Origin of the sequence: Nonomuraea sp. NPDC000554, from assembly GCF_040300065.1 — a bacterium.
Lineage (GTDB): Bacteria > Actinomycetota > Actinomycetes > Streptosporangiales > Streptosporangiaceae > Nonomuraea.
The window spans coordinates 171167-216779 of sequence record NZ_JBEPDC010000019.1; the positions used below are offsets into that span (position 1 = coordinate 171167).

Consider the following 45613-nt stretch of genomic DNA (forward strand, 5'->3'; position numbering starts at 1 on the left):
CGCTCGCCGGGTACCTGGCGCCCTCGCTGCTCGGCCTGGCGGCGGCCTGGCTGACCGAGCAGGGCCGCATCACGCTGCTCATCTGGACCGTCCTGCTGTTCCTGGTGTGCATGCTGCTGCTGATCCGCAACCTGTACGGGGCGCTGATCCTGCTGGCGACGGGCGGCGCCGTGTTCGCCCTGTCGATGTACGCGCCGAGCAAGGTGCAGCAGGTCGTGGCGCTGGTGGCGGTCTGGTTCCTGCTGTTCGGCGGGGTCAGGCCGATCATCGAGTTACAGCGCAAGCGGCGCAGGCGGCAGGCCCGCGACTCCGACGCCGACCAGCTCGCCAGGCTGACGTTCCTGCCCGGCGGCTTCTACGTGTTCTTCTTCCTGCTGGTCGCCGCCGCCTCGGTGGCCGGCGGGGCGTACCTCATGAATCCCCTCTAAGGCTCTGCTTTCTCACTAAACTGGTGTGACAAGGGGGGTTGCTGTGCTGCCAGCCGAGGACGCTCCGGGGTACCGGGTACTCGATCAGGCGGGCCAGGGCGGGTTCGCCGTCGTCTACCGGGCCTATCAGGAGCGCCTCGACCGGATCGTGGCGCTCAAGGTGCTGTCGGTCGACCGGGTCGACCAGCGCACCATGCGCAGGTTCCAGCGCGAGTTGCAGCTGACCGGGCGGCTGACCGGCCACCCGAACGTGGTGACCGTCTTCGACACCGGGGTGACCCGGTCCGGCAGGCCGTACATCGCGATGGACTTCTTCGAGCACGGCTCGCTGCGCGACAAGGTCCGCAAGGAGGGCCCGCTGCCGGTGCCGGACGTCCTGCGCGCCGGGGTCAAGCTGGCGGGCGCGCTGGCCGCCGTCCACGAGGCCGGGGTGCTGCACGGCGACATCAAGCCGCAGAACATCCTCATCTCCCGGTACGGCGAGCCCGCTGTCGCCGACTTCGGCGTGGCCCGGGTGGTGGACGCCGCCGAGATCTCGGCCACGAGCCAGGCGTTCACCCCGCTGCACGCCGCCCCCGAGGTGCTCACCGGGCAGCCGCACTCGGCGGCGACCGACCTCTACTCTCTCGGCTCGACCCTCTACCACCTGCTGGCCGGGCAGCCCGCCTTCCACAGCCCGACGGACCCCTCGATCGCCCCGCTGATGTACCGGGTGCTCAGCAGCGACCCACCGCCGATCAACCGGCCCGACGTGCCGCCGGTGGTGTTCGAGATGATCCTGCGGACGATGGCCAAGCAGCCCGAGGCGCGCTTCGGGACGGCGCGCGAGTTCGCGCTGCGGTTGCAGCGCGTGCAGGCCGAGTTGGGGCTGTCGGTCACGGACCTGGTCGGCCAGGACCCCGGGCCGGGCCCGGCCATGTCGACCGTGCCGCGCCGCCAGCGTGACGACCTCCCTCCGAACGGCGTCGCGACGGGCGCCCACCTGCCCGCCCCTCCACCGAACGGCGTCGCCACCGGCGCCCACCTTCCCGCCCCTCCACCTAGCGGCATCGCGACCGGCGCTCACCTTCCCGGGCCCGCGACCGCGCCGCCCGATCATCGAGGGCCGGGACGGTTGAAGGTGCGGCTGGCCGTCGGGGCCGCCGTCGCGGTCGTGGCGCTCGCGGGCACCGGCTTCGCCGTGTTCCTGTCCAGGCAGCAGGCCGACCAGGCCGATCCCAGGACGTCCCGGGCCGCCTCGGCGCAGCCGGACGCCGACGCCCCCACGGCCCCGATCGACAAGCGGGCCGTCGCCGCGTTCGCCCCGCGCCGCGTCCAGGTGGCGTCCGACCAGGGGGCGCTGGTGGAGCTGCGGTGGACGCTGGCCGCCGACGCCCGCCGCTACCCGGTCGTGCTGCAGCGCTCGCCCGTCAAGAAGGGCGAGCAGCAGATCACCTCGCTCGGCCCCGGCGCCACCTCCGCCCGCGTGGCGGGCCTGGACCCGGACACCGGCTACTGCTTCCTCGTCGGCGTGCCGCTGCAGATCTCCAAGTCGACCACGGTCGCCTGGTCCAAGCCGGTCTGCATCAGGGGCGCGGTCGCGCGCAACGGCTAACCGGGAAGCGGCCGGCCGAGGAAGCGGCGGACGTCCGCGAGCTCGTCGTCCAGGAGGCCCGGGGGCAGGTCCCCGAAGGGGGTCACGGTGACGTCGCCGCCCCTGCGCGCCCACACGCCCGCCACCTGGCCGTCGACCAGCAGCACGGGGCGCAGGATGCCGCCGCCGGGGAACACCGCGCGGGCGTGTCCGGCGGGCACGATGGGGTCCCTGCTGCGCCAGCCGAGCAGGTACTCGTCGAACGCGGGCGCCAGCCGCACCACGGGGCCGTCGGCGGCGGGGGTGCCGGGGTCGGCGCTCAGCCGCCACCCGGCGCGCGCCTCCCCCAGGGAGAGGCCCGACCAGGCGGCCAGGTCCTCGGGGGTGGACGGCTGGTGCGCGCGCCGGTAGCGCAGGGCCAGCTCCGCCAGCGCGCGTTCCCTGTCGGGTTCGGGCCGCACGGGCGCGCCCAGCCAGTCGGCGGCGTGCACGTAGGTGGGCTTGCCCGCGCGGAGCGGCCCGAGGACGGCCAGGCCGTGGAAGGCGGCCAGCGCGACCAGGTGGACGACACCCTGCCCGCGCGCCCTGCCCGCCAGCCGCTCCTCCAGCTCCGCCTTGGTGAGCGGGCCCTGGCCGGTGAGGGCGCGGTCGATCAGTGGGAGCAGATCGTCGCCGGTGACGCCCTCCTGGCGGAGGCGGCGCAGGGTGCTCGTCTCGCGCCGGGTGAGCGCGTGCATCCAGGGCAGGTCGTCGACGTGGACGAAGTGCAGCGTGCCGCGCGGCCCCCAGGTGCGGACGATCTCGCGTCCCCGCCAGGCGGCCTCCACGTCGGAGACGGTGAGGGTGGCGGAGCGGGCGCGGAAGGCGAGGTGGGCGGCGGGCACGTCCTGCGCCTGCAGGGCGAGCAGGTGGCGGACGACCTCCCCCGCCCCGAGCCCCGGCGGGCGGTGCAGGAGCTGCGCCTCGACGCTTCTCATACCGGGATCATCCCAGCAGTCCGGCAGCGCCGGGCCCGCGTGCCCGGCCTCACCCGTCGAAGTGGGCGACGATCGCCCGCAGGCCGTCGAGCAGGTCGGCGCCGGACGGCGCGCACTCCGGGTCGTTGAGCCACTGCGTCATCGTCCCGAGCAGCAGCGCGAGGTGCACCGAGCCGACGGTGCGGACGTCGTGCTCGGCGATGCCGTCCTCGTCGCCGCCCGTGAGCCGGGCGGCGAGGCCGCGCCGGCCCTCGCGCTGCCCCGCGACGAGCTGTTCGCGCAGCTGCGGTGAGTGCTCCGCCTGCACCATGGCCTCGAGGTTGGCCAGCCACAGCGTGCGACGCTCGGTGATGGAGCTGATCATCTGCGACCACAGCGCCTCGTAGCGCTGCGCCGGTGTCGCGTCGGGGTCGTGCGCGGCGGCCATGGCCGCGCCGATCTCCTCGCCCCATTCGGCCATCGCCTCGAGCAGGGCCGCGTTGAGCAGCTCCTCTCGTGAGCCGAAGTGGTAGCCGATCGCCGCCATGCTGACTCCGCCGGCCGCCGCCGAGATGTCCCGGACGGTCGTGCGGGCCCAGCCCTTCTCCTCCAGGCAGCGGCGGGCTCCGGCGAGCAGGTCCTCGCGATTTCCCATGGACGAGATCCTACTCGGTGCCTGATGCGTGCGTACGCCTAAGACGATCGTATTGCGCATTTGCCCAATTTCTGCGTACGGTGGCACCGTTCACCGACGAGAGGACCTTCCATGCGGATCCTGATCTCCGGCGGCAGCGTCGCCGGCCCCGCCCTGGCCTACTGGCTACACCGCTACGGTCATCAGCCGACGATCGTGGAGCGGGCGCCCGCCGTTCGCGACGGCGGCGCCGCGATCGACTTCCGGGGCTCGGCCCTGGACGTCCTGGACCGGATGGGGCTGCTCGCCGACATGCACCGGCATCAGACCCGGATGAGCGCGATGACGCTGGTCGACGACGGCGGCGCGGCCGTCGCCACGCTGCCCGCCGCGGCCATCTCCGGCGAGCTGGAGGTGCTCAAGGCCGACGTCACGCGGGTCCTGTACGAGGCGACCCGTGACACCACCGAGTACCTGTTCGACAACACCATCACCGCGCTGGACCAGCAGCCCGAGGGCGTGCGGGTCGGCTTCGAACGCGGCGAGGCACGCACGTTCGACCTGGTCGTCGGCGCCGACGGGCTGCACTCGACGGTGCGCAGGCTCGCCTTCGGCCCCGAGTCGCGGTACCTGCGCCACCTCGGCATCTACGGCGCGCTGTTCACCACCGCCAACCTCCTCGGCCTCGACCACGCGGGCCTGATGTACAACACGCCGGGCCGCAGCGCGCTGGCGTTCAGCGCCCACGGCAACAGCGAGCTGCGGGTCGGCCTGTCGTTCGTCGCCGAGGAGCTCGCCTACGACCGGCGCGACCGGACGCAGCAGGAGGAGATCGTGGCCAAGCACTTCGCCGACGCCGGCTGGGAGGTTCCCCGGCTGCTGGAGGCGATGCGCGCCGCCGACGACTTCTTCTTCGACTCCTCCAGCCAGGTGCTGATGGACAGCTGGTCCGCCGGCCGTGTCGCGCTGCTCGGCGACGCGGCGTACTGTGCCGCGCCCACCTCCGGGCGCGGCACCTCGCAGGCCCTGATCGGCGCCTACGTGCTGGCCGGCGAGCTCGCCGAGTGCGCCGACCACACGACGGCGTTCGCCCGGTACGAGCAGCAGCTGCGTGACTACGTCGAACGCAACCAGCGGCACGGGCGGGCCGCGGCCCGCTGGTTCTTCCAGTCACCGACCGACGAGGCGGTGGACTCCCTCGCCGAGGTCGTCGACGACCACGTGCCGCTCAAGCAGTACCCGTCCGCGTCCTGATCGGCCGCCCTGATCAGCCGTCCCGATCAGCCGTCCCGATCAGCGCAGGAGCAGGCGGCGGCGGAGGCGGGCCGGCAGCGGGGTGCGGGCGCGTGCGGCGCAGCCGGCATCAGGCCGCCTGCGGCACCGGCATCCCGGCGAGGATCTCGCCGAGCACGTGCGCCGCGGTGACCTCGCGCAGTTCGGCCTCGGGGGTGAGGATCAGCCGGTGCGCGATCACCGGCACCGCCAGGGCCTTGACGTCCTCCGGGACCACGTAGTGGCGTCCGGCCGCGGCGGCCTTGACCCTGGCGGCGCGCAGCAGCGCCAGGCTGCCCCGGGGGCTCGCGCCCAGGCGCAGGTGGGGGCTGGTGCGGGTGGCGGCGCACAGGGCCACGATGTAGTCGTAGACGGGGTCGGCGACGTGGATGCGGGTGGCGAAGTCGATCATCCCGGCGACGTCCGAGCTGCGGGCCGCCACCGGCAGCCGCTCGACCTGCGGCCCCGTCGGCATGCCCTTGAGCACCTCGACCTCCGAGACGTGGTCGGGGTAGCCGACGGAGATCTGCATGAGGAACCGGTCGAGCTGGGCCTCGGGCAGCGGGTACGTGCCGTCCATGTCGACCGGGTTCTGCGTGGCCACCACCAGGAACGGCCTGGGCACCGGGTGCGGCTCGGCGTCCACCGTGACCCTGCGCTCCTCCATGACCTCCAGCAGCGCCGACTGCGTCTTCGGCGAGGCGCGGTTGATCTCGTCGGCGAGCACGATGTTGGCGAAGACCGGGCCGTGGTGGAACTCGAACTTCTGGTGCGCCTGGTTGAAGATCGACACGCCGGTGATGTCGCTGGGCAGCAGGTCCGGGGTGAACTGGATGCGCCGCCACTCCGCGTCCACGCTGGCCGCCAGCGACCTGGCGAGGGTGGTCTTGCCTGTACCCGGCACGTCCTCGATGAGCAGGTGCCCCTCGGCGAACAGGCAGATCAGGGCCAGCTCGATGGCTTCGCGCTTGCCGCGGATGATGTTCTCGATGTTGCCGGCGAGCAGTTGGAAGCGCTGGGCGAACTGCCCCGCCAGCGCCGCCGGCTGCTGTTGCTGGTACGGCTCCTGGTTGTACAACCGAGTCCCCTTCTCAGTCAGTGCACTCGAAGAGCGGCCTTTCCGGGAAGCCGCCTCCGCCCGGCGTGGCCACCAGCGTGTCGTTCAGGTAGCCGTGGCTCGATCGCCCCGGAGCCCACGGATCCGCAATCCATCACGCTCCCGGTATATGCGATTACTTTGTGATTTCCCCGTTTTATCGGGCATCACGATAGCGCGCAGTCGCCCCATGTGCATGAGTACTCGCTGGTGGTCGCGTTGGGTGCCGAGAGTGTCGGTGCGAAGCCGTACCTTAGTGCGCGTGCCAGAAGAGCTCCTGACCCTCGACGCCGCCCTTTCGGAGGAGGCGGTCCTGTCGACGTACCGCCGGATGTTCGCGGCGCTGGCCCGCGACAGCGGGGCGGTCGTCGACGATCCCGCGCTGGTCGACATCGCCGAGACCCTGTTCGCGGCGTTCGCCGAGGCGGGCGAGGAGTGGCTGACGCACGAGCAGATGCGCTTCGCCTGCCGCGCCCACCCCGCCGACCGGTTCGACAACCGGCTGCGGGTGCTCAAGGGGCTCGGCGCGATCCGCGAGGTGTTCCCCAAGCCCAACCAGCTCCGCTACCGCGCGTCGTTCACCAGCGTCGTCGGCCTGATGTTCATCAGGCGGATGATGGACGACGGCGGCCAGTCCGAGATGCACCGGCTGCTGGCGCTCGAAGACCTCAACGTCGCCGACCCGCGCACCACCATGGAGGAGGCCAGGGCCAGCGCCGTCAACCTGGCCCGCGCGTTCCGGCTGTGGGCGCTGGAGCTGATCACGCTCACCACCGGCACCATCGAGGAACTGCGCGAGCAGGCGCCCAAGCTGTGGGGCACGGAAGAGATCGCGCGCCGGGCGCAGAGCCTGCACGGCACGATCCTGACCCGCTGGCCTGACCTCGACCGCGTCTGCACCGACCTGCGGGCGGCCATCTACGCCTACAGCGACGCCTCCCGCCGGGCCGCGGGCCGGCTCGCCGACTCGGCAGGCACCACCCGCAACCTCACCCTGCTGCCCACCGAGACGTGGCGCACCTTCGCCCAGACCGCGTCCAGGGAGCAGCTGGCGGCGGTGCTCGACGGCTTCGTCTTCGACACTCCGGCGCCCTGGCACGACCCGGCGGCGATCGTCCGCGCGGTCGACGAGGCCCCGCGCCCCGCCCCCGCCCATCCCACTCCCCCGCGCTCCGCGCTGCCCGACCCCGGCCCCGAGGGGTCCCTCGACTCGTCGCCGACGGCCGCCGTCGAACGGCTGACCTCGATGGCGGAGTCGCTGCTCGGCGCGGAGTCCAGGGTGGCGCTGGCCGACGTGCTCGGCGCCGACTGGCCCTCGGCCCGCCGCCTGCTCGCCGACCTGACGACGATCGACCTGCGTCCCGAGCTTCCGTACCGCCTGACCTGGTCCGACACCCTCACGGTCGACCCGGCCCGCGAACCGGCCTGGCTCTCCCACGGCTACCTGGAGCGCACCCCATGACCGACCCGCTCCGCGCCGGGAGCCGCACCCCGGCGTCCCCCAGGCGCGCCGCGCCCCCGGCCGACGACGCCGTGGCGCACGTGCGCGCCCGCTCGGGCGGGCCGCTCAGGCTGGCCTCCGGAGCACCCGCGCCCGCCGGGATGGTCCGGCTGACGCGCCCCGACTCCACGGGGCAGGCCGTGCCGGTGTGGCCCGACGGGGTGACACCGTCGCTCCTGGAGGAGTACCAGGTGGCGGCGATCCCGGTGGAGCGGTCGGGCGAGACGCGGCGGGTCCTCGCGGCCTGCCTCAAGTGCTGCTGGGCCGACCTGTCGACCGACCCGTGGCCGGGCCGTCCCGCCCCGGTCGAGTTGGTCCTCGACACCTACCGGGCCCTGATCGGCCGCGCCGACGACCTGATGCGCAACTGGGCGATCGGCGCGCTGCGGCGTCTGCACGACTCGGCCTGGATCGTCATGGCCGACGGCCTGGTGGCCCTCGGCCCGCGCTGCGCCCTGTGGCCCGTCGAATCGCACAACCAACTGAAGGAGCTGGTCCGCCGCCTGCCGGAACCGCAGCGGCCCGAGCTCACGGTGGTGGCCGACGCCGACATCGTCGCCGCCGCCCACCCCGCTCCCACCCAGGCCTCTTCCGCTGGGGCACCGGCCGGCTCCCCCACACCAACGGCAACCGGGGGCGGGGCTCCGCCGGCGACAGGGGCCGACGCGGGCTCCTCGCCTTCGCACACGACCGATCCAGGCGATCCGGCATCGCACACGGCCGACGCGGACCACCCGGCATCGCACACGGCCGACCCGGACCACCCCGCGTCGCACGCGACTGACGCGGATGATCCTGCGTCGCGCGCGAGTGGTGCCGACAGCCGGCCGTCGCGGGCGACCGGTGTGGACCGCTCGCTGGATTCGGCCACTCTGCCGGCTCCTGCCGGGATCGGCGGGCGGGTTGAGGGTGGCACGGCGGAGTTCGACGATCTCCTGGACGGCTACGACGAGCGTCGTCGCGCCGAGCTGGTCGCGGCGTTCATGGTGGTGGAGCACGCCGCCGAGCCGGCGCAAGAGGCTCGCTTCGGCGCTCTCCGCGACCCAGCGCTCCGCCACACTCTCAGCGAGATGCTGGCCAGGCGGGGGCGCACGCTCGTCCAGTACCGGGAACGCTGGACTTCGGGCTACGACGACGAGGCGGCGGCCCGTGCCCACGCCACCCGAGGCGGCACCGGCCCCGCCCTCCCTCTCACCGTCTCGCTCGCGTCCGAAGACGTCACGGCGGGCGCGTCCGGGACGAACGCGAAAGACGCCCGCCAGGACAGCGCGACCGACAAGGCCGACCCGACCGACCCGACGCAGCCCCACACCCCGGCAGCTCCTACCAGCGGCGCGAGTTCCGCCGACCCGGCAGGCTCGGCCGGGGTGGCGGGCTCGGCCGGGGTGGCGGGGGCTGGGCTCGGGGTGGCGGGGGCTGGGCTCGGGGAGAGCGAGCGGGCCGTGCTCACCCTGGTGCTCGTGCACTCCGTGGCGATTCCACGAGCCGAGGGGTTGCTGCCCGAGGACACGTGGGTCTCGCCGCACCCGACGCCGGTCGACGAGCTGCGCCGCCACACGCAGGTGCCGATCGGAGAGCTGGAGTCGGCGCTGCGCGTGCTGCGCCATGCCGGGCTGGTCGCGCAGGTGAAGGCCGGGGAGGAGGCGGGCGGGTACGTGCCCGGCCCGCAGTTCCACCGGCTCACCCAGGCGGCGCGGCGGCGTCTGCAGGAGGAGCTGATCCTGGCGGCAGGCCCGCACACTCCCCTGGCCGCGGCCGTCCGAGCCCGAAGGTCGGCCGGGTGAACGCGGCCGGTGATGAACGCCACAGACCGAACCAGGACGGCCAGCGAACAGCCGGTGTCGGTCGATACAGACCGAACCAGCGCAACCAGCAACAAACGGTGACGCCACGGACTGAACCAGGACGGTCGTCGGCGAGCGACCGGCGATGAGCGTGACGAAAGATCGAAGGGCTACGGGGGGGCAGAGGTGTCGCAGGTGGAGAACGTCGTCGGAGACCGGGTGCTGATCGCTGTGCAGGCGGTCAACATCTCACGGCTCTCGACCCATCCGGTGCCGACCGTCCCCGGCACACTCATCGTCGTCGCCGGCGCCGGGCCGAAGGACTCCAACGGCGCCGGTAAGTCGTCCTTCATCGCGTCGATCACCGCGTTGCTCGGCGACGAGCAGTGGCGGTTCGCGTCCGGCGCCAAGGCGGTGTCGGAGCTGCTGTTCAACGCCGAACTGGCCAGCGGCGCGAGCGGCCGCCAGTGGGCCAGCGCCGACCACGGCTACATCGTGGGCGTCTTCGGCCCCGCCGGCCCCCACCAGGACATCGAAGGGCCGCCCGCCCTCGCCGCCGCGGCCACGCTGACCGACGACGCCGACAGGGCCGCGGGAGCGACAGGCGTCGGTGTCTCCACCGTTGACGTCCTCACAGGCGAGGACGGCGGGGAGCTCTTCGACGTGCCCGACACGTCCGGCGGGGCTGTCACTGTGTGGCTCAAGGTGAACCAGGAAGCGCCGCACCTGGAGATCCGGTGGCGGGCCGGACTGCATCTGGCGTCCGCCTCGTCCGAGGCCGAGCGGGTGGCGCGGGCGGACGAGATCTGGGCGTCGCTGCCGAAGTCCGCCGGGCGCCGGGACGTCGTGGCTCGCGACCTGACCAAGGTGCTGTACGGCGACCGGGTCCGGTGCGTGTCGTTCCTGTCGACGTCGGTCCGGAGCAAGGTGGCCACGAACCTGCTCTCCCAGCCGCTCAACGAGATCTCACCCGAGCGGGTCTTCGAGGCGATCGCCGCTCTGACGGGGCTCGACGCCGAGCTGGAGCAGGAGCGGGAGGCCCGGCGCGACGAGCACGCCAAGCGGGTCCGCGCAGCCCAGGCGGGTGACCGGCTGGCGGAGTTCGAGACGGAGTCGAGGGCGCTGCTGGCCACGTTCGACCGGCGCGACCAGGCCAGGATCCGGCTGGCGGACGCGTTGCGGTGCTGGCGCGGCAGGCAGGCGCGCAAGTTGGCCGACGCCGCCGACAGGGACGAGCAGCTCGCCGCCGACCTGGAACAGCACAGGGCGGCGGGCGAGACGGCGGCGGAGGCGATCGCCACGGTCAAGGCGGAGATCGCGACCCTGAAGGACGACACGCTGGACCGCCGGGTCGCGGAGGCCCGCAAGGAGCTGACCGTGCTCCAGGCGAGGGCGGCGAAGCTGGAGGCCGACCGGGCGGTGGCGGAGAACTCGGCCGACGAGCTGCGCGCGGGGATCCCGGCGCTGGAGGAGACGCGCCGCTTCGCCGACGGCCGCGACGTCCCTACGGCGGAGCGGGAGCTGCGGGACGTGCGGCTCCGGCTCAACGAGGCGCTGAAGGCGCTCGGGGTGGCGGATCGCGAGGTGGCCTCGGCCCAGTCCGCGCTCGACGACGCCGAGGGCGGCCCCGCCGCGGCCCAGCTCAACGCGCTGGCAGGCGCGGGCATCGCCGCGACGGGCCTCCTGGACGCCCTCGACGTGGCCGAACAGGCTCGCGACCACGCCGGCACCACCACGGCGACCACGCCCGGCGGACCTCACGGCCCGGGAACCACCGGCGGGCCCCACGGGTCGGGCGCGGCCCCGGCCGATGGGGCGGCCGGTGGTCCCGACGGCGGCGGCAGGCCGGTCGGCGGGCTGATGATCGGGTCGCGGGGGTGGCCGGACGAGCACGCGGTGATCGTCGACGCCGGGCAGCTCGACGAGGCCGCCAGGGCGCTCGCGGCGCTGCCGGGGTCGGTGCTGGTCAGCGCCGCCGGGGTGAGCGTGGTCGGGGCCTTCGACGGGGTCGCCACCGGGCGCGAGGCGCGCATCAAGGCCGCCGAGCACCGCCTGCACAGGGCGAGGGACGTCCAGGAGAGCGCGGCGCAGGCCGTCCGCGATGCGGAGGAGGACCTCGCGGAGGCGCAGCGGCGGCTCGAAGGCGCGCAGGCGGGGGTGCGGCTGGCCGAGTTGGAGAGGCGGCTGGCCGAGCGGCGTGAACGGCTGGCGGAGCTTGTCGGTGCGCTGGAGGAGCTGACGCCGAAGGTGGCCGAGGCCGAACGGCAGGCGGGCGCGCTGGACTTCCGGGCCCGGACGCGCGACATGGAGATCGAGCGTCTGGACGCCCGGCGTCAGCGGCTCGAAGGCGAGCGGGCGCAGGCGCGCGAGCAGGAGACCAAGGTCGGCGGCGAGCGGGCGGGGCTGAAGCTCGACGCGCTGGCCGCCGACTGGGGCGGCACCGTCGAAGCCGCCCGCGAATGGCTGAAGGCGCTGCCCGACGAGGAACGTCCGCGCACGGCCGAGGAGTGGTGGCGGATCGCCGAACGCCTCTTCGACCAGGCGCTGCGCGACACCTACACCGAGGACGAGGAGGAGATCCCCGAGGAGCTCCGGTTCCTGCTGGCGGAGCGGGGCGGGAGCGCGGCCCGGGAGCAGGCGACGTTCGCGGCCGTGTGCGGGGCGCTGGCGTCGTACCTGCGAGGGCAGGAGGAGTACGAGAAGCACCAGCGCCGGCAGATCGAGGCGCAGCTCGTGTCGCGGCAGCGTGACCTGGCGGCGGCCGACAAGGGCGCCGAGGAGGCGGCGCAGTCCACGGCGGTGCACCGGGCGGCGCTCACGGCGGCGATCAAGGCGCGGCTGACGCGGGTGTCGGAGGAGTTCGAGAAGCTCGACACCTCCTACGGCGGGTACGGGGCGACGCTGGAGTTCCCGGTACCGCCCGCTCCGGCCGATCCGGAGCAGCGGTGGCAGTGGCGGGTGACGCCGAAGTGGCGGCGCGGCGAGGGGCAGGGGTTCGTCCCGTACAACCGCCGGGCCAACACGGCGCTCATGGACGAGAAGGCCGTCAAGCTGGTGTGCGCGGCGGCGATCGCGTCCTCAGGAGGCGGGCACCTGTGTCTGGTGCTCGACGAGCTGGGCCGCAACCTGGGCAAGGAGCACCGCAGGGAGGCGGTCGCGCTGTTCCGCAGGATCGGCGAGACGTACGGCATCACGGTGATCGGGGCGCTGCAGGACGACATGGAGCCGTACGCGATCGACGCGTGCGGGCAGTACATCAAGTTGCGCAGGTCGTCGGACGCGATGCCGTACAACGAGCCGCCGGTGATCGTCGGCCACGACCAGCACGCCGACCGCGTCCGAGCTCTGGCGGCCTACGTGGACCGGAGCGGCCACTGACATCTCCGTCCGCGCCCACCCGACGCTGAGGGCGAGCGGCGTGTGGGCAGCGCTCGCACCAGTATGCGGCGCATGTCACCTCTGCGTCGGTGCCACCACCGCCCTCAAGGCTGAGATGGTGCCCGTAACAGCAAGCGGCACGTAACCTCAGTCGCGCCGACGGCGACGGCGACGGCGACGGGAGGTTACCTGGGGGGCGGGCCGGTGTAGGAGGCGCGGAGGCGGAGGAGGGTGCCTTTGGCGTACTCCTCCATGGCGTGCGCCAGCCAGCCCACCGTCCTGGCGACGGCGAAGATGGCTTCGCCCGCCCCCGGCACCATCCCGCCGACCGCGACGAGGGCGGCGAGCGCGAAGTCGACGTTGCGCTCGGGGAGCCTGCGCCTGCGGACCTCGTCCAGGACGGCGACCACGGCGGCGAGCCGCTCATGCTCGGGCGACGCCTCCCGCACCAGGTCGAGCAGCAGGCTGCCGCGGGCGTCGCCGTTCTTGTAGACGCTGTGCCCGAAGCCGGGGATGCGCTCGCCGCGCCGCACCCGGTCGGCGACCACGCGCGCCGCCAGGCCCGGCTCGGACACCTCGGCCAGCAGCCGCTCGGCCCCGTACGCCGCGCCGCCGTGCAGCGGGCCGCCGAGTACACCCAGCCCGGTGAGCACCACGGCGTACGGGTCGGCCTTGGCGGACGCGGCCACCCTGGCGGCCAGTGTCGAGGCGGCCAGCTCGTGGTCGGCGAGCAGCACGAGCGCGGCCCGCAGCGCGTCGAGCAGGCCGGGCGTGGCAGGGTGCGGGGTCAGCCGCGCCCACAGCCGTTCGGCGATCGACTCCCCCTGTGGTTCGCCTTCCTCCGGCAGCGCGTCCACCAGACCGGCCACGAGCCGCCGGCCAGTGGCGGCCACGGAGGCGGGGTCGAGCTGGTACCGCAGCGAGTCGGACGCCCCGAGCACCGTGGTGATCACCTGCAGCCGGTCGAGCGGCAGCAACCCAGGGGGCAGCCCCCGCTGGGCGGCGACGGCCGCCCGCAACGCCTTCTTCTCGCATCGCCACGGCACCCCCGCCCCGCTCCCACCATCACCACCCACCGGACGAGAACCACTGCCCCCGGAGCCAGCCGCCGGACGCGAACCGCCTCCCCTGGAACCAGCCGCCAACCCCGGACCGCCTCCCCCGAAGTCGGCCGCCAGCCCTGGACCGCCTCCCCCGAAACCGGCACCAGGATGCGGACTGCTTCCCCCGGAGCCGGGCCTCTGACGCAGGCCGGTGGGAGGGGCGCCTGTCCAGAGCCATTCGGCGACCTCTTCGAAGCTCGCGGTCGTCGCCAGAGCCAGGGCGTCGTAACCGCGGTAGTAGGGACGGTCGGCGCCAAGCGCGGTGACCGCCGACTCGATCACCAGCTCCGGCGGCTGGTTGCGAGGACGGCCGCGCCTCGCCAACTGCTCGATCTCGTCGGCGTCGAACAGGCTGCGGCGGCCGTCCTCGCCGTGGCGGCGCTTCAGGACGCCCCTGCTCACGTAGGCGTACAGCGTGGCGGGCTTGACGCCGAGCCGTTCGGCGGCCGTGGCCGCGTCGATCCACTCCACACCCAACCTCCCATGTTGACGAAAATCAATATTGATACATATTGAGGCAAGATGTCAACGTAGGAGCATGCCAAAAGTTCACTTCCTCGACGTGACCAACCGGGACGGCGTGCAGACCGCGCGCACCGGCCTGTCGAAGTTCGGCAAGACCATGGTCAACTTCTATCTGGCCAAGCTCGGTGTGGCGCAGTCCGAGATCGGTTTCCCCTTCCTGTTCCACGAGGTGCCCTACGTCCGGGCGCAGGTGGCGCTGGCCGAGGCGGGGGCGTTCAACGACCTGCGGTTGTCGGGCTGGTGCAGAGGTGTGCCCCAGGACGTGGAGAAGGCCGCGCCGCTCGGCCTCAAGCACTACAACCTGTCGATCTCCACGTCCGACTACATGATCCAGAACAAGTTTCGCGGGCGGCTCGACCGGGCGGCGATCATCAGGGAGATGACCGCCGCGGTCCGCGCCGCGAAGGCGGCAGGGGCGCAGACGGTCGGGGTGAACGCCGAGGACGGGTCGCGCACCGACGACGGGTTCCTGCTGGAGTTCGCGCTGGCCGCCAAGGAGGCGGGCGCGGACCGGGTGCGGTACTGCGACACGATCGGCGGCGACACGCCCGACAGGATCCGCGAGCGGTTCGCCAAGCTGGCGTCGGCCACCGGCATGCCGGTCGAGACGCACTGCCACAACGACCTGGGGCTGGCCGTGGCCAACTCGGTCGCGGGCGCGCTCGGCGACCTGGAGGCGGGCCAGGACGCCTGGATCAACACCTGCGTGAACGGCATCGGTGAGCGCTCGGGCAACGCCGACCTGCTGTCCACGATCCTCGCCTTCGAGCACGGTTTCGGCCTGAACGCGAAGCTCGGCGACGCCATCGACCTGTCGTGGGCCCGCAGGTTCGGGCTCTGGGCGAGCTACGCGTTCGGGCAGCCGCTCCCGTACAACCAGGTGGGTGTCGGGCGCAACGCGTTCGCGCACGAGAGCGGCATCCACGCCGACGGCGCGCTGAAGGACCACGGCAACTACGAGCTGTACGACGAGGCGACGCTGGGCCCGTTCCCAGAAGACTGGCACGCGCGTGCCGGACGCGTGGTCCTGACCGGCGAGTACGGCGGCAAGGCCGGGTTCAGGCACGTCATGGACGGGCTCGGGGTCGAGGTGCGGGACGAGGAGACGGCGTTCCGGCTGGTCCAGCTCTGCAACGCGATGACCGGCCGCCCGCTGACCGACGACGAACTACGACTGATCGCGACCTACCCGCGCGAACTGTCGCTACTCTTCCCAGGCTACGAAACCGCCTGACCCTCCCGACGCAGACGACCCGACACAGACGGCCCGACACAGACGGCCCGACGCAGGCGGCTGAGCGGCGCCACCGGCTGAGCGGCGCGAGCACATCGGGGCCGGTCGCCGGCCACGCCCTGTGGTGCCCGGGCGCTACCTGGGGAAGCTGGAGGTCTCGAAGCTGCCGGCGGTCCGGCTCCCGTTCCAGACCTGAACTGGTTGCCCAACGAGATCAGCACCACCTCGTCCCGGCCGTCGTGGTCGTAGTCGCCCGAGACGGCCGGGGTCGCGCGCGTCCGGAGTTCCGCGCCGCGGCGCAGCCCCTGCGGGCCACCCCAGAAGACGCGCGGACGGGAGGGACTCCCGTCGTAGGGCCAGCCGCCGCCGATGACCAGATCGTCCCGCTCGTCCCCGTTGAGGTCGGCCGTCACCGCGACACCTCTCACCCCGGCGAAGCGCTGGCGGCGGCCGTCGCCGAAGTGAACCGTCTACGACCTCCGAGGCCCGCATCTTCCTTCCCGGGATCACGCGGATCCCGGTTGTCGAACTGTGGCGCCTTCGGCTTGGTCAGGGGGTGCGGCGCAAGGGTGGGCGGCGGGCCCAGGTGGCCCAGCGCCAGAGCCACTCGAGGGGGCCCTGGCGGTATCGGCGCAACCAGAGGGTGGACCACACCCACTGGACGGTGAGGACGGCGCCGGCGATCAGGAACACCCTCGTCAGGGACCAGCTGTCCGGCGAGTCGCCGACGACGCGGCTGATCAGCAGAACGAGGATCGTGGCGGTCAGGTAGTTGGTCAGCGCCATCTGCCCCAGCGGCGCGAAGACGGCCTGCAGCGCGGATCGGAGCGGCGTCCTGAGCAGGATCAGCAGGGCGCATATGTACCCCCCGGCGAGCAGCAACCCGGCCACGGCCAGCGCGAGGCTGAAGCCCTGGTCGTCGGCGTTCGACCCGGCCTGCACCCACAGGACGGGCGCCGCCGCCACCGCGAGGACGAGGCCCAGTACGGCCGGCACCCGGGTCGACCGCTCGATCCGGTCGATCACCCCGTACCGGGTCAACGCCGAGCCCAACAGGAACAGCCCGGGGACCAGCGCGAAGAAACCGCCACTGACGATCAACGCCGTCGGCAGGAGAACGGCGGCGAGGCCGGCCACGGCCCACCGCGGCAGCCAGGTCGAGGGCAGCAGCACCACCAGGCCGACGATGGCGTAGACGGTCAGGATGTCGCCCTGCCATAGCAGGAAGTGGTGCGCCAGGCCGAGCGCGAGCAGTGCCAGGAGCCTGCGCAGCAGGAGCAGCCGCGGGCGAGCGGTGCGGTCCGCGGCGGAGCCCAGCAGCAGCGAGAACCCGACACCGAACAGCAGGGAGAAGATGGGGAAGAAGCGCTGCTCGACGAACAGCCCCATCCATGCGTCCCCCGGTGTACCCGACACGACGGCGCCGCCGGCGTTGGCTATCGGCTGGATGTTGGCCAGCAGGATCCCGCACAGCGCGAAGCCGCGCACTACGTCGAGCGCGGCGATACGCGGCCGGCCAGGGGAGGCCGTAGCAGGGCCTCCCAGGGCGTCGCCTGGGAGTGAAGCAAGCCGATGCCCCGGCCCCACGGGACGTTCGGACGCCGGCCGGTCAGAGCCGGAAGGCTGCCGAAACGTCTGGTCAGGCGCTCGGCTTGGATCGCGGAAGGGAAAGGCTTCAGGTGGCATGGGCCTCATCGTGGGGGCCCGGCCGCGATGCCGGCACGGGTCGAAAGCAGGGTTGGCGCCGTCCGAGACGGTACTTTTGGCCGGTTCAGCGCGTGGGTGAGGGTCTCCTAACCTGAACGGTGTGACTGTTCGGGATCGGCTGGCCGGGCGGGCCGACATCGCGGCCGACGTCGGGCTCGGCGCCGTGTTCGCGGCGGCGCTCGCCTTCCAGGCGTCCCAGATCGCGGATAGCTGGGGTGGCGAGTACTGGCAGTTCGGCTGCGCCGCCGGGGTGGTGGTGTCCGCGCTCGCTCTGGTGCGCCGACGCGACCGGGCGTGGGCAGCGGTCGCGGGCCTGGCCGTCGCGGCGGCGGCCGTCCTGGTCGCCCGGCTCGCCCATCTGCCCAGCGAGCCCGGCCCGGCCATGGCGCTGGGCCTGTTCGTGCTCGTCGGCTCCGCGGTCAGAGCGCTCCCGGTCCTGCCCGCCTGCGCCGTCGCGACCGGAGGGCTCGCGGTGGTCGCCGGCGCCCTCGCGTCCTTCCCTCGCTCGGTCGTGGCCGTGCTGAACGGCGCGGCATGGCTCGCCGCTCTCGCGATCGGGCTGTGGCCGCGGTTCCTCGACGCCCGCCGCCGGGCCATCGCCGAGAAGGTGCGCCGCGACGAGCGGCTGCGGCTTGCCAGGGAGCTGCACGACGTCGTCGCCCACCACGTCACCGGCATCGTGCTCCAAGCCCAGGCCGCCCAGCTCATCTCACGCAAGCACCCCGAGAAGGTGGACGACTCCCTCGCGGACATCGAGGCCGCCGGCTCCGACGCGCTGGCCGCTACGCGCCGCGTCGTCGGCCTGCTGCGCGACGCCGGCGACTCGGCCTCCGCCACGCCGGGCCCCGAACGGCTCAGCGAGCTGGTCGAACGGTTCGGCGGGCATGGGCTCGCGGTGCGCCTGCGGTTGCCTGCCGACGAACCGGTGTGGCCGCCCGAGGTGACCAGCACCGTGTACCGGATCGTCCAGGAGTCGCTGACCAACGTCTCCCGGCACGCCCCGCACGCCCGCTCGGTCACGGTCAGCGTCGCCGAGGAGCGTCAGGCCGTCACCGTCGAGGTCCTCGACGACGCGCCTCCGGCCCCGGCCCGGTACCACCATCGCGGCGGCTATGGCCTGGTCGGGATGCGCGAGCGCGTCGAGACCCTCGGCGGCACGCTGCGTGCCGGCCCGCGCGCCGGGGCCGGCTGGTCCGTGCTCGCCACGCTGCCCGTCCCCGAAAGGAAGCGCCGATGACCATCAGGGTCCTCCTGGCCGACGACCAGGCGATGGTGCGCGGCAGCCTGCGGATCATCCTCGAGGACCAGCCCGACATCAGCGTGGTCGCGGAAGCCGCCGACGGCGCCGAGGCGGTCGAGCTGGCCCGGCGGCTGCGCCCGGACGTGTGCCTCGTGGACATCCAGATGCCCCGCCTCGGCGGCCTCGAGGTCACCCGCGCCCTGGCGGGCCCCGATGTCGCCGACCCGCTCCGGGTGATCGTGGTCACCACCTTCGACCTCGACGAGTACGTCTACGGCGCGCTGCGTGGCGGGGCGGTCGGCTTCATCCTGAAAGATGCCGGCCCCGCTCTGCTCGTCGAGGCGGTCCGGGCCGCGGACGCCGGGGAAGCCCTGGTTTCGCCGTCGGTCACCGTGCGACTGCTGCGCCACTTCACGGCCGCCGGGGCACCGGCCGCCCGCGGACCAGCGCAGCCGCTGTCCGGACGGGAGACCGAGGTCGTCCGGGCCGTCGCCAGGGGCCGCACCAACCAGGAGATCGCCACCGAGTTGTTCATCTCGCTGAGCACCGTCAAGGGCCACGTATCGGGCATCCAGGCCAAGCTCGGGGTACGCAACCGGGGCGAGATCGCCGCCTGGGCCTGGGAGAACCGCCTCATGGACACCCGATAGCGCCGACGCGCCGGCCGATCGGCCGGGCGCCCGACGGCGTGCGCCTTCCCGTAACCCGCGGGCCACCTGCGCCCTCTACGGTGCCGCGCATGAAGATGCGCAGGTTGCTCGCGAGCGCGATGGCCGTGCTGGCCGCGGGCACATTAGGTGTCGTGCTGTTCAGAACCGAACCCGCCACGGCCGACCGCCGCGGCCAGGACCTCGTCGTCATCGGGCACAGGGGCGCCAGCGCCCACCGGCCCGAGCACACGTTGCTGTCGTACGAGGCCGCCATCGCCCTGGGCGCCGACTACATCGAGCCCGACCTCGTCTCCACCAAGGACCACGTGCTGGTGGCCAGGCACGAGAACGAGATCGGCGGAACCACGGACGTCGAGGCGCACCGGGAGTTCGCCGACCGGCGCACCACGAAGACGATCGACGGGCGTCCGGTAACCGGGTGGTTCACCGAGGACTTCACGCTCGCCGAGCTGAAGACGTTGCGCGCCAAGGAGCGGGTGCCCGACCTGCGGCCGGACAACGCGGCGTTCGACGGGCTGGCGGAGATCCCGACGTTCGAGGAGGTCGTCCAGCTGGCCCAGCGGCACGGCGTGGGCGTCTACCCCGAGACCAAGCACCCGACCTACTTCGACTCCATCGGCCTGTCGCTGGAGGAGCCGCTGCTCGAGGTGCTGAACAAGTACCACGTCCGCAAGGCGTTCATCCAGTCGTTCGAGACCGCCAACCTGCGCGACCTGCGCTCCAAGTCCAGACTCCCGCTGATCCAGCTCGTCACCTTCGGCGGCGCGCCCTACGACTGGGTCGCGGCCGGCAGCACCCGCACCTACGACGACCTGGTCAAGCCGGAGGGCCTGCGGGAGGTCGCCACGTACGCGAACGGCATCGGCGTCGACACCCGCCGCGTCGTCCCCACCGGCCCGGACGGCAAGCTCCAGGCTCCCACCACGCTGGTCGACGACGCGCACCGCAGCCGCCTCAGCGTGCACGTCTGGACGGTACGCAACGAGAACTCCCAGCTCCCGGCGGACTACCGGCTGGGGAACCCGGCCAGCCCGGTCTTCTCCCGCGCCACCGGCAACGTGATGGGCTGGCTGAACAAGCTCGCCGACCTCGGCATCGACGGCGCGTTCTGCGACGACCCCGGGATGTGCCGGGCCGTGGTCGCCCAGCGCTCGCTCCGCGCCTGACGCGCGGGCCAGGAAACTGCGGGCGCGGCCTCGCGCGCGTGCGTGAGGCCGCGACTGCGGGCAGTGCCACCGGCCGGCCGCCCGATCACTGACCGGACGTCGTCCAGAGGGTCTCGTCGCCTGTTTCCGGCAGGGCGAGCAGGCAGAGCAGGCTGAGCACGGCCATGGCCGAGACGTAGATCCCGACGGCCAGTACCCCGAGCCCGCTCGCCTGCATGCTGGTGGCCACCAGCGGCGGGACCGCGCCGCCCAGCACACCGCCGAGGCTGTAGGCGACCGAGGCGCCGCTGTAGCGGAACTCGGTCCTGAACAGCTCGGGCAGGTACGCACCCATCGGGCCGAAGACCAGCCCCATCAGCGCGAGCGCCCCGGCCAGGGCCAGCCCGACCAGGAAGGTGGACCTGGTCTCCATGAGCGGGAACATCACCAGCCCCCACACGGCCGCGACCGCTGTCCCGGTCATGAGGGTGCGGCGGCGCCCGTAGCGGTCGGACACCATCGAGGAGAACACCGTGCCCACCGCCATGAACACCACGCCGATCATGGTGAGGCCGAGCATGGTCGTCTTCGGGATCTTCAGCGTGGCCGTGCCGTACGCCAGGCAGTAGGTGGTGGCGGTGTAGAAGAGCGTGTACGCGATGGTCATGGCGCCGGCGCCGAGCAGCACCCGCCGCCACTGCCGGCGCATCAGCCCGGCGAACGGGACCTTGGCGATGCGGTGCTGGTCCATGGCGGCCTGGAAGACCGGGGTCTCGGAGATCTTCAGCCGCACGTACAGCCCCATGAGCACGAGCAGCAGGCTCGCCACGAACGGCAGCCGCCAGCCCCAACTGCCGAACTGGCCGTCGCTGAGGAACTCGCCGAGCAGCAGGAACAGGCCGTTGGCCACGATGAACCCGACGGACGGGCCGAGCTGCGGGAACATCGCGTACAGGCCGCGCTTGCCGGGCGGCGCGTGCTCGGTGGCGAGCAGCGCCGCGCCGCCCCACTCCCCGCCGAGCCCGATGCCCTGGGTGAACCGCAGCAGCACGAGCAGCGCGGGCGCGGCGACGCCGATGGCCGCGTACCCGGGCAGCAGCCCGATCGCGACCGTGGACAGCCCCATCACCAGCAGCGAGACGACCAGCATGGACTTGCGCCCGACCCGGTCGCCCCAGTGGCCGAAGACGGCGGAACCGAGCGGCCGGGAGATGAACGCCACGGCGAACGTGGAGAACGCGGCCAGGCTGCCGGCCAGCCGGTCCATGTCGGGGAAGAACGCCGTGTTGAGCACCAGGGCGGCGGCCGTGCCGTAGATGTAGAAGTCGTAGAACTCGATCGCCGTGCCGATGAGGCTGGCGGCCGCGATCCTGGTGCGGCTCGGCGCCACTGTCGTGGGGGTTGCTGTCATGGCGTCTCACTATGCGGATGTGCGTCTTGTGAAGTGATACGGAGACGCTACCAGGGGGTCTTCTCCTGAACGTGTCCCCAGCCGCCAAGTAGCTCTGCGATAGATCACGGTTGCGGTTCGTGACCGTCACGAGTCAGGCATACCTGCGCGTAGCAGCCCTTCGACGCTGGACGGTTTTCCCGATCTCGGGGACCGGTCGGACGAGGGAGCGCGCTGGTGCGTCGGGAGTGGGAACCAGAAGAACTGATCGCGGCCTGGACGCTGCTGGACGATGACTGGGAGCTGGTGTCGAACAAGGCTGGCGCGACCCGGCTGGGCTTCAGCCTGATGCTGAAGTTCTTTGAGCTGGAGGCCCGCTTCCCCCGGCATGTCGGGGAACTGCCCAAGGCCGCGGTGGACTACATGGCCGGGCAGGTGAAGGTCGAGCCGGAGCTGCTGGCCCTGTACGACTGGACGGGCCGGTCGATCGAGCGGCACCGGGCCCAGATCCGCAGCGCGCTGGGATTTCGCGAGGCGACCCGGGCCGATGAGGAGGCCCTGATCGAATGGCTGGCCAGCGACATCTGCCCCATGGTGCTCACCGATGAGGGCCTGCGCGCGGCGATGCTGGCACGCTGCCGGAAACTGAAGATCGAGCCGCCGGGCCGGACCGAGCGGATCGTGCGCAGCAGCCGCGCCCGGTTCGAGCGGGCGTTCTGCCAGCAGGTGACGGGGCGTCTGTCGGCGGAGTCGAGTGCGGCGCTGGCGGAGTTGGCCACCGGCGCGGACGGGTTCTTGGCCGAGCTGAGGTCTGATCCGGGACGGCTGGGGCTGGAGACGCTGCTGGAGGAGATCGTTAAGCTGCGGAGAACCAAGGCGCTGGGGTTGCCGGCGGACCTGTTCGGCGGGTTCTCCGACAAGCTGGTGTCCGCCTGGCGGGCGCGGGCGATGGCCTCCCATCCCTCCGACTTCGCCGCCAACCCCGAGCCGGTGCGGCTGACGCTGGTGGCGGCGCTGGCCTGGTGCCGGACCGCGGAGATCACCGACGCGCTGGTGGACCTGCTGATCGGCTTGATCTCGAAGATTAACGCCAAAGCCGAGCGGCGGGTCGAGCAGGCGATGTATGCCGAGGCCAAGAAGGTGCACGGCAAGACCGCCAAGCTGTACTCGATCGCCGAGGCGTCGCTACGCGCTCCCGACGACCCGGTCCGGAAGGTGGTCTTCCCCGCGGTCAGCGAAGAGACGCTGCGCGCGCTGGTAGTCGAGGCCAAAGCCGACGTCAAGGCGTACAAGGCACGGGTACGCACCGTGCTGACCAGCTCGTATTCCACCTACTACCGGCGGATGCTGCCCAAGCTGCTGGCCGCGATCGCCTTCAAGTGCAACAACACCGCCTACCGGCCGGTGATGGACGCCCTGGACCTGCTCGCCCGCTACGCCGACGTACCCAACCGCATCCGCCGCTACGACACCCTCGACAAGGTGCCCATCACCGGGGTGGTCCCGGACGGGTGGCAGGAGGCGGTGGTGGACGGCGACGGGGTGGTCGAGCGGGTTTCCTACGAGTTGTGCGTGCTGGTGGCGCTGAGGAACGCGCTGCGCCGCCGGGAGATCTACGCCGACGGCGCCGCCCGCTGGCGCAACCCCGAAGAGGACCTGCCGGCCGACTTCGAGGACAACCGCGATGTGCACTACGAGAACCTGCGCCAGCCGCTGGATGCGGCCGAGTTCATCGCCACCTTGAAGGAGGCGATGCGCGTCTCGGCGGCGCAGGCGGCAGCCGCCATCACCAAGAAGCGCTCCGGCGGCACCAAGGTCACCACCTACCGCGGCGAGCCCCGCTGGCACGTGCCGGACCTGGGCAAACTGAAGACCCCCGACAACCTGCGCGCACTGCACGCCGAGGTCCAGGCCCGGTGGGGCGTGATCGACCTGCTGGACTTCCTCAAGGAATCCGACTTCGTCACGAACTTCACCGACGACTTCTCCACCGTGGCCACCCGGGAGAACACTCCGCGCGAGGTGATCCGCAAACGGCTGCTTTTGGTCCTGTACGCGCTCGGCACCAACATCGGGATCAAGCGGGTGGCCGACGGCGGCAAACACGGCGAGAGCGAGGCGGCGCTGCGGGCCACCCGCTATCTGTTCGTCAACCGCGACAACCTGCGCAAGGCGATCGCGACGCTGGTGAACGCCACATTGCGGACCCGCGATGAGGCCTGGTGGGGCACCGGCACCGCGTGCGCGAGCGACTCAAAGAAGTTCGGGTCCTGGTCGTCCAACCTGATGACCGAGTATCACGTGCGCTACGGCGGCTACGGGGTGATGATCTACTGGCACGTCGAACGCAAGTCTGTGTGCGTGTACTCCCAGCTGAAGTCCTGCTCGGCCTCGGAGGTCTCGGCGATGATCGAGGGCGTGCTGCGGCACTGCACCGACGCGACGATCGACCGGCAGTACACCGACACCCATGGCCAGAACCTGGTCGGGTTCGCCTTCGCCCACCTGCTGGGGTTCAAGCTGCTGCCGCGGATGAAGAACATCGCCCACCAGAAGATGGCCCAGGCCGACGCCGGCGACGCGGTGCCGGCCTGCCTGGCGCCCATGGTGGCCGAGCGCGCCATCGATTGGGAGCTGATCGCTCAGCAGTACGACCAGATGGTCAAGTACGCCACCGCGTTGAAGCTGCGCACCGCCGAGGCCGAGCAGGTGTTGCGCCGCTTCACCCGTGGCGGCCCCAAGCACCCCACCTACCGGGCGATCGAGGAACTCGGCCGGGCGGTGAAGTCGGTGTTCATCGCCGAGTACATGGCCTCCGAGGAGCTGCGCCGTGAGATCCACGAGGGCCTGCAGGTGGTGGAGAACTGGAACTCGGCCAATGCCGACCTGTTCTACGGCAAGGCCGGCACCATCGGCGGCACCGACCGGGAGAACCAGGAGGTGTCCATGCTCGCGCTGCACCTGCTGCAGTCGGCGCTCGTGTTCGTGAACACGGTCCTGGTCCAAGCGGTCCTCAAAGACCCCGCCTGGGCCGCGCGGCTCACCGACGCCGACCGGCGCGCCCTGTCCCCGCTGTTCTGGTCGCACGCCAACCTGTACGGCACCATCCAGATCGACATGGACACTCACCTGGATCTGGGCTTGGCCGCCTGACGCTGCCTCGCGGGCCGAGGGACCCGGCCGCTACATCAACGACGAAGCCCCTGGCGCGCATCTCCCCGGCTCGCAACGAGACCGTCAACTTCTTCGGCGCCATCACGTCGAAGTCGACACCGAGCTGGCCAAGCTGGACGCCACCGGCTACCCGCTGCGGCAAAGCCGACCCGAGCATCAGGAGCGTGCTGGAGCCAGACATGTGATCGTCGATACAGGGCGGGCCAAGTAGGCCGAGAAGAAGTGAGCTAGCCTTTGCGTGATATTGGTCGCGCCCCGGAGGTACTGATGCAGCAGAACAAGGTCACGGTCACCGTTTCGACGCGAGGGCGCGCCCGCTAAGCAGCAGGTCGACGCTCCTCGCTTCGAAGCGGTCTCCGATCTCATGACCGTTTCCTTTGCTGAGGAGCTCTGTTTTGCGTGCCCTCAAGTCCGCGCGGCTCGGTGCGGACTTTTCGAAACTGTGGACCGCTTCGGCGGTGTCCAACGTCGGCGACGGCATCACCATGGCGGCAGGACCGCTGCTCGTCGCCTCGCTCACCAGCGAGCCGGCGCTCGTTGCCGGAGCCGCTTTCGCCCAGCAACTGCCCTGGCTGATCATCGCCCTGATCAGTGGCGTCTACGTCGACCGGCTTGACCGCCGCCGCCTGATCATCGCGGTCAACATCCTGCGCGGGCTGGCCTTGGCCGTCCTGGCCGCCGCGGTCGCCACCTCGACCGCCTCCATCCCGCTCATCTACCTCGTGTTCTTCTTGCTCGGCGTCGGTGAGACCCTCGCCGACACCGCCTTCTCCGCGCTGGTGCCCGCCACCGTCGCACCCGAGCAGCTGACCAGGGCTAACTCCCGGATGGCGACCACCAGCATTCTGGGTAACCAGATCCTGGCCAAGCCGCTGGGCGGCTGGCTGTTCGCCATCGGCGCGGCCCTGCCGTTCGCGGCCGACGCCCTGACCTTCCTCGTCGCGGCGGCACTGACCTCGGCCGTCCGAATCCCCACGGCCAGATCGACAAGCGGCGACAGTGTGCGCGAGGACATCGTGGCCGGGATCCGCTGGTTGTGGCGGCATCGGCTGCTGCGCACGCTCGCGGTGACCATGGGCGTGGCCAACGTCGCCTTCTGCGCCGCGTTCGCGATCTTCGCGCTCTACGCGCAGCAGCGGCTGGGGCTGACCGAGGTCGGCTACGGTCTCTTGCTCACCACGTTCGGGGTCGGCGGGCTGGCGGGCAGCGCCCTCGCTCCGCGGCTGAGAGAAAGATTCGGGGCCAAGACGCTGCTCCGTGGCGGCCTCATCGTCGAGATCCTCACGCATGCCATCCTCGCGTCCACGACCGAGCCGCTGGTCGCAGCTGGGATTTTGATCGTTTTCGGCATCCACAGCGTGAACTGGGGAATCATCGTGGCTACCCAGTTCCAGCAGGCGGTGCCAGACGAACTTCGCGGCCGGGTCGGCAGCGTCTACGCACTCACCCAGGTGAGCGGTGCCGCGGCCGGCTCGCTGCTCAGCGGTTTGATCGCCCAAGCGGTGACGATCACCACGCCGTTCTGGGCAGCCACTGCCGTCATGACCGCCATCGCCATGGTCGCCTGGCGGCCGCTGCGCGCCGCCTGAGCCCCGGGGAAAGCGATGATCACTCTTCCCGCTGAGCTCAGGCACGCCCTGGACACCATGACGGCTCGTCACCACGAGCAGGACCTGGCCCGGGCGGCCATCCAACTCACCGCACGCTACCGGCAGCCCATCCACGAGCCGGCTCTTCGGTCAGCGGCCGATGTGGCCGCCTACGCCGCCACCCGCATGCCGGCCACCTACGCCGCGGTCACCGCGGCGCTCACCCAGGCCGCCACGTGCGTGCCCGATCTCCAACCAGTGACTCAACTGGACGTTGGCGGCGGCACGGGCGCGGCCATCTGGGCGGCCACCACCATCTGGCCGTCCCTGCGGCACATCACCGTGATCGAGCGCGAGCCAGCCGTCATCGAGTTCGGTCGTCATCTCGCGGTCTCGGCGAGCCATCCGGCGGTCAGGAACGCCATGTGGCGGAGGTCGGAAATTCGGACCGATCTCAGCAGACCGCCGGCAGATCTTGTCACGCTCTCCTACGTGCTGGGAGAGCTGCCACCGGCTGTGCGGGATCCGGTCGTACGGTGGCTGGCCGAACACGCCAGGATGGTCGCTGTCATCGAGCCCGGCACACCGGGTGGACATGCTCGCGTTCTCGCCGCCCGCGACCAGCTGATCAGTCTCGGTATGCGCATCGCGGCGCCTTGCCCGCACTCTGCCTCCTGCCCCCTTTCAGGGGGCGATTGGTGTCACTTCTCCGCTCGTCTACCCCGCAGCGGGCTTCACCGCCGGCTCAAGTCAGCGGAGCTGGGGTTCGAGGACGAGAAGTTCTCCTATGTCATCGCGACGTCCGGGTCGGCGGTACTCCCGGGCAGTCGTGTTCTTCGGCATCCGCGTACTCGCAAGGGCCTGGTCACGCTGACCTTGTGCGCGGACGGGGTGCGCGAGGAGAACGTGTCCAAGCGGCAGCGCGACGTCTACCGTGCCGCTCGAAACGTGGCATGGGGTGATCCCTGGCTGTAGGGAAGATCATCGCTGTCGGTGCCTAAGAACCTTTTGGCGCCGACAGCGATGAGGCCCCCGAAAGGGCCGTTCCAATGTGACAGGGAATGCCCCATTCCCTGTCATACCGGCAACCGGTCGACCCGTTTTACCTGCGCCGCGCCGCCGCGCCGTTACGGTCGAAGCGACACGTTCCCTGTCACATCGAAGGAGAAGCCCATGACGGCGCGGATCGCCTCGCTGGTCTCCGGCCCGACATTGGGCGAGGCGGTGGAAGAGTTCCTGGCCCGCCCGCAGCTGGATCGCAACACCGTCCGCTCCTACCGGCAGGCGCTCGGCCGTCTGTGCGCCGAGCTCGGCGCACAGACGCCGCTGACGAACGTCACGCCCAAGCGAGTCGCCGTCGTCTTCGCCGCCGTCTGGCCGCACCTGGCCGCCCGCACCTGGAACCGCCACCGCTCGGCGGTCCGCTCCTTCACGACCTGGGCCACCGGCCGATGGGCGATCGGCGACCTGGCGGCCCTCATCGAGCGGCGCAAGGCGACGACCGACCGGACCAAGGCCATCGCCCGCCACCGCATCCCAGCCCTGTTGGCCCGCCGTGACGTAGACCTTCGGGAGAAGACGTTCTGGCATCTCGCCTACGAAAGCGCCGCCCGCGCGCAGGAGATCCTTGGCCTGGACATCGCCGGTCTGGACCTGGCCAACAAGCGCGCCCGCGTGATCCGCAAGGGCGGCGATACGGCGTTCATCTTCTGGCAGTCCGGCACCGCCCGGCTGCTGCCCCGTCTCCTGGCCGGCCGCCGGACCGGCCCGGTGTTTCTCAGCGACCGACGGCCCGGGCCCGCGCGCACTCCCGCCGCGGCGGATCTGTGTCCTGACACCGGACGTGCCCGGCTGTCGTACGAGCGGGCCGAGTACCTCTTCAAAGCAGGCCACCAAGGGCTACGACCCGGCAGGCGAAGGGTTCACTCTGCATCGGCTGCGTCACTCCCGGCTGACTCATCTGGGCGAGGACGGATGGTCGGCACCGATGCTGATGGCGTTGTCCGGTCACGAGAACCTGCGCACCCTGGGCATCTACGTCAATCCCAGTGCCGAAGCCGTGGCCGCCGCTCTCGCGGAACAAGACCCCGCCCGCCGACAGCGCTGACCAGCACAGCATCCACGTCGCCGCTGGTCAGGCGTATGAGTTGAACACTCTCGACGGCGACCGTGATCTACGCAGAGCTACTTGGCGGCTGGGGACACGTTCAGGAGAAGACCCCCTACCAGGCGCGACAACGACCCTTGACAGCTTTCCCCTAACACCTGTCAACCCTCATCCGGGCAGCGTCTCGCCGCCGACCGGGGCGAGGATCTCCCCGGTGTAGTACGACGAGAGCCGCTCGGCGGCGAAGAAGACGTATGACGGCGCGATCTCGTCCGGATCGGCGGCGCGCCCCATCGGCACCTGCTCGCCGAACTCCGCAACCCGCTCCTCAGGAAGGGTCGCCGGGATCAACGGTGTCCAGACCGGACCGGGGGCGACGGCGTTGACCCTGATGCCCCTGTCGACGAGGTTCCGCGCCATCGAGTAGGTGAAGGCGTTGACCGCGCCCTTCGTCGCCGCGTAGTCGATGAGCGTCCCGTTGCCGCGCAGCCCGTTGACGGAGGACGTGTTGACGATCGCGCCGCCCTCGCGCAAGTAGGGCAAGGCGGCCTTGGTGACCCGGTAGTAGCTGTGGATGTTGACCGCGAACGTGTGCTCCCACTGCTCGTCGGTCAGCTCGTCCAGTGACCGTACGGACTCCTGGTGGGCGACGTTGTTCACCACCACGTCCAGGCCGCCCAGCTCGGTCACCGCCTGCTCCACCACGGCCGCGCAGTGGTCGCGGTCGCCCAGGTCGCCCGGGAGCAGCACACAGCGCCGCCCGGCGGACTCCACCAGCTTCCTGGTGTGGTTGGCGTCCTCGTGCTCGGTCAGGTAGGCGATCGCGACGTCGGCCCCCTCCTTGGCGAAGGCCACGGCCACGGCCCGGCCGATCCCGGAGTCGCCGCCGGTGATCAGCGCCCGCTTCCCGTCGAGCAGCTCCCTGCCGACGTAGTCACGCATCTCGTCGCGTGGCCCAGGGGACATCTCCCCCGAACGCCCCGGACACGGCTGGCTCTGCGGAGGCGGTGCGTTGCCGGCTTGTTCACGCATGCTCTCCCGCATGCCCGAGCCCGCCCCCGGCTAACGTCACCGTGGCCGCTGTCGCTCAGTCAACTGCACGTGCTTCACCTGGTTGATCAGGACTCTCCACGTCGTGATCAAGGAGTGTGAAGTGGACCTTCGTCGCCAGTTGATGGAAGGCCGTGTGCAGGTCCCGAGCGTCGGTACGTCCAGGAATCGCAGACTCGCGCACCCGCCGTTCGCCTCCTACGCGTCGTCCCCTGCGTCTCCTGTCAGGCCGTCTTGATCGCCCCGCCATCGATGATGTGGTCGGCTCCGGCGGTGCTCGCCGCGAGTGGTGAGGCGAGGTAGGCGATCAGGGCGGCGACCTCCGCCGGCTCCACGAGTCGTCCTGTGGTCATGCCCATGGCCGCGGGCAGCCCGGCCACCAACTGCTCCTGCGCCAGCCCGAGTGAGGCGGCAAGCTGGGCGCCGTAGCCGTCGGGCGACTCCCACATGGCGGTGCGCACCGGCCCGGGCGACACCGTGTTGACGCGAACGCCCTGGGGCCCGAACTCCTCCGCGAGGGCCTTCCCAAACGCCGTCAGGGCCGCCTTCGCAGTCGTGTACGGAACCGGGCCGGCGTGTGGAATCCGCGCACCGTTCGAGGAGATGTTGACGACGGCGCCGCCGCGCCGCAGCAGACTGGGCAGCGCGGCCCGGGTCGTGCGGACCGTTGCGAAGAGGTTCAGGCCGTAGATCGCGGCCCACTGCTCGTCGTCGAAGGACAGGAATCCGCCCACTGCTTCGCCGTCTCCCCCGCCCACATTGTTGACGAGCAGGTCCAGCTCACCCAGCTCCGCCAGCGCCGCCTCGACCAGCCGCTCCGGCCCGTCGGCCACCCCCAGGTCCACCGGGATCGCGATCGCCCCCAGCTCCTTGAGCTCCGGCGTCACCGTCCGCGCGGCCGCGACCACGCGCATGCCCTCGCCCATCAGCGCCGCGACGGTGGCGAGCCCGATCCCCCTGCTGGCCCCGGTCACCACGGCGGTCCGCCCACTTAGCTGCAGGTCCATTCCATGCCTCCCTCATTGCATCGTTGATGACGCAGTAAAGCTATTACACGCAACATCAATGTTGCAAGTTATTGTGATGCGGCTACCGTGATGTAGTGTTTTGGGGTGACAACGCGGCATGAACGCATCCGCATCGGCGGCAAGCCGCTCCGCGCCGACGCGGAACGGACGATGCACACGATCCTGGAGGCCGCTGAACGCGTGCTCTTGAGCGATCCCACGGCCACCATGGAGCAGATCGCCGAGGCCGCCGGCGTCGCCCGCACCACCGTTCACCGGCGCTTCGCCACGCGCGAGGCGCTTATCGACGCTCTGACCCGATGGGCGACCGAGCAGTTCGCCGCCGCCGTCGACGGCGCGGTGTCCGACACTGCGCCGCCTCTGGTCGTCCTCTACCGGGCCACCGCGGACGTGCTCCGTGTCAAGATCGGCTGGGGCTTCGCCATGAACCGGGCGGCGAGCGTCACGGATCCGGAGATCGCCCGGGTGCACGCCGACGTACTGGAGAAGTGCGACCGGCTCTTCCGCCGCGCGCAGGCCACCGGGCTCCTGCGGCCAGACGTCGACGTCGAGTGGGCGCGGCGCTGCTACTACGCGCTCATCCACGAAGTGACTCAGGGCGGAACCGCCGACGCAGACGTCGACGCCCTGACCACCCTGATCGTGGACACGCTGCTGAGGGGATTCGGGGCCGATCCCGGACGCGCGTCAACCCGTCTCTGATCGGCCGCACGACCCGGCTCCCGCCGCCGACACCCCTGGGCGTGTACCAGGTCCGCTCGTCGTGCCGGGGCCACTTCGCCGATACCCGCGCCCCGGATCGTACGCGTACGCGAGGGCCGTTCGCCTGACCGAAGCCGCGCTGCTCCCCTGGCGGTCCTAAGGGAGGTTGGGGCCGAGAGGGAAGGCTGGCTCGGCGAGGTCGAAGGTCTCCAGGTCAGTCTGGCTGGCGTCGAGGAGAAGCTCCGCCAGCTCGATCGGGGCCACGGGCAGCATGCGGCCGTGGACCTTGGCATCCCCACCACGCGTGGTCATCGATGAACCCACGAAGGCAGGCTGCCGCATGGCCCTCAACCAAGATCGAGAACAAGTACAAAGAAGCGTGCGTCAAACGCCCTTCAGAACACGATCAAGTGCCGCCCGGCCCGCAGGTCCCCAGTTCGGCTTGCCGCCGGGGAGGCCCCGATCTCCGTTCTGCCCCATGAGCATCAGGAAGAGGCTCTTCATAGCGGCCAGTCCGCGGGCGCGCCTGATCGTTGCCTCGTCCGCGTGCGCGTACGCGTCGAAGAACCGTGCGGCCATGCCCGCGGGGAGCAGCACCCACGCGGCGCCGAGGTCCCACGCGGGATCACCGGCGAACAAGGCACCGAAATCGATCACGCCCGAGAGCGTTCCGTCCGAGACGACGACATTCGCGGGATGGAGGTCGCCGTGCACCCACACCGGCGGGCCCTCCCACTCAGGGGCTGCGACGGCATCGGCCCAGACGGCCCGGACGGCGCGGACATCGCCGACGGCGTCGGGGTCAATGGCCTGCAAGAACTGCTCGAAGCCGCCCGTGCACCTCTTGGGATGAGCGCCGAAGTCCGAACTGGCCGGGGTCTCGGCGGGCGCCTCCACATGGAGCGCCCTGAGGAAGCCCGCCAGCGTGTCGGCCGCGTGGGCGCCGCGGCTGATCGAGCCGTGGTCCAGCGGCTCGCCGGGAACCCATGTCATCACGGTCCAGTGCTTGGGGAAGCGCTCGGACGGTTCGCCGAACCGCACCGGGGTCGGCACTGGGAGCGGCAGGCGCGGGGCCAGCACAGGTAGCCACCGCCGCTCCTTGAGCTGGAGCTCCGAGGTGGGGTCCATGCGCTGCATGCGCACGGCCAACTCGTCCCCAAGGCGCCACATCTGGTTGCCCCAGCCGCCCGCCACCTCGCGGATGGTCAGCCCTGCAAGGTCTGGATGTTGCTCCTGCAGCAGGTCGCGGACCAGGTCTGCGGTGATCTCGATCTCGGTGTCGGTCATGCGAAGTCACAATACTGAGACGGCAGGCGGAGCGGCTCTCGCTCTCCGGAACATCTCGCTGTGATTACACCAATTCGGTTTCAGAGCTGCAGATCAGAGGCTTTGGGACGGAACGGCCCAAAAGTTCAGAGAAGCCGGTATCCGCTGCCCGATGCTGAACGTCAACCCCAAATTGCTCGACCGTCTCGAAGAGATCGAAACCGATCTCCTTGCACGCCGCGAACGCGCCGATGCGGGGGGCTGGATCGGTGAGATCGAAGGCATCGACCTGACCCTCACCTTCCTTCACGCGAAACGCGATGAGGCCGAGCGCCAGGGAAGCCGGTCGGTCGTCAGCCTAGGCATCCCGTCCCTGCCGCCCCGAAGGAGACACGAGCCTGAGCAGTGACCGCGTAGTTTTGGTCGCTATATCGAGCTGGCTGGGCGGGGAAACGCATGCCCGGCCCTGCATGGTCGGTGTCAGCGGATGAGATCCCGGGCGCGGCGCGGTCACCTGCCGGCGCTGCCTGTTCGCCGTCCCCCGGCGCGAGCACCAGGGCCGCGACGGCGAACCGGTGTCCGTCGGATACGCGGTCAGGACCTGTGAGGCCCTGCAACGTTTCGTCAGTTTGCCAGGCCCTCACGCACGAGCGCGCAGCGCAGTTCCTACCGCCGGGCTCGTCGTAGGGAGCGAAGGTTTTGATGGGAATGGCGGGAGTTCACGGACGATCAGTGACGCATGATCCCCATGCTTGTCAAGACACTGATGATATTGCCGAACCGCCCTGTTATGGCCGCCTTGAGCAATCTTGTCACGTTCCAACGCTGAGCGATTGGATAAAGAGGTGATCTTCTGCGGTGCGTCACAGGCGGGTTTCGGATATGCCACCCATGTCGCCGCCTATCCTGCCCGGCCCGGTCCTCTTGCCGCGGGCGGGCCATCGGCCCGCGCCGCCCTCCAAGAAAAGGAGTCGTGACCATGACCATGCTGACCTACACCGTCCTCACCGACCCGGCGCCCCTGGAGGCGTCAGCGGCCGGGCGATCCCCGTCCACGGGGACGGTGTACCTGGTCGTCACCAACACCGGGCAGCAGGCGGCGTACTGGGACACGATCAAGGTGGAGGTGCCCGTTGGCAACGGCGCCGGCGACCTCACCTCGGACTTCAACAAGATCAAACCCAAGGGCGAGTACCGCACCCGGTCGGGCACCCGGTCGTCGGTGAAGGTCCAGCCGGGACCACAGGGCTCCAACGCCTTCCAGGCCACCGTCCCTATCAGTGGAACCCCTTTCGCCCCCGGCGACTCCATGGTGCTGACGCTGGAGAACGTCACCGTCGCCCCCACCGCCGGGCTGGCCGTGCTGACGGTGACCGAGAACACCAGCAGAACCAAGACCGGGAGCCGGAGAACCAGCTTCGCGGCGGTGGCGCTGGTGAAGACCGCTCCAAAGGAGCTCCCGGCGCCGCGCGACTTCCATCCGGACAAGGCCATGGTGGACGCCGGTGAAAAGCTCACACTGCACTGGGAGGAGACCGCCGGCTTCGGCTACGAGATCATGTACCCGGGCGCGGCACAGCCCGTCTCCGTCTCCGGGGGCAGCTGGTCACCGCCCGACGCCCCGAAGCGGGCTACCACCTACATCCTCATCGCCACCGACCCCAACACTCAGCAGCAGCACTTCCTCACCACGACCGTTCAGGTGCGCAATCCCGTCCTGGAAACCCTCACCGCCACCACCGGCATCGACACCCCGTGGGTAGGAGGACCGAACAGCGGCGACGGAGCCGTCGCCTTCTCCCAGGGCGGAGCGACCGTACGGCGCACACGCGGCTCCAATGACCCGGGCACCCTGTACGCCGGCGAGACCGTGTTCAACGGCGTAGCCACCGAGTATGTGAAGGGGCTAAAGGACGGCGACGGAGACATCACCTTCCTCCCAGGCGGGGTGAAAGTCTGGCGCACACGCGGCTCCAATGACCCGGGCACCCTGTACGCCGGCAAGGCCGACTTCAACGGCGTCAACACCGAATGGGTACAGGGAAGAAGCACCGACGACGGATGGATCAGCTTCCCCAAAGAAGGGGTGAACGTCCGCCAGGGTGGCGGAGCATGGGGAACCGTGTTCGCCGACAAGGCCGACCTCAACGGCGTCAACACCAAATGGGTGCAGGGAAGAGACAACGACGACGGATGGATCAGCTTCCTCAAGTATGGGCTGCAGGTATACCAGGGCGGGACGAACACCCATGGCACTGTGTACGCCGACTCCATACGCGCGAAGGATGCCCCCTACGGGCAGGGTGGCGGGTGGATCAACCTCCACGACGAAGGGATAACCGTTTACCTGTCAAAGGACGGAAGTAATGGTCTTGGGAACGTGACGGCCCGCGCCTACAACCGCTGACTTCACCACCGCTCAAGGAAACAACCCCTGCACACGACATGGGCCCGGAGGATGCTCCGGGCCTATGTCGTCGTGGATGTGATGCAGGTAAGGCGCGTTGATCACCAGTGCCCTGGCAAGCGCGTCGCGTCTGTCCCGGTCCAGTGGCTCGTGCACCTCCTCACCGTACCCAGGAGGGGAGAACCGCCCCGGCCGCGACCGATGGTGATCGTGGACTTGTGACGCCGTCGGCTAAAAATTGCGCCGGCGGCGAGGCCTCCGGGTAATCATGATCTCGCTGTTCTGTGGCAGCCCTGGCCCAGGCCACCAGCCTGCAGTCCACGCTGGACGTGCTGGCCAGCGGCAACCGTAGAGCCCGTCGGCTGAGGTGAGACCTCGGCCGTGTCGCTGCCGAGCACGCCCCGGCGGCACGCCGCCGTCACTCTGACCACCGACCCATCCGCCGTAGCGCTCATGCCCGCTCGAATGCCTATCAGCCTGGCTCGCCCATCGTGGCTCCCAAACTGACGAGCGTTCGGCTCCCGTTCTCGCAGACGTGGCCAATCACTCATGTTGCCTAGGTCAACCAGGTGCAGATAAGCACCGGTGACCGGAAGGGCGGCCCTGGTGACACCTTCTCGTCACGGCGGCCGGCCCCGTACCGGTCAGAGGCCGTATTCCTGGAGGCCCCCAGCCCCGGACGGCGGGTGGCGGCCGGCCCATGCGTGCCGTATCAGACCTTGCCGGACAGCGCGCACCCCCACGTCATCGAGACGTCCGACGGCCAGCGCGCGGCTCAACAGAGTGGGACCAACCCACACAACTCGCACCTGCTACTCTGTGTCATATATTGATTACGTTGCGCCACAAATCGGGGGTTCTTGTGAAGGTCACCTGCGTCGGCGGCGGGCCCGCCAGCCTGTACTTCTCGATCCTGATGAAACGCGTGGACCCGTCCCATGACATCACCGTGTACGAGCGGAACCCAGCCGGGTCGACGTACGGCTGGGGCGTGACCTACATGGGCGAACTGCTCGACAATCTCCACGGCGCCGACCCCGAGTCCGCGCGCGCCATCAGCGAGAGCTCGGTCTGCTGGGACAGCACGGTCGTGCACGTCCGCGACCACACGATGGTGCGTAGCGGCGACGACGGCTTCGGCATCGGCCGGCGCCGGCTGCTCGGCATCCTCACCGAGCGGGCCCGGTCGCTCGGCGTGCGCATCGAGTTCGAGCGCGAGATCACCGACGAGGACGAGGTGGCCGATGCCGACCTCGTCGTCGCCGGCGACGGGGTCAACAGCGTGCTGCGCGAGCGCCACGCCGACCACTTCGGCACCGTGGTCGCCGTCGGGGGAAACCCCTACGTCTGGCTCGGCACCACCAAGGTCTTCGACGCCTTCACCTTCTCCTTCGTGGAGACCGCGCACGGCTGGATCTGGTGTTACGGCTACCCATTCAGCCAGGACCACAGCACCTGCCTCATCGAGTGCTCCCCCGCGACCTGGAAGGGGCTCGGGCTCCACGAGGCGAACGAGGCCGACGGCCTGGCCCTCCTGGAGAAGCTCTTCGACGACATCCTCGACGGCCACCCGCTGATCGGCCGGGCGCAGGCCGACGGCAGCGCGCGCTGGCTGAACTTCCGCACCCTGACCAACCGGGCGTGGTACCGCGACAACCTCGTCCTGCTCGGGGACGCCGCGCACACCACGCACTACTCCGTCGGCGCGGGCACCTCCCTCGCGCTGGGGGACGCCGCCGTCCTGGTCATCGCGCTGCACAGCGACACGCGGCTCCAACGCGCCCTCGCCCGCTACGAGCGGGAGCGCATGTCCGCGATGCGGGCCCCCCAGAGAGCGGCCCGCCACAGCGCCCTGTGGTACGAGAACATCCCGCGTTACATCAACCTTCCGCCGCCGCAGATGTTCGCACTGCTCGGCCGTCGGCACTCCCCGGTGCTCCCGCACGTCCCGCCGCGGCTGTACTACCAGGTCGACCGGGCGGCCGATCTACTCGGGGCGCTGCCCCGGTTCAAGCGCCAGCGCTAGCCGCAGGCCGGGGAAACGGGGGGCTCGGCGGTGAATCGAACCCCGGCTGGGCGAGACAGGCCGTGGCCGCGCATGTCCCAGGTGATGACTCGGTACCCCTGGGCACGCAGGTAGTTGCTCTGGGCGTCGAACATCACGTGATCGGCCCCCGCGCCGTGCGAGAACACTGATGGAACGCCGTCGCCGCCGCTGTCGGCATAGTGGAGAGCAGAGACGCTCTTGGATGCAGTACGGACAGACCTCGAGTCGGTTGGCTCGGCTCAGCGAGACCGGTCGTTTCGACGTTCCTGAATGTGTTGCCTGACCGGCTTCTGGAGTTTGAATGTGGCGCGGTAGGCGCTGGGGCTGGGGCCGAGGCGGGAGGCGAAGTGCGAGCGCAGTGTCACGGGTGAGCCAAAGCCGGCCAGCGTCGCGATGCGCTCGATGGGAAGGTCGGTGGTCTCCAGCAGTTCCCGGGCGCGGTCCAGCCGCGCGGTCAGCAGCCATTTCCGGGGCGTGGTGCCCGTTTGTGCCCTGAACTGCCGGTTGAGGCTGCGTATGCTCAGATGCGCGTGCCGTGCGATGTCGCCCAGCGTCAGGGGCAGATGCAGGTTCTGTTGCATCCACTGCAAGGTGGGCTGGAGGACCGGGCCATTACCTCCAGGGTCGGGGTGCCGGATGATCTGGGCCTGCTCGCCGTCGCGCTGAGGCGGCATCACAACGGTGCGGGCGGCATCGGTGGCCGCCGCAGCGCCATGATCGGTCCGGATCATGTGCAGGCACAGATCGAGTCCTGCGGCGGCTCCGGCGGAGGTCAACACCTGCCCGTTGTCGACGAACAAGACTGCTGGGTCCACCGTGATGCGCGGGTAGGACCGGGCGAGATCCTGAGCGGCACGCCAGTGTGTGGTGGCCCGGCATCCGTCCAGCAGGCCGGCGGCGGCGAGGACGAAGGCCCCAGTGCAGATCGACGCAATGCGTACGCCGTGCCCGGCGGCCGTGCGCAGCAGCTCCAGCACCCGCGGTTCCGGCGGTGGGGAGTGCCGGCCCATCCCGGGCACCATGATCGTGTCGGCGCTCGCGGCCGCGTCGAGCGGAAAGTCGCAGCGCACCCGGAAACTTGGGACGTCGACAGCGGTGGCGGTGACGTCCTGGTCACCGCACACCCTGACCTCATACCGGGGCGTTCCGTCGGAACGCCGGGCAGCCGAGAACACCTGACACGGCACCGCCAGGTCAAAGGCGACAACCCCGGGGAAGGCCAATACCGCCACCGTGTGCATGGCCAGAACGTATCGCAAGACGGCACGACCGGCGCTGGCCTCACCCTCCGGCCTGATTCCACCATTACGCCATGGAACGAAGAGATCTCTTGGTGGGCACGACCGCTGCGATCGCCGCAGCCGCCCTGCCGGGCACCGCGGCCGCCTCAGCGACGTCGCCGGTCGGTGCGCGGCAACGCGTGCACATCGTGTTGTTCGACGGCGTTGAGGAACTGGACTTTGCCGCGCCGCTGGAAACCCTCGACATCGCCGGCAAGTTCGGCGTGCCCATCGAAACAAGGCTGGTCACCGTCGAGGGGCCGCAGACCGTGACAGCCCATTGCGGTACCCGGATCGAGGTGCGCGCCGACTGGATGCCCGACGAGGCGGACGTGATCCTGGTGCCGGGTGGCGGGGCTCGGGACGACGGTAAACCCGGCGTGTTCGCGGAGATCAAGCGTGGAGTGATCCCAGCCGCGTTGCGGGCGGCCCGTCGGCCGGGGCTCACGATGGCGTCGGTGTGTACCGGCGCGCTGTTGTTGGGTGCGGCGGGTCTGGTTCGCAATCGGCCATGCACCACGCATCACCGCAGCAAGGAGCAATTGGCCGAGCAAGGTGGCAAGGTCGTCAACGGGCCGGGTCCCGGCATGCTAGGGCCGCGCGTGGTCGACGACGGAGATCTGGTCACCTCGGCCGGTGTCACCAGCGGCCTGGAACTGGCCTTGTGGCTGGTCCAGCGCGCGTACGGCACGCAGATGTCGATGAATGTCGAGATGGTGCTGGAGTACGAACGCCGCGGCGTCGTCCACGAAGCCCGCCGCCGCTAGGGAGTGTCTTAAGACGGTTCGCCCTGGGAGCGTAGGTTGCATCCTGGAATAGACCATCGAGGTGGTGGAGTTCGATGCCGATGTGGCGGCGCCGCGACGGCGAGGTCCGGGCATGTCCTGATTTGTGAGGTGCTCGACGTCGCGGCCCTTGCCCTCTGGCGGGCAACCTCATGCGTAAGATCACCCTGCAAGAAAGGATCGCCCTGGCATGTCTGATGTCGAGTTCCACTTTCCGGCGACGTCGCCTGCGCTTCGCGCCCGCGAGTTCGTGGAACGGGTTGAAGCGCCCTTTCTGGTCAACCACAGCATCCGCCGTTACTTGTTCGGCCGGGCCGTCGTCGAGCAGCGAGGGTAAAGGCCCGGTGCGGACCTCGCCGTGCGCTTCCTGCTCGAGGAGGGTCTCAGCGAGGCGCGCACGCAGATCGTCTGGGATGCGATCGCGTTGCACACCTCGTCTGGCATCGCCAACTGGAAGGGACCGGTGGCCGAGTTCGCCCAGCAGGGCATTGCCCTGGACATCGGCGGCCAGGGGACCGATCGGCTGCCTCCTGGGTTCGCCGATGAGGCGCACGCTCGCTTTCCGCGGTTGGGTGTGGAGGACGCCCTGGCGGACGCCATCGTCTCCCAGGTCCTCGCCAATCCGGCCAAAGGCATGTTCATGACGCTCCCCGGCTAGCTCGCCCGCCAGCGTGTGCCGTCCTCGCATGTCCCAACCTGGGAGCAGATGATCGCAGCCTCGGAGTGGCAGCGCTGCTGACGCGCTCCCGGGACGGGGAGAACCAGGACTCAGGCGTGCACGCCGTCGTGTACGGCCGCATGGTCACCTGCGCGAGTCTCTCGGTGTTGTCCATGAATGCGTGAGCCTAAAACGTGGTTGGGAGGAGAGCCGGTGATCGAGCGAGTGTTCCAGAGTGGCGACGTGCCCGCGGCGGAGCGGTTCGAATATTGGCGTGAGCAGCTTACTCGGACGGTGGTGCCAGTCGAGATATACAGCAACCACCAGGGAAACTTCCGCGCCTACCAGCGCATCCTGGAACTTGGTGCCGTTTACGTCCGAACCTCCGCGTTCCTTCCGCTGCAGGCAATCCGGACGTCGCGTCTGATCCGGGAATCCGATCCCGAGCGCTATCACCTCAGCATCTCCTCGCGTGGCGTCATGAGGACCTCTTGGAACGGTCGTGAGACAGTGACCGGCGTGGGCGACCTATACGCCTATGACACCTCGCGCCCTGGGACGTTCACCCTGGCGGTGTCCGAAGCCGAGAGCCTGGCAGAGATGACCTCACTCGCGGTCCCCAAGGCCATGGTGCCGTTGCCTCACCGCAGCATGGACCGACTACTCGGTGGGCGCCTACCAGGACAGGAAGGGATCGGCGCTCTGCTCTCAGGCTTCCTTACCCGTCTGAGTGCCGATACCGGCAGCATTCGGCCGGCCGATGGTCCCCGGCTGGGCGCGGTCCTGCTCGATCTGTTCCCCGCGTTGTTCGCTCACCTCCTCGAGGCCGACGCCACTCTGGAGCCGGAGACCCGCCAACGCGCCCTCGCGCTGCGCATCCAGTCCTTCATCCAGCAGCACCTACATGACCCGGACCTCACCCCGTCCGCGATCGCCGCCGCGCACCATATCTCTCTGAGTTACCTCCATCGGCTCTTCCAGTCTCATGCAACCACCACGGTGGCCGCATGGATCCGCCAGTTGCGCCTGGAACGCGCGCGCCGCGACCTCGCCGATCCCGCACTGCGCGCCGTCGCCATCCACGGCATCGCCTCCCGCTGGGGGTTCCCGCGCCCCGAGGACTTCAGCCGCGCCTTCCGCGCCGCCTACAGCATCACCCCGAAGGACTATCGACATCAGGCGCTACTCGACTCGGTGTAGACGCTCCGCCAAGAAATTGGCGACTCACCGCCAAGGCATCCTTGCAATTTCATGCCATCGTGATCAGCGCGACGGTGGCACCGGGCCGGGGCCGCAACGGGTGCTTTCGCAGTGCGTTAAATCCCGCCGGAGTGACTTTTGCCATGTGCAGAGGTCGAAATCAGCGCCCACCAAAGGACGACCCCGCCTCGGCCCATAAAAGATCTATGAGGACTTATGCAACTCTCTGTGAAGCGGACTCTCGCAGGCTCGACGGGCATTCTGCTGCTCTGCACGGGACTGCTCGTAGGCACGTCCCCTGCCCAGGCCGCGACCGGCCACGACCCGTACAAGTCCGGGTGCGCGGCAACGAAGCGGGTGGTCACGTCGGGCGAGCTCAAGGTGACCTCCGGCCAGTACAAGGGCAGTCACTACGGCGACATCAAGCTCATGTGGTCTCGCAAGTGCCAGACGAACTGGACGGAGATCTGGGTCGACAAGAGTGACTGGGGTCTGGTCCGCGTCGTCCTCGCGAAGAGGAATACGGATGGAAAGCGGATTGTGGACTTCAATTACGGGCCTGGTAACGGCGGGCACCACTGGGGCGACATGATCAGCGGTCGCGGCATCTGTGCATGGGGCTTCGCCACGGCTCACAGGGCCAAGAACCTGGTGGCGCGCGGCACCACGCCGACTCATACGAGCGCCTGCGGCTGACCTGTCTCGCGAGCCCGTTGCCGGTTCCGGCGGCGGGCTCGACAATGCCTTTCCCCGGCCACCACCCGGCTCCCCTGAGACGGCCAGACTAGTGCTCTGTACCCCGTTCTGCGTGCCATCGCGGGCGCCTATGACACGCAGACCGCCAGGTGGGCGGCGAAGACCCTGGAGTATCCCCGTGGTCGACGTCAAGCTGACCGGTAGTTCCTGGCCATGGGCCGCGACACTCATCCCCGTGGCGCTCGCGCTGCTGGGCACCGCCTCCGGCAATCTGTCCGCCGGGTCGCAAGCCGCGATCTGTCTGCGATCGACCGATCGTTCATCCGCTTATGAGTGGATAAGCACCGCATTTCCCCGATGAATCCCGATGCATAGGCAGCAATGTGAACCACCTTCGGCGGCGCGGTCCCTCCCGGCGCCAAATGCTCATGTACGCGGCCAGCACCGCAGGGCTGGCCGCGTTCGCCCAGCTCCCCAGTGAGGCAGAGGCGAGAACCAGGTCGCTGCAGGGCACCCCCTTCACCCTCGGTGTGGCCTCTGGCGATCCGCGGCCGGACAGTGTGGTCCTGTGGACGAGGCTGGCCGTCGAACCCCTCGCGGACGACGGCCTCGGCGGCATGCCGCGTACTCCCTTGCCGGTCCGCTGGGAGCTGGCCGAGGACGACAGCATGCGCAAGGTCGTGCGGAGTGGCACCGCCACGGCGCGCCCCGAGTTGGCGCACGCCGTACACGTCGAGGTGGAGGGCCTGCTGCCGGGGCGCGAGTACTGGTACCGCTTCAGCACGGGCGGCTACGAAAGTCCCGTCGCCCGCACCAAGACGGCGCCCGCCCCGGGCTGGGCCACCGAGGTGGCGTTCGCGTGGGCCTCATGCCAGCGATGGGAGGACGGCTTCTACACCGCGTACCGCGACATGGCCGCCCAGGACCTCGACGTGATCGGGCACCTGGGCGACTACATCTACGAGTACGGCATCGGCGCCACCGGCGGCCGGCGCAACATCCCGCTCTCACCCGCGCACAACGCGCCGACGATGACGCTCTCGCAGTACCGGCTCCGCTACGCGCTGACCAACACCGACCCCGATCTGCGCGCGGCCAGGGCGGCGGCGCCGTGGTTCCTGGTGCCCGACGACCACGACGTCGAGGACAACTGGGCAGCCGACCAGTCGCCCACCGGTATGACGCCGGAGAACTTCCTGCGCCGCCGCGCCGCGGCCTTCCGCGCGTACTTCGAGAACCAGCCGTTGCGCCCGTCCACCCTGCCCGCCGGCCCCGACACCACGTACTACACGCGCCTCAGGTACGGCAGGCTGGCGACCTTCTTCGCCATGGACGAGCGCCAGTACCGCAGCCCGCTCGACATCAACGCCAGGCTGGATCCGAACCGCACCATGCTGGGCGCGGAGCAGGAGGAGTGGCTGCTCGACGGGCTTGGCCGCTCGCACAGCACCTGGAACATCCTGGCCAACCAGGTGCAGATGTTCCAGCTCGACCGGCTTACCGATCCGGGGCTGCAACAGCTCAACCCGGACACCTGGGACGGATATGCGGCCGCCCGCGATCGCCTGTGGGCGGGCATCGCCGAGCGCCGGGTATCCAACCCGGTCGTCGTCACCGGCGACGCGCACGTCAACTGCGCCGCCGAGCTCAAGGTCGGCTATGACGACCCGAGCTCACCGACCGTCGGCGTCGAGTTCATGGGCACGTCCATCACCACGGGCGGCAACGGCTCTGACATGACGCCGGGCGGCGCCGAGTGGCTGGCGGCCAACCCGCACCTGAAGTTCTTCAACAATCAGCGCGGCTACGTCCGCTGCCACATCGCGGCGGACACCCTGCGCACCGACTACGTGGTCGTGGACCGGGTCACCGCTCCGGACGGCACTGCCTCGGTACGCAGGTCGTTCGTCGTCGAGTCCGGCCGCCCTGTCCTCCAGGAGGTGTGAACCAACATGAAGATCATCATCGCCGCCTCCGTGGCCATCGGTGGCCTGGCAGTCGCCGCCCCTGCCGACCACGCGGCCGACAACATGGCACGCACCCCCTCCGGCCAGGTGCTGGTCGTCCACGCGAACCTGCAGGATTCCGTACGGCAGGCCGACGCGTCGGACACCGCCGACCTGGACACGTTCGCGCGCAAGCTGGCCGGCAAGCTGCCCGACGCGCCCGACGCGCTGGTGCTCAACGAGATCCTCGGCCCCGGTGCCCAACACCTGGCCACCCGTCTCAGTCGTGAGACAGGCGACCGCTACACGGTGGCGATCGCGGGTGACCGCTCGGCCTTCCGCCCTGACGGCTCGGTCAGGGAGACCGCGATCATCCTGAACGCGGAGACGATGACCGCCGAGCGAGCGGGCACGTTCGAGCGCGTCCAGGATGAGGACCAGGCTTTCCTCTCCGCGAGGAAGCGGGACTCCAGCCTCCGCGTCCCGCTGGTGGCCGCGCACCCGGGCGGCGACCCGGCGACAGCCGTACCGGCGCTGTCCGAACTGATCGGCAACCGGTTCGAGGCGGGAAACGTCACCGTCCTCGGTGGCGACTTCCGTGCCGCGCGCTGTGCCGTACCAACTAAGGATCAGGCCGTGGACTGCGCGCCACAGGCCTTCTGGGCCGAGCTGACCGGGCCGCGTGCCTACAGCGACGCGCTGTTCGACAGGGGCGACGCGCAGGCGCGTGACCACACCGGCTACCTGTTCACGCGCGGCCAGGTGCTCCGCGCCGGAATCGACGCCGACCCACCAGCCGGGTGCAAGGCCGCCTTCGACGCCGGGCGCTCTCGTACGGCCTCCGCTGCCTGCCGCGATGGTTACTACGCCGACGCGCCGTTCAGCTGGGCGTTGCTGGCCGCTCCCAAGGACGTGCACGCGGTCGTGACGCCTGCCAAGGTGGCGCTTGACCACTGTCAGATCAACACCCGGGTGGGCGCGGTCATCGCCAAGGGTGTCAACAACACGGGCTCGCCGGTCACCCGCCACGTCACCGTGGAAACCGCCGGACCGGTCAGCGCGACGCCGGTCAGGGGGACGCTCAACATACCCGCCAGGCAGGCGGCCGCACTGCCGATCAAGGTAACCGCGCCGAGGGACGCCGCTGCGGGCACGCACAAGCTCACGGTCACGGTGGGCGAGGAGGCCACCGAGGTCCCCGTCACGATCACCAAGGACTGCACGGAGCCCGCCGTGTACGCCAGCAGCTTCCACCCGGGCAACGGTCCCGAGCGGGCGATCGACGGTGACATCACCACGTTCTGGCACTCGGAGTACTCCCCGCCGCACCCGCTCCCGCAGTGGATCACCCTCAACCTGGGCGCGGTCAAGAAGGTCAGCACCCTGGAGTATCAGCCGCGGTTCGATGGCAACCTCAACGGCACGATCCTCGACTACCGCGTGTTGGTAAGCGCGGACGGCGAGGTCTTCACCCAGGTGGCCTCGGGCACCTGGGCCGCCGACGCTCGGCTGAAGACCGCCACGTTCCCTGCCACCGACGCGAGGTACGTTCGCCTGGAGGGCAGCCGGGCCAGTGGCGGCTCCTACCTGTCGGCCGCCGAGGTCGTGGTCCGCTGACGCGTCCACTCACGCATGGGTCACCGACAGGACGGCGGCCAAGCCGCGACCAGTGCACCCGATCACTGCGCTACGGACGCCAACTGACCGTCCGTCCCCGCCAAGAACACCAAGTCCTCCAGCAGATCCGCGCCGATCAAGCCACCGACCAGTGGCAGATGCGATGCGCGATCCGCTCCGGCGTCGCAGGCACCATGGACCGCAGACCAAGTACGAGAGAAGGGGGCAGTCCCCTGGTTGCCGATCACGTCCCCGGAGACGGATACGGCTCGAACACGGCGGGATAAGTCCGGCGAGATAACGATCATCAATGCGTTTCCGCAGGTCGAAGCTGGCAGCCCTAGCTATCCATCAACGATGGAATCGCCTGGCCGGGGATAGCTGAGGAAGTCAGCTCCTGCGAGCTTCGCATGGCGCATGGCGG

39 protein-coding genes (1 of these 39 only partly in view) are annotated in these 45613 nt (G+C 70.2%); 26 read left to right on the top strand and 13 right to left on the bottom strand.

Translation table 11 applies throughout. The features are described from left to right. A protein-coding gene (locus tag ABT294_RS32050; RefSeq protein ID WP_350810075.1) for a M50 family metallopeptidase crosses the window boundary here: on the top strand, positions 1 to 428 show its 3' portion. The gene continues 271 nt to the left of window position 1, outside the view; only the last 428 of its 699 coding nucleotides appear in the window; its start codon lies off the left edge, out of view; its stop codon occupies positions 426 to 428. A gap of 43 nt (positions 429 to 471) precedes the next feature. Further along, a complete protein-coding gene (locus ABT294_RS32055) occupies positions 472 to 2022 on the top strand; it encodes a serine/threonine-protein kinase (protein ID WP_350810037.1) in 1551 nt (516 codons plus the stop codon). Here the strand turns inward: ABT294_RS32055 and ABT294_RS32060 are convergent. Both ABT294_RS32060 and ABT294_RS32065 read right to left on the bottom strand, forming a co-directional pair. Further along, positions 2019 to 2978, bottom strand: coding sequence for a winged helix DNA-binding domain-containing protein (locus ABT294_RS32060; RefSeq protein WP_350810038.1), 960 nt, complete (start codon positions 2976 to 2978; stop codon positions 2019 to 2021). The genes ABT294_RS32055 and ABT294_RS32060 overlap by 4 nt on opposite strands. Before the next feature lie 49 nt (positions 2979 to 3027). Then, positions 3028 to 3612: a TetR/AcrR family transcriptional regulator gene (locus tag ABT294_RS32065; RefSeq protein ID WP_350810039.1), complete on the bottom strand. Its 585-nt coding sequence runs from the start codon at positions 3610 to 3612 to the stop codon at positions 3028 to 3030. A 111-nt stretch (positions 3613 to 3723) separates the two neighbouring features. On the opposite strand from ABT294_RS32065, the gene ABT294_RS32070 reads away from it, so the two are divergent. Then, entirely contained in the window at positions 3724 to 4845 is a 1122-nt protein-coding gene (locus ABT294_RS32070; protein WP_350810040.1) for an FAD-dependent monooxygenase, read from the top strand. 109 nt (positions 4846 to 4954) lie between these two features. On the opposite strand, the gene ABT294_RS32075 is transcribed toward ABT294_RS32070, so the two are convergent. Beyond that, positions 4955 to 5941 carry an AAA family ATPase gene (locus ABT294_RS32075; protein WP_350810041.1) on the bottom strand — a complete coding sequence of 329 codons (987 nt, stop codon included), beginning with the start codon at positions 5939 to 5941 and terminating at the stop codon, positions 4955 to 4957. Positions 5942 to 6221: 280 nt separating this feature from the next. Between ABT294_RS32075 and ABT294_RS32080 the strand changes: the two genes are divergently transcribed. The 3 genes from ABT294_RS32080 to ABT294_RS32090 all read left to right on the top strand — a co-directional run bounded on the left by ABT294_RS32080 (position 6222) and on the right by ABT294_RS32090 (position 12622). Then, a complete protein-coding gene (locus tag ABT294_RS32080) occupies positions 6222 to 7421 on the top strand; it encodes a hypothetical protein (protein ID WP_350810042.1) in 1200 nt (399 codons plus the stop codon). Further along, positions 7418 to 9244, top strand: coding sequence for a hypothetical protein (locus ABT294_RS32085; RefSeq protein WP_350810043.1), 1827 nt, complete (start codon positions 7418 to 7420; stop codon positions 9242 to 9244). Before ABT294_RS32080 ends, ABT294_RS32085 begins: the two co-directional genes overlap by 4 nt. A 195-nt stretch (positions 9245 to 9439) precedes the next feature. Beyond that, positions 9440 to 12622 (top strand): coiled-coil domain-containing protein, encoded by a 3183-nt coding sequence (locus ABT294_RS32090; protein ID WP_350810044.1) that lies wholly within the window; start codon positions 9440 to 9442, stop codon positions 12620 to 12622. Positions 12623 to 12807: 185 nt separating this feature from the next. Here the strand turns inward: ABT294_RS32090 and ABT294_RS32095 are convergent, their stop codons facing one another. Beyond that, on the bottom strand, positions 12808 to 14196 hold the full coding sequence (locus ABT294_RS32095) for a citrate/2-methylcitrate synthase (RefSeq protein ID WP_350810045.1): 1389 nt from the start codon (positions 14194 to 14196) through the stop codon (positions 12808 to 12810). Between the two features lie 67 nt (positions 14197 to 14263). On the opposite strand from ABT294_RS32095, the gene ABT294_RS32100 reads away from it, so the two are divergent. Further along, positions 14264 to 15484, top strand: a complete 1221-nt coding sequence (locus ABT294_RS32100) for a LeuA family protein (RefSeq protein WP_350810046.1) — start codon at positions 14264 to 14266, stop codon at positions 15482 to 15484. On the opposite strand, the gene ABT294_RS50895 is transcribed toward ABT294_RS32100, so the two are convergent. After that, positions 15469 to 15912 (bottom strand): FG-GAP repeat domain-containing protein, encoded by a 444-nt coding sequence (locus tag ABT294_RS50895; RefSeq protein ID WP_502912174.1) that lies wholly within the window; start codon positions 15910 to 15912, stop codon positions 15469 to 15471. The two genes, ABT294_RS32100 and ABT294_RS50895, sit on opposite strands and share 16 nt — an antisense overlap. Positions 15913 to 16033: 121 nt before the next feature. Next, entirely contained in the window at positions 16034 to 16972 is a 939-nt protein-coding gene (locus ABT294_RS32105; protein WP_350810047.1) for a DUF418 domain-containing protein, read from the bottom strand. A 319-nt stretch (positions 16973 to 17291) separates the two neighbouring features. Between ABT294_RS32105 and ABT294_RS32110 the strand changes: the two genes are divergently transcribed. The 3 genes from ABT294_RS32110 to ABT294_RS32120 all read left to right on the top strand — a co-directional run bounded on the left by ABT294_RS32110 (position 17292) and on the right by ABT294_RS32120 (position 20268). Further along, positions 17292 to 18428 (top strand): sensor histidine kinase, encoded by a 1137-nt coding sequence (locus tag ABT294_RS32110; RefSeq protein WP_350810048.1) that lies wholly within the window; start codon positions 17292 to 17294, stop codon positions 18426 to 18428. Then, a complete protein-coding gene (locus tag ABT294_RS32115) occupies positions 18425 to 19081 on the top strand; it encodes a response regulator (RefSeq protein ID WP_350810049.1) in 657 nt (218 codons plus the stop codon). Before ABT294_RS32110 ends, ABT294_RS32115 begins: the two co-directional genes overlap by 4 nt. Before the next feature lie 89 nt (positions 19082 to 19170). Further along, complete coding sequence (locus tag ABT294_RS32120) at positions 19171 to 20268, top strand: glycerophosphodiester phosphodiesterase (RefSeq protein WP_350810050.1); 1098 nt, start codon at positions 19171 to 19173, stop codon at positions 20266 to 20268. Positions 20269 to 20353: 85 nt separating this feature from the next. Here ABT294_RS32120 and ABT294_RS32125 read toward each other — a convergent pair whose 3' ends face one another. Beyond that, a complete protein-coding gene (locus ABT294_RS32125) occupies positions 20354 to 21658 on the bottom strand; it encodes an MFS transporter (RefSeq protein WP_350810051.1) in 1305 nt (434 codons plus the stop codon). A gap of 216 nt (positions 21659 to 21874) precedes the next feature. Here ABT294_RS32125 and ABT294_RS32130 point away from each other — a divergent pair, with 216 nt between their 5' ends. From ABT294_RS32130 to ABT294_RS50900, 4 genes are all read left to right on the top strand, one after another. Next, positions 21875 to 24790, top strand: coding sequence for a Tn3 family transposase (locus ABT294_RS32130; RefSeq protein ID WP_350810052.1), 2916 nt, complete (start codon positions 21875 to 21877; stop codon positions 24788 to 24790). Between the two features lie 416 nt (positions 24791 to 25206). Continuing rightward, a complete protein-coding gene (locus ABT294_RS32135) occupies positions 25207 to 26400 on the top strand; it encodes an MFS transporter (protein WP_350810053.1) in 1194 nt (397 codons plus the stop codon). 15 nt (positions 26401 to 26415) lie between these two features. After that, complete coding sequence (locus tag ABT294_RS32140; protein WP_350810054.1) at positions 26416 to 27375, top strand: small ribosomal subunit Rsm22 family protein; 960 nt, start codon at positions 26416 to 26418, stop codon at positions 27373 to 27375. Positions 27376 to 27573: 198 nt separating this feature from the next. Further along, complete coding sequence (locus ABT294_RS50900) at positions 27574 to 28551, top strand: tyrosine-type recombinase/integrase (RefSeq protein ID WP_502912175.1); 978 nt, start codon at positions 27574 to 27576, stop codon at positions 28549 to 28551. A gap of 124 nt (positions 28552 to 28675) precedes the next feature. On the opposite strand, the gene ABT294_RS32155 is transcribed toward ABT294_RS50900, so the two are convergent. Both ABT294_RS32155 and ABT294_RS32160 read right to left on the bottom strand, forming a co-directional pair. Beyond that, on the bottom strand, positions 28676 to 29473 hold the full coding sequence (locus ABT294_RS32155; RefSeq protein ID WP_350810055.1) for an SDR family oxidoreductase: 798 nt from the start codon (positions 29471 to 29473) through the stop codon (positions 28676 to 28678). Between the two features lie 308 nt (positions 29474 to 29781). Continuing rightward, positions 29782 to 30564: an SDR family NAD(P)-dependent oxidoreductase gene (locus ABT294_RS32160; RefSeq protein ID WP_350810056.1), complete on the bottom strand. Its 783-nt coding sequence runs from the start codon at positions 30562 to 30564 to the stop codon at positions 29782 to 29784. A gap of 105 nt (positions 30565 to 30669) precedes the next feature. On the opposite strand from ABT294_RS32160, the gene ABT294_RS32165 reads away from it, so the two are divergent. Next, positions 30670 to 31287 carry a TetR/AcrR family transcriptional regulator gene (locus tag ABT294_RS32165; RefSeq protein WP_350810057.1) on the top strand — a complete coding sequence of 206 codons (618 nt, stop codon included), beginning with the start codon at positions 30670 to 30672 and terminating at the stop codon, positions 31285 to 31287. Between the two features lie 156 nt (positions 31288 to 31443). Here the strand turns inward: ABT294_RS32165 and ABT294_RS32170 are convergent, their stop codons facing one another. After that, complete coding sequence (locus tag ABT294_RS32170; RefSeq protein ID WP_350810058.1) at positions 31444 to 31599, bottom strand: hypothetical protein; 156 nt, start codon at positions 31597 to 31599, stop codon at positions 31444 to 31446. A 72-nt stretch (positions 31600 to 31671) separates the two neighbouring features. Continuing rightward, on the bottom strand, positions 31672 to 32574 hold the full coding sequence (locus tag ABT294_RS32175; protein WP_350810059.1) for an aminoglycoside phosphotransferase family protein: 903 nt from the start codon (positions 32572 to 32574) through the stop codon (positions 31672 to 31674). Positions 32575 to 32725: 151 nt separating this feature from the next. Here ABT294_RS32175 and ABT294_RS32180 point away from each other — a divergent pair, with 151 nt between their 5' ends. From ABT294_RS32180 to ABT294_RS32190, 3 genes are all read left to right on the top strand, one after another. Continuing rightward, entirely contained in the window at positions 32726 to 32962 is a 237-nt protein-coding gene (locus tag ABT294_RS32180; protein ID WP_350810060.1) for a recombinase, read from the top strand. Positions 32963 to 33532: 570 nt separating this feature from the next. Continuing rightward, on the top strand, positions 33533 to 34960 hold the full coding sequence (locus ABT294_RS32185; RefSeq protein WP_350810061.1) for a hypothetical protein: 1428 nt from the start codon (positions 33533 to 33535) through the stop codon (positions 34958 to 34960). An 838-nt stretch (positions 34961 to 35798) separates the two neighbouring features. Then, entirely contained in the window at positions 35799 to 36986 is a 1188-nt protein-coding gene (locus ABT294_RS32190; protein WP_350810062.1) for an FAD-dependent monooxygenase, read from the top strand. On the opposite strand, the gene ABT294_RS32195 is transcribed toward ABT294_RS32190, so the two are convergent. Both ABT294_RS32195 and ABT294_RS32200 read right to left on the bottom strand, forming a co-directional pair. Continuing rightward, positions 36983 to 37153, bottom strand: a complete 171-nt coding sequence (locus ABT294_RS32195; protein ID WP_350810063.1) for an alpha/beta fold hydrolase — start codon at positions 37151 to 37153, stop codon at positions 36983 to 36985. The genes ABT294_RS32190 and ABT294_RS32195 overlap by 4 nt on opposite strands. Before the next feature lie 93 nt (positions 37154 to 37246). Further along, on the bottom strand, positions 37247 to 38248 hold the full coding sequence (locus ABT294_RS32200; RefSeq protein WP_350810064.1) for a GlxA family transcriptional regulator: 1002 nt from the start codon (positions 38246 to 38248) through the stop codon (positions 37247 to 37249). 71 nt (positions 38249 to 38319) lie between these two features. Between ABT294_RS32200 and ABT294_RS32205 the strand changes: the two genes are divergently transcribed. The 8 genes from ABT294_RS32205 (at position 38320) to ABT294_RS32240 (ending at position 45189) form a co-directional block, all read left to right on the top strand. Then, positions 38320 to 39054: a DJ-1/PfpI family protein gene (locus ABT294_RS32205; protein ID WP_350810065.1), complete on the top strand. Its 735-nt coding sequence runs from the start codon at positions 38320 to 38322 to the stop codon at positions 39052 to 39054. A gap of 208 nt (positions 39055 to 39262) precedes the next feature. Beyond that, on the top strand, positions 39263 to 39409 hold the full coding sequence (locus ABT294_RS32210; RefSeq protein ID WP_350810066.1) for a hypothetical protein: 147 nt from the start codon (positions 39263 to 39265) through the stop codon (positions 39407 to 39409). A gap of 21 nt (positions 39410 to 39430) precedes the next feature. Beyond that, positions 39431 to 39730, top strand: coding sequence for a hypothetical protein (locus ABT294_RS32215; RefSeq protein ID WP_350810067.1), 300 nt, complete (start codon positions 39431 to 39433; stop codon positions 39728 to 39730). A 213-nt stretch (positions 39731 to 39943) separates the two neighbouring features. Further along, positions 39944 to 40930 (top strand): helix-turn-helix domain-containing protein, encoded by a 987-nt coding sequence (locus ABT294_RS32220; RefSeq protein WP_350810068.1) that lies wholly within the window; start codon positions 39944 to 39946, stop codon positions 40928 to 40930. A 228-nt stretch (positions 40931 to 41158) separates the two neighbouring features. Next, positions 41159 to 41626: a DUF2690 domain-containing protein gene (locus ABT294_RS32225; RefSeq protein WP_350810069.1), complete on the top strand. Its 468-nt coding sequence runs from the start codon at positions 41159 to 41161 to the stop codon at positions 41624 to 41626. Positions 41627 to 41804: 178 nt separating this feature from the next. After that, positions 41805 to 41987, top strand: a complete 183-nt coding sequence (locus ABT294_RS32230; protein ID WP_350810070.1) for a hypothetical protein — start codon at positions 41805 to 41807, stop codon at positions 41985 to 41987. A 61-nt stretch (positions 41988 to 42048) separates the two neighbouring features. Continuing rightward, positions 42049 to 43572: an alkaline phosphatase D family protein gene (locus ABT294_RS32235; protein WP_350810071.1), complete on the top strand. Its 1524-nt coding sequence runs from the start codon at positions 42049 to 42051 to the stop codon at positions 43570 to 43572. A gap of 6 nt (positions 43573 to 43578) precedes the next feature. Further along, on the top strand, positions 43579 to 45189 hold the full coding sequence (locus ABT294_RS32240) for a discoidin domain-containing protein (protein WP_350810072.1): 1611 nt from the start codon (positions 43579 to 43581) through the stop codon (positions 45187 to 45189). The last annotated feature ends 424 nt before the right edge of the window (positions 45190 to 45613 follow it).

Excerpts from the sequence above, each read along its gene's own strand:
- ABT294_RS32060 (WP_350810038.1), bottom strand. The coding sequence starts at position 2,978 with ATGAGAAGCGTCGAGGCGCAGCTCCTGCACCGCCCGCCGGGGCTCGGG.
- ABT294_RS32065 (WP_350810039.1), bottom strand. The coding sequence starts at position 3,612 with ATGGGAAATCGCGAGGACCTGCTCGCCGGAGCCCGCCGCTGCCTGGAG.
- ABT294_RS32070 (WP_350810040.1), top strand. The coding sequence starts at position 3,724 with ATGCGGATCCTGATCTCCGGCGGCAGCGTCGCCGGCCCCGCCCTGGCC.
- ABT294_RS32085 (WP_350810043.1), top strand. The coding sequence starts at position 7,418 with ATGACCGACCCGCTCCGCGCCGGGAGCCGCACCCCGGCGTCCCCCAGG.
- ABT294_RS32100 (WP_350810046.1), top strand. The coding sequence starts at position 14,264 with ATGCCAAAAGTTCACTTCCTCGACGTGACCAACCGGGACGGCGTGCAG.
- ABT294_RS32115 (WP_350810049.1), top strand. The coding sequence starts at position 18,425 with ATGACCATCAGGGTCCTCCTGGCCGACGACCAGGCGATGGTGCGCGGC.
- ABT294_RS32120 (WP_350810050.1), top strand. The coding sequence starts at position 19,171 with ATGAAGATGCGCAGGTTGCTCGCGAGCGCGATGGCCGTGCTGGCCGCG.
- ABT294_RS32125 (WP_350810051.1), bottom strand. The coding sequence starts at position 21,658 with ATGACAGCAACCCCCACGACAGTGGCGCCGAGCCGCACCAGGATCGCG.
- ABT294_RS32140 (WP_350810054.1), top strand. The coding sequence starts at position 26,416 with ATGATCACTCTTCCCGCTGAGCTCAGGCACGCCCTGGACACCATGACG.
- ABT294_RS50900 (WP_502912175.1), top strand. The coding sequence starts at position 27,574 with ATGACGGCGCGGATCGCCTCGCTGGTCTCCGGCCCGACATTGGGCGAG.
- ABT294_RS32155 (WP_350810055.1), bottom strand. The coding sequence starts at position 29,473 with ATGTCCCCTGGGCCACGCGACGAGATGCGTGACTACGTCGGCAGGGAG.
- ABT294_RS32160 (WP_350810056.1), bottom strand. The coding sequence starts at position 30,564 with ATGGACCTGCAGCTAAGTGGGCGGACCGCCGTGGTGACCGGGGCCAGC.
- ABT294_RS32170 (WP_350810058.1), bottom strand. The coding sequence starts at position 31,599 with ATGACCACGCGTGGTGGGGATGCCAAGGTCCACGGCCGCATGCTGCCC.
- ABT294_RS32175 (WP_350810059.1), bottom strand. The coding sequence starts at position 32,574 with ATGACCGACACCGAGATCGAGATCACCGCAGACCTGGTCCGCGACCTG.
- ABT294_RS32180 (WP_350810060.1), top strand. The coding sequence starts at position 32,726 with ATGCTGAACGTCAACCCCAAATTGCTCGACCGTCTCGAAGAGATCGAA.
- ABT294_RS32185 (WP_350810061.1), top strand. The coding sequence starts at position 33,533 with ATGACCATGCTGACCTACACCGTCCTCACCGACCCGGCGCCCCTGGAG.
- ABT294_RS32200 (WP_350810064.1), bottom strand. The coding sequence starts at position 38,248 with ATGCACACGGTGGCGGTATTGGCCTTCCCCGGGGTTGTCGCCTTTGAC.
- ABT294_RS32205 (WP_350810065.1), top strand. The coding sequence starts at position 38,320 with ATGGAACGAAGAGATCTCTTGGTGGGCACGACCGCTGCGATCGCCGCA.
- ABT294_RS32210 (WP_350810066.1), top strand. The coding sequence starts at position 39,263 with ATGTCTGATGTCGAGTTCCACTTTCCGGCGACGTCGCCTGCGCTTCGC.
- ABT294_RS32235 (WP_350810071.1), top strand. The coding sequence starts at position 42,049 with ATGCTCATGTACGCGGCCAGCACCGCAGGGCTGGCCGCGTTCGCCCAG.
- ABT294_RS32240 (WP_350810072.1), top strand. The coding sequence starts at position 43,579 with ATGAAGATCATCATCGCCGCCTCCGTGGCCATCGGTGGCCTGGCAGTC.